Origin of the sequence: Enterobacter sp. 61D5 (assembly GCF_034107965.1) — a bacterium.
GTDB lineage: Bacteria > Pseudomonadota > Gammaproteobacteria > Enterobacterales > Enterobacteriaceae > Enterobacter > Enterobacter cloacae_M.
In genome coordinates this window covers 166,231-223,585 of sequence record NZ_JAWNFK010000006.1, presented here as the reverse complement: position 1 = coordinate 223,585, position 57,355 = coordinate 166,231, and the positions used below count along the sequence as shown (strand labels likewise).

The 57,355-nt window shown below is 55.7% G+C and carries 53 protein-coding genes and 1 pseudogene; 18 read left to right on the top strand and 36 right to left on the bottom strand.

Going from position 1 to position 57,355, the window contains the following annotated elements:
- Positions 1-12: 12 nt before the first annotated feature.
- Entirely contained in the window at positions 13-960 is a 948-nt protein-coding gene (locus UTM25_RS06260; protein ID WP_194399324.1) for an AEC family transporter, read from the top strand.
- A 32-nt stretch (positions 961-992) separates the two neighbouring features.
- Positions 993-2,678 carry an NAD-dependent malic enzyme gene (locus UTM25_RS06255; RefSeq protein ID WP_194399325.1) on the top strand — a complete coding sequence of 562 codons (1,686 nt, stop codon included), beginning with the start codon at positions 993-995 and terminating at the stop codon, positions 2,676-2,678.
- Between the two features lie 44 nt (positions 2,679-2,722).
- On the opposite strand, the gene UTM25_RS06250 is transcribed toward UTM25_RS06255, so the two are convergent.
- From UTM25_RS06250 to UTM25_RS06200, 11 genes and pseudogenes are all read right to left on the bottom strand, one after another.
- Complete coding sequence (locus UTM25_RS06250) at positions 2,723-3,724, bottom strand: Kdo(2)-lipid IV(A) acyltransferase (RefSeq protein ID WP_194399326.1); 1,002 nt, start codon at positions 3,722-3,724, stop codon at positions 2,723-2,725.
- Between the two features lie 196 nt (positions 3,725-3,920).
- Positions 3,921-4,151, bottom strand: a complete 231-nt coding sequence (gene pptA, locus UTM25_RS06245) for a tautomerase PptA (protein ID WP_023311964.1) — start codon at positions 4,149-4,151, stop codon at positions 3,921-3,923.
- A 37-nt stretch (positions 4,152-4,188) separates the two neighbouring features.
- Positions 4,189-4,806, bottom strand: a complete 618-nt coding sequence (locus UTM25_RS06240; RefSeq protein WP_194399327.1) for a glutathione S-transferase family protein — start codon at positions 4,804-4,806, stop codon at positions 4,189-4,191.
- Between the two features lie 41 nt (positions 4,807-4,847).
- Positions 4,848-5,735 (bottom strand): ABC transporter substrate-binding protein, encoded by an 888-nt coding sequence (locus UTM25_RS06235; RefSeq protein ID WP_194399328.1) that lies wholly within the window; start codon positions 5,733-5,735, stop codon positions 4,848-4,850.
- A 9-nt stretch (positions 5,736-5,744) separates the two neighbouring features.
- Entirely contained in the window at positions 5,745-6,518 is a 774-nt protein-coding gene (locus UTM25_RS06230) for an amino acid ABC transporter ATP-binding protein (RefSeq protein WP_194399329.1), read from the bottom strand.
- The gene (locus UTM25_RS06225; protein ID WP_063442284.1) at positions 6,502-7,428 is read right to left on the bottom strand and encodes an amino acid ABC transporter permease; all 927 of its coding nucleotides are present in this window, start codon (positions 7,426-7,428) and stop codon (positions 6,502-6,504) included. Before UTM25_RS06225 ends, UTM25_RS06230 begins: the two co-directional genes overlap by 17 nt.
- Before the next feature lie 9 nt (positions 7,429-7,437).
- Positions 7,438-7,947, bottom strand: coding sequence for a GNAT family N-acetyltransferase (locus UTM25_RS06220; RefSeq protein ID WP_194399330.1), 510 nt, complete (start codon positions 7,945-7,947; stop codon positions 7,438-7,440).
- Positions 7,948-7,956: 9 nt separating this feature from the next.
- A pseudogene (locus tag UTM25_RS06215) lies at positions 7,957-10,220 on the bottom strand (NtaA/DmoA family FMN-dependent monooxygenase).
- A gap of 16 nt (positions 10,221-10,236) precedes the next feature.
- Entirely contained in the window at positions 10,237-11,358 is a 1,122-nt protein-coding gene (locus tag UTM25_RS06210) for an amidohydrolase (protein WP_194399331.1), read from the bottom strand.
- Positions 11,355-12,356, bottom strand: a complete 1,002-nt coding sequence (locus UTM25_RS06205) for an LLM class flavin-dependent oxidoreductase (RefSeq protein ID WP_194399332.1) — start codon at positions 12,354-12,356, stop codon at positions 11,355-11,357. Before UTM25_RS06205 ends, UTM25_RS06210 begins: the two co-directional genes overlap by 4 nt.
- A gap of 110 nt (positions 12,357-12,466) precedes the next feature.
- The gene (locus UTM25_RS06200; protein ID WP_194399333.1) at positions 12,467-13,006 is read right to left on the bottom strand and encodes an AAA family ATPase; all 540 of its coding nucleotides are present in this window, start codon (positions 13,004-13,006) and stop codon (positions 12,467-12,469) included.
- A gap of 344 nt (positions 13,007-13,350) precedes the next feature.
- On the opposite strand from UTM25_RS06200, the gene UTM25_RS06195 reads away from it, so the two are divergent.
- Complete coding sequence (locus UTM25_RS06195) at positions 13,351-14,886, top strand: methyl-accepting chemotaxis protein (protein ID WP_194399334.1); 1,536 nt, start codon at positions 13,351-13,353, stop codon at positions 14,884-14,886.
- Here UTM25_RS06195 and UTM25_RS06190 read toward each other — a convergent pair.
- Positions 14,883-15,281, bottom strand: coding sequence for a cupin domain-containing protein (locus UTM25_RS06190; protein ID WP_194399335.1), 399 nt, complete (start codon positions 15,279-15,281; stop codon positions 14,883-14,885). The two genes, UTM25_RS06195 and UTM25_RS06190, sit on opposite strands and share 4 nt — an antisense overlap.
- A 108-nt stretch (positions 15,282-15,389) precedes the next feature.
- Here UTM25_RS06190 and UTM25_RS06185 point away from each other — a divergent pair, with 108 nt between their 5' ends.
- The gene (locus tag UTM25_RS06185) at positions 15,390-16,304 is read left to right on the top strand and encodes a LysR family transcriptional regulator (RefSeq protein WP_194399336.1); all 915 of its coding nucleotides are present in this window, start codon (positions 15,390-15,392) and stop codon (positions 16,302-16,304) included.
- A gap of 304 nt (positions 16,305-16,608) precedes the next feature.
- Positions 16,609-18,105: an L-asparagine permease gene (gene ansP, locus UTM25_RS06180; protein ID WP_023311978.1), complete on the top strand. Its 1,497-nt coding sequence runs from the start codon at positions 16,609-16,611 to the stop codon at positions 18,103-18,105.
- A gap of 48 nt (positions 18,106-18,153) precedes the next feature.
- Here ansP and UTM25_RS06175 read toward each other — a convergent pair whose 3' ends face one another.
- The gene (locus UTM25_RS06175) at positions 18,154-19,215 is read right to left on the bottom strand and encodes a YncE family protein (RefSeq protein ID WP_194399337.1); all 1,062 of its coding nucleotides are present in this window, start codon (positions 19,213-19,215) and stop codon (positions 18,154-18,156) included.
- A gap of 242 nt (positions 19,216-19,457) precedes the next feature.
- On the opposite strand from UTM25_RS06175, the gene pqqU reads away from it, so the two are divergent.
- Positions 19,458-21,572, top strand: a complete 2,115-nt coding sequence (gene pqqU, locus UTM25_RS06170; RefSeq protein WP_194399338.1) for a TonB-dependent receptor PqqU — start codon at positions 19,458-19,460, stop codon at positions 21,570-21,572.
- Between the two features lie 119 nt (positions 21,573-21,691).
- On the opposite strand, the gene UTM25_RS06165 is transcribed toward pqqU, so the two are convergent.
- The 3 genes from UTM25_RS06165 to UTM25_RS06155 form a co-directional block, all read right to left on the bottom strand.
- Positions 21,692-22,360, bottom strand: a complete 669-nt coding sequence (locus UTM25_RS06165) for a GntR family transcriptional regulator (protein WP_023311981.1) — start codon at positions 22,358-22,360, stop codon at positions 21,692-21,694.
- 255 nt (positions 22,361-22,615) lie between these two features.
- A complete protein-coding gene (locus UTM25_RS06160; protein WP_047741953.1) occupies positions 22,616-23,656 on the bottom strand; it encodes an NADP-dependent oxidoreductase in 1,041 nt (346 codons plus the stop codon).
- 65 nt (positions 23,657-23,721) lie between these two features.
- Positions 23,722-24,297, bottom strand: coding sequence for a helix-turn-helix domain-containing protein (locus tag UTM25_RS06155; RefSeq protein ID WP_023311983.1), 576 nt, complete (start codon positions 24,295-24,297; stop codon positions 23,722-23,724).
- A gap of 148 nt (positions 24,298-24,445) precedes the next feature.
- On the opposite strand from UTM25_RS06155, the gene UTM25_RS06150 reads away from it, so the two are divergent.
- Both UTM25_RS06150 and UTM25_RS06145 read left to right on the top strand, forming a co-directional pair.
- Positions 24,446-24,964, top strand: coding sequence for a GNAT family N-acetyltransferase (locus UTM25_RS06150; RefSeq protein WP_194399339.1), 519 nt, complete (start codon positions 24,446-24,448; stop codon positions 24,962-24,964).
- Positions 24,961-25,410, top strand: coding sequence for a DMT family transporter (locus UTM25_RS06145; protein WP_194399340.1), 450 nt, complete (start codon positions 24,961-24,963; stop codon positions 25,408-25,410). Before UTM25_RS06150 ends, UTM25_RS06145 begins: the two co-directional genes overlap by 4 nt.
- 3 nt (positions 25,411-25,413) lie before the next feature.
- On the opposite strand, the gene UTM25_RS06140 is transcribed toward UTM25_RS06145, so the two are convergent.
- Positions 25,414-25,647 (bottom strand): YdcY family protein, encoded by a 234-nt coding sequence (locus tag UTM25_RS06140; RefSeq protein WP_194399341.1) that lies wholly within the window; start codon positions 25,645-25,647, stop codon positions 25,414-25,416.
- Between the two features lie 101 nt (positions 25,648-25,748).
- A complete protein-coding gene (locus UTM25_RS06135; RefSeq protein WP_194399342.1) occupies positions 25,749-27,347 on the bottom strand; it encodes an ABC transporter substrate-binding protein in 1,599 nt (532 codons plus the stop codon).
- Positions 27,348-27,631: 284 nt separating this feature from the next.
- On the opposite strand from UTM25_RS06135, the gene UTM25_RS06130 reads away from it, so the two are divergent.
- Genes UTM25_RS06130 through UTM25_RS06120 form a run of 3 tightly spaced genes read left to right on the top strand, consistent with a single transcriptional unit; the run spans position 27,632 to position 34,141 of the window.
- Entirely contained in the window at positions 27,632-28,981 is a 1,350-nt protein-coding gene (locus UTM25_RS06130; protein ID WP_194399343.1) for an SrfA family protein, read from the top strand.
- Between the two features lie 4 nt (positions 28,982-28,985).
- Positions 28,986-31,967, top strand: a complete 2,982-nt coding sequence (locus UTM25_RS06125) for a virulence factor SrfB (protein ID WP_194399344.1) — start codon at positions 28,986-28,988, stop codon at positions 31,965-31,967.
- The gene (locus tag UTM25_RS06120; protein ID WP_194399345.1) at positions 31,964-34,141 is read left to right on the top strand and encodes a virulence factor SrfC family protein; all 2,178 of its coding nucleotides are present in this window, start codon (positions 31,964-31,966) and stop codon (positions 34,139-34,141) included. Before UTM25_RS06125 ends, UTM25_RS06120 begins: the two co-directional genes overlap by 4 nt.
- 121 nt (positions 34,142-34,262) lie before the next feature.
- Here UTM25_RS06120 and UTM25_RS22600 read toward each other — a convergent pair whose 3' ends face one another.
- The 10 genes from UTM25_RS22600 to UTM25_RS06075 form a co-directional block, all read right to left on the bottom strand.
- On the bottom strand, positions 34,263-34,418 hold the full coding sequence (locus UTM25_RS22600) for a hypothetical protein (protein ID WP_340673954.1): 156 nt from the start codon (positions 34,416-34,418) through the stop codon (positions 34,263-34,265).
- A gap of 2 nt (positions 34,419-34,420) precedes the next feature.
- Complete coding sequence (locus UTM25_RS06115; protein WP_340673955.1) at positions 34,421-35,017, bottom strand: alpha/beta hydrolase; 597 nt, start codon at positions 35,015-35,017, stop codon at positions 34,421-34,423.
- 86 nt (positions 35,018-35,103) lie between these two features.
- Positions 35,104-35,277, bottom strand: coding sequence for a GhoT/OrtT family toxin (locus tag UTM25_RS06110; RefSeq protein WP_013096478.1), 174 nt, complete (start codon positions 35,275-35,277; stop codon positions 35,104-35,106).
- A gap of 183 nt (positions 35,278-35,460) precedes the next feature.
- Positions 35,461-36,885 (bottom strand): aminobutyraldehyde dehydrogenase, encoded by a 1,425-nt coding sequence (patD, locus tag UTM25_RS06105; protein ID WP_194399346.1) that lies wholly within the window; start codon positions 36,883-36,885, stop codon positions 35,461-35,463.
- 24 nt (positions 36,886-36,909) lie between these two features.
- Positions 36,910-37,716 carry an ABC transporter permease gene (locus UTM25_RS06100; protein WP_029741505.1) on the bottom strand — a complete coding sequence of 269 codons (807 nt, stop codon included), beginning with the start codon at positions 37,714-37,716 and terminating at the stop codon, positions 36,910-36,912.
- A complete protein-coding gene (locus tag UTM25_RS06095; RefSeq protein WP_194399347.1) occupies positions 37,706-38,650 on the bottom strand; it encodes an ABC transporter permease in 945 nt (314 codons plus the stop codon). The genes UTM25_RS06100 and UTM25_RS06095 overlap by 11 nt, the downstream gene beginning before the upstream one ends.
- A 1-nt stretch (position 38,651) precedes the next feature.
- Positions 38,652-39,665 (bottom strand): ABC transporter ATP-binding protein, encoded by a 1,014-nt coding sequence (locus tag UTM25_RS06090; RefSeq protein ID WP_048979173.1) that lies wholly within the window; start codon positions 39,663-39,665, stop codon positions 38,652-38,654.
- 17 nt (positions 39,666-39,682) lie between these two features.
- Positions 39,683-40,828 carry a putative ABC transporter substrate-binding protein YdcS gene (gene ydcS, locus UTM25_RS06085; protein ID WP_194399348.1) on the bottom strand — a complete coding sequence of 382 codons (1,146 nt, stop codon included), beginning with the start codon at positions 40,826-40,828 and terminating at the stop codon, positions 39,683-39,685.
- Between the two features lie 271 nt (positions 40,829-41,099).
- On the bottom strand, positions 41,100-42,509 hold the full coding sequence (locus UTM25_RS06080; protein ID WP_033145692.1) for a PLP-dependent aminotransferase family protein: 1,410 nt from the start codon (positions 42,507-42,509) through the stop codon (positions 41,100-41,102).
- 82 nt (positions 42,510-42,591) lie between these two features.
- Positions 42,592-42,780 carry a hypothetical protein gene (locus UTM25_RS06075; RefSeq protein ID WP_023335881.1) on the bottom strand — a complete coding sequence of 63 codons (189 nt, stop codon included), beginning with the start codon at positions 42,778-42,780 and terminating at the stop codon, positions 42,592-42,594.
- Positions 42,781-43,169: 389 nt separating this feature from the next.
- On the opposite strand from UTM25_RS06075, the gene UTM25_RS06070 reads away from it, so the two are divergent.
- The 4 genes from UTM25_RS06070 (at position 43,170) to hslJ (ending at position 46,274) form a co-directional block, all read left to right on the top strand.
- Complete coding sequence (locus tag UTM25_RS06070; protein ID WP_029741510.1) at positions 43,170-44,570, top strand: cytochrome ubiquinol oxidase subunit I; 1,401 nt, start codon at positions 43,170-43,172, stop codon at positions 44,568-44,570.
- Positions 44,570-45,580: a cytochrome d ubiquinol oxidase subunit II gene (gene cydB, locus UTM25_RS06065; protein ID WP_194399349.1), complete on the top strand. Its 1,011-nt coding sequence runs from the start codon at positions 44,570-44,572 to the stop codon at positions 45,578-45,580. Before UTM25_RS06070 ends, cydB begins: the two co-directional genes overlap by 1 nt.
- The gene (locus UTM25_RS06060) at positions 45,580-45,708 is read left to right on the top strand and encodes a DUF2474 domain-containing protein (protein ID WP_008501283.1); all 129 of its coding nucleotides are present in this window, start codon (positions 45,580-45,582) and stop codon (positions 45,706-45,708) included. Before cydB ends, UTM25_RS06060 begins: the two co-directional genes overlap by 1 nt.
- Positions 45,709-45,836: 128 nt before the next feature.
- The gene (gene hslJ, locus UTM25_RS06055) at positions 45,837-46,274 is read left to right on the top strand and encodes a heat shock protein HslJ (RefSeq protein ID WP_194399350.1); all 438 of its coding nucleotides are present in this window, start codon (positions 45,837-45,839) and stop codon (positions 46,272-46,274) included.
- On the opposite strand, the gene UTM25_RS06050 is transcribed toward hslJ, so the two are convergent.
- On the bottom strand, positions 46,275-46,541 hold the full coding sequence (locus UTM25_RS06050) for a DUF333 domain-containing protein (protein ID WP_023312003.1): 267 nt from the start codon (positions 46,539-46,541) through the stop codon (positions 46,275-46,277).
- A gap of 272 nt (positions 46,542-46,813) precedes the next feature.
- Between UTM25_RS06050 and nifJ the strand changes: the two genes are divergently transcribed.
- The 3 genes from nifJ (at position 46,814) to UTM25_RS06035 (ending at position 52,110) form a co-directional block, all read left to right on the top strand.
- Positions 46,814-50,338, top strand: coding sequence for a pyruvate:ferredoxin (flavodoxin) oxidoreductase (gene nifJ, locus UTM25_RS06045; protein ID WP_194399351.1), 3,525 nt, complete (start codon positions 46,814-46,816; stop codon positions 50,336-50,338).
- 388 nt (positions 50,339-50,726) lie between these two features.
- On the top strand, positions 50,727-51,836 hold the full coding sequence (gene ompC, locus UTM25_RS06040; RefSeq protein ID WP_194399352.1) for a porin OmpC: 1,110 nt from the start codon (positions 50,727-50,729) through the stop codon (positions 51,834-51,836).
- A gap of 148 nt (positions 51,837-51,984) precedes the next feature.
- Positions 51,985-52,110 (top strand): hypothetical protein, encoded by a 126-nt coding sequence (locus tag UTM25_RS06035; protein WP_256062893.1) that lies wholly within the window; start codon positions 51,985-51,987, stop codon positions 52,108-52,110.
- A gap of 62 nt (positions 52,111-52,172) precedes the next feature.
- Here UTM25_RS06035 and UTM25_RS06030 read toward each other — a convergent pair whose 3' ends face one another.
- The 7 genes from UTM25_RS06030 to UTM25_RS06000 form a co-directional block, all read right to left on the bottom strand.
- Positions 52,173-52,250, bottom strand: a complete 78-nt coding sequence (locus tag UTM25_RS06030) for a hypothetical protein (RefSeq protein ID WP_223239581.1) — start codon at positions 52,248-52,250, stop codon at positions 52,173-52,175.
- Positions 52,251-52,318: 68 nt separating this feature from the next.
- Positions 52,319-52,741: a GFA family protein gene (locus UTM25_RS06025; RefSeq protein WP_194399353.1), complete on the bottom strand. Its 423-nt coding sequence runs from the start codon at positions 52,739-52,741 to the stop codon at positions 52,319-52,321.
- A gap of 3 nt (positions 52,742-52,744) precedes the next feature.
- Positions 52,745-52,942 carry a hypothetical protein gene (locus UTM25_RS06020; RefSeq protein ID WP_194399354.1) on the bottom strand — a complete coding sequence of 66 codons (198 nt, stop codon included), beginning with the start codon at positions 52,940-52,942 and terminating at the stop codon, positions 52,745-52,747.
- A 90-nt stretch (positions 52,943-53,032) separates the two neighbouring features.
- Complete coding sequence (locus UTM25_RS06015; RefSeq protein ID WP_194399355.1) at positions 53,033-54,064, bottom strand: methyltransferase; 1,032 nt, start codon at positions 54,062-54,064, stop codon at positions 53,033-53,035.
- A gap of 259 nt (positions 54,065-54,323) precedes the next feature.
- Entirely contained in the window at positions 54,324-54,773 is a 450-nt protein-coding gene (locus UTM25_RS06010; RefSeq protein WP_194399356.1) for a hypothetical protein, read from the bottom strand.
- A gap of 155 nt (positions 54,774-54,928) precedes the next feature.
- Entirely contained in the window at positions 54,929-55,261 is a 333-nt protein-coding gene (locus UTM25_RS06005; RefSeq protein ID WP_194399357.1) for a DUF1294 domain-containing protein, read from the bottom strand.
- Positions 55,262-55,756: 495 nt separating this feature from the next.
- A complete protein-coding gene (locus UTM25_RS06000) occupies positions 55,757-57,280 on the bottom strand; it encodes a cyclic diguanylate phosphodiesterase (protein WP_194399358.1) in 1,524 nt (507 codons plus the stop codon).
- Between the last annotated feature and the right edge of the window lie 75 nt (positions 57,281-57,355).

Sequence of the window (57,355 nt, the reverse complement as noted above, 5' to 3'; positions counted from 1 at the left end):
ACAGGAAATACTATGCCTTCATTACTATTACAGTCACTGTTTCCGCTCGTCTTTATAATGTTACTTGGATGGCTAAGTGGAAAGCTGGGATATTCCCGGCGTGAAGATGCAAACGTCATGGCAACCGTGGTGATTCGTTTCGCCCTTCCTTTCCATCTTTTTATTGGTGCATTGCATACCGATCCCAATAAAATTAAGAACCTGACCTTTATGGCCGTTTTAGTTGTCGGTTTAATGGGGTCGTATTTACTGACGCTATTTATTTCGCGCTACGTTTTTCGCCACGATATCAAAACCAGCGCCATTCAGTCTCTGGTTTGCGCCTTTCCCGATATGGCCTACTTTGGCGCACCGGTCCTGGCGGTCTTGATTGGGCCGGAAGGATTTATCGGCGTGCTGATTGGCAATATTATTACCAGCGTTATCATGATCCCTCTGACTATCGTCCTGATTCGTATGGGTGATAAAAACGGTCATGACGGCCTGGAGGCGCTGCACCCGGGCGCGATGATCGTGCAAAACCTCATCAAGGCGGCACGCAATCCTATCGTCTGGATCCCGGTCTCCGGCGTCTTGCTCAGTCTGGCCGGCGTGCAAATTCCTTCTATTCTCAGCATACCTATTGAGATGGTTGGAAAGGTTTCAGGCGGGCTGTCCCTGTTTGCCCTCGGCCTGTTGTTTTACGGTGAACGTCCAAAACTGAACGTGCAGACGTTTACCAATATCAGTATTAAAAACCTTATTCAGCCGGCAATGATGGCCGCCGCGGGGATCGCCTTTGGCCTGAGCCATACCTTACTGCAGCAGGTCGTAATTATTGGCGCAACGCCTTCCGCTATTGCCGCGGGGATGTTTGCCTTACGCAGCGATACCTATATTGATACCGCATCCTCTTCCATATTAATTGGCACTGCCGTCGGGGTCGTGACCGAAGGCATTATGATCTATTTTATTTCTTAATCTGCTTTATATAAAAAATTCAGGAGTTAACCATGTCCCGGAAAGAAGTTCTGTACACCCCCTATAACGGGGCCGTATTGCTGGAAAATCCGCTGCTAAATAAAGGGCTCGCATTTATCAAAGAAGAGCGTGACAATTTTAATCTGCATGGGTTATTGCCGCACAACGTTGAAACGATTGAGGAACAAACCGAGCGCGCCTGGGTGCAGTTCTGTCATTTTAAAAGCGATATTTCGCGTCATGTATACCTGCGAAATATTCAGGACACCAATGAAACTCTTTTTTATAACCTCCTGCGTTCGCACCTGAAAGAGACGTTACCGATTATCTATACCCCGACGGTCGGTGAAGCCTGCGAGCATTTCTCCACGATATATCGACGCGCGCGCGGCCTGTTTATTTCATGGCCGAATCGCCATCGTATTGATGAGATGCTGCAAAGCTTTTCGCGCAACGACGTTCGCGTGATTGTGGTGACGGACGGGGAGCGTATTTTAGGGCTTGGCGATCAGGGTATCGGCGGAATGGGTATCCCAATTGGCAAGTTGTCGCTGTATACCGCCTGCGGAGGGATCCATCCTGCCTCTACCCTGCCAATTATGCTGGATGTCGGCACCAATAATCAGCAACACCTCGACGATCCGATGTACATGGGCTGGCGCCACCCGCGCATCAGCGACGACCAGTACGCTGAGTTTATGGATATGTTTGTCAGCACCGTTAAAGCGCGCTGGCCCAATGTGCTCCTGCAATTTGAAGACTTTGCGCAGAAAAACGCCACAAGGCTGCTCCAGCGCTACCGCGACCAGCTGTGCTGCTTCAATGATGATATCCAGGGTACGGCCGCCGTGACCGCCGGTACGCTGATGGCGGCGGCGCATGCGGCGGGCACGCGCATTCGCGACCAGCGCGTGGTCTTCCTGGGCAGCGGTTCTGCCGGATGCGGGATAGCTGAAAAAATTGTGGCGCTGATGGTGGATGACGGCCTGACCGAGCCGGAAGCGCGCAGCCGGATCTTTATGGTCGATCGCTTCGGCCTGCTGACCGACGACATGACCAATGTGCTCGATTTCCAGAAAAACCTGCTTACCGCGCGCGACGCCGTTTGCAGCTGGCAGGTAGACTCGCAAAATATTTCCCTGCTGGACGTGGTGAAGAACGCGCATCCTACGGTGATGATCGGCGTTTCAGGCCAGCCGGGGCTGTTCAGCGAAGAGATTGTCAAAGAGATGCATCGCCACTGTCCGCGCCCAATCATCATGCCGCTCTCGAACCCGACCTCGCGGGCGGAAGCCCAGCCGCAGGATCTTATCGCCTGGACCCAGGGTGCCGCGCTGGTGGCCACCGGCAGCCCGTTTGCCCCGGTATTCTGGGAGAATGAACACTACGAGATCGCCCAGTGTAACAACGCCTATATTTTCCCGGGCCTGGGGCTGGGCGTGCTGGCCTGCAACGCGCGCCGGGTGACGGAAGAGATGCTGATGGCAGCAAGCCGCAGCCTGGCCGCGCAGTCTCCGCTGGTCACCACGGAAAAAGGCGGATTGCTGCCGCCGGTAGATCAGATTGAAACGGTTTCACGCCAGATTGCCGTCGCCGTCGCCCGGGCCGCGATTGAACAGGGCGTGGCTCCGGCGATAGATGATGAGACGCTGATGGCGCGTATTGAGAAGACCTGGTGGCAGGCGGACTATGCGCCGTACCGCAGGTCTGCGCTGTAGCGCCAGTCATGCCCTCACCGCAGGGTGAGGGCATCGCTGTGGTTTTAGTGCTGTATGCCTGAGCGGTCAGAAAAATCGCTGGCGGAGAGACTATCACCCCGCGTTGCCGCCTGTTTCAGACGGGCATACCGGTCAGGTACCCCTTCAGGACGCGTTTTGAAGCGACGATGCAGCCACATATACTGCTCTGGCGCCATGCGTACGGCCTGCTCAATTGCCCTGTTCATCTGCGTCGCCACGGCTTCTTTATCGCCGCCCTGCAACGCCTCGCTGATATCCTCAAGAATAATCAGTTCGTAACCGGAGCCATCCGCCCTGCGGCGCGGCACAAAGGGGATGACGGCAGGCTTAGCGCTTTTGACCAGCATATAGCTTCCAGCGGTCGTGGCGGCGTCCGGAACCGCAAAGAACGGCACAAAGACGCTATTGGTTTTGCCATAGTCATGGTCCGGGGCGTACCACAAAATCTCATTTTGCTTCAGCGAGCGGATCATGCCCTTTAAATCATGACGATCGAGCATGGTTTTATTGGAGCGCAGGCGTCCGCGCGTCTGAAGCCAGTCCAGCAGCGCGTTATTATTCGGACGATACACCCCAATGCCGGGATTAAGCATGCCAAAGATCCGCGCGCCCAGCTCAAGGGTGAGAAAATGCATGCCAACGAGCACCACGCCATTGCCCTTTGACCGCGCCGTTTCCATGTGCTCATACCCCTGCACGGTAAAGCATTTCTTCACCCGCCACGCGGGCCAGAACCATGCCATCCCGGTTTCGATTACCCCCATTCCTACCGATTCAAAATTACGCTGCAGCAGGGACTCTCGCTCCGCCTTTTTCATCTCCGGGAAACAAAGCTCCAGGTTGCGGCGGGCAATTTCGACGCGGCGGGGAAGCAGGCGCATCGCCAGTCGACCAAGGCCGTGACCGATTCTGAACAGAAGCGGATAAGGGAGCAGCATGATGAGCCACAGAGCCGCAATGCCGGCCCAGCTTAGCCAGTAACGGGGATGAAGAAAGGCGAAAGAAAAACGGGGTAATTTTGTCATGCGAAAATTATCCTTTAACGTGTCTGTCCTTAATTGATTCTGTTGAAGATCTTTCCTAAGGATTAATAATATGTCAGCCAGAAACGTTAATTGTAGCGGATAAAACAAAACGCATTTTTATCGATTTTTGCGAAAAACATGAAGACGAGACGGGAAAAAACCGGGAAGGAGAGATCCATCCCCCCGGCAAGTGCGCTTACATTGAATAGCCAGGCTTTTTAATTAATTCGTCCAGCTTCGGTCCTATTTCGGTATCCCAGACCTGCGCTTTCCAGTCCTCCTGGTTCACCTGATTCAACGCAACGGAGACCGAGCTGTCTTTGCTGTTGAAATGGCGGATAATCACCTCAGCAATATCCTCGGCCAGTGCGGCTTTTTGTTCGTCGTTCAAATCGCGGGGAAAACATTTGATATCTACGTGTGGCATATGCAGGCTTCCAGTTGTGAGTCAGGGCTCCACGTTATCAGATAATACCGTTGGCCTTTAACACCTTGTGCAGTTCCGGCAGCTGGCATACGGTGTCCGCAATAGCCGTAAACCTCGGCGTATTGGTCGCAAACCAGTCATGGCGAGGTCCCCAGGTTCGCGCCACCGCGATATATACATCCAGCAGCGTCAGCCGTTCACCCAGCGCAAACGGGGCGGCCTTGAGCTGAGTTTCGAACCACAAATAGAGGGACTTCCGGTATTCGATGCAGCTTTTCTGCAGCTGTTCGGGCGCTTCCGGCGCCCAGCGTTCTGGATAGTCCGCATACGTAAACGTGGGATAGACGTTGGCCACAAACCAGATCAGCAAGCGCTGAAACTGATGGCGTTCGGTCTGCCCCACGGGCGGCGCGAGATCGGGGCATCTGTCGAGCACCATCAGGGCAATCGCCGCCGTTTCGGTCATAATGGCGCCATTTTCCAGCTCCAGCGTGGGCACCTGACACAGCGGGTTGAGCTTTTGCAGCAGCTCGCGCGGCGGGCCGGGCTGGTCAAACCCGTCCACGTTGATAAATTGATAAGGGATATCGGCCAGGGTTAGCATCACTTCACCGATCGCCGAGCCCCAGCCGGGTACGCCATAGAGTTTAATCATGTTGCCCCCTCAGGGATGAAAACCCTAAGTGTAGAGCACCATTAGTAGGTTATCCCAGGCGGGTTGACCTCCGACTGCGCCACCGCTTCGCCCTGCTCACCCCAGCGCGCCAGCACCTTCTGGTAATCACCCCGCTTAATCGCGCCGTCCAGCGCGGCCTGCAGCGCGTACACCAGCTCATTGCCTTTTTTGGTTGTGGTCGCGACATAGGCTTTTTTCGGACCTAAACCGACGACGCGGGTTTTGCCCGTGAGCGCAGCCTTATAGGCCGATACCGACTGCGGACCAAAGAACACGTCCGCCCTGCCGGACTGAATATAGAGATTGCCCGAGGCATCGTCGTGGAGATAGACCGGCAGCGCAGGCGCTCTTCCCGCCTTTTTGTTCTCTTCGTTCCAGCCCAAAAGGATGCGTTCCTGATTGGTACCAGAGCCGACAATCACCTTTTTCCCGGCCAGATCTTCCGCGCTTTTGATTGACTGGATCTCGCTGGTGGATTTCACCGAAAACGCCAGCGAATCGACGCGGTAGGTCGCAAAATCAAACTTCTCTTTACGCTGTTCGGTCACCGCAATGTTCACCAGCGCCACGTCGTAGCGCCCGGAGGCGATCCCCAGCGGCCAGTCTTCCCACGCCGTCGGCACCAGCTTCAGCTTTAATCCCAGGCTGCCCGCCAGCAGGCGGGCGATATCCGGGTCGCTTCCGATGCGCGTGCGGTTATCGCTGGCCAGCAGCGCCAGCGGCGGAGAATTCAGCGCCGAAACGGCGACCGTCAGCGTACCCGGCTCAACGAATTTGTAATTGGCGGGGATCTTCGCCACGGCCTGCCGATCCACCGTCACCGGCAGCGGCTGCTCGTTAGCTTTCAAATCAACGCTGGCGTGGCTCACCGTCGTGAAGATCAGCCCCGCCAGAAGTCCGTATTTCATTGGAACTCCTTACAAGACTTTGGAGAGAAACTGGCGCGTTCGCGCATGTGACGGACGGTTTAATACCTCGTCACTGCTTCCCTGCTCGACGATTTTTCCGTCGACCATAAACACCACCTGATCCGCCACCTCCCGGGCAAAGCCGATCTCATGGGTCACCACCACCAGCGTGGTGCCGGACCGGGCCAGCTTTTTGATCACGTCCAGCACTTCCCCCACCAGCTCCGGATCCAGCGCCGAAGTGGGCTCATCAAACAGCATCACGCGGGGACGCAGCGCCAGCGCGCGGGCAATGGCAATACGCTGCTGCTGACCGCCTGAAAGATGGCGTGACCAGGCATCGGCTTTATCCCGCAGCCCAACCACGTCCAGCAGGCTGTACGCCCTTTCCACCGCCTCTTTTTTGCTGAGCTTTTTATGCGCGATGGGCGCCTCTATCAGGTTTTCCAGCACCGTGAGATGCGGAAACAAATTGAAGTTCTGGAACACGTAGCCCACGTTGACGCGCTGTTTGAGGATTTCCTTCTCCTTTAGCTCATACAGCCTGTCGCCCTGACGACGGTAGCCAATGTAATCCCCGTCGATCTGGATAAAGCCTTCGTCGACGCGCTCCAGGTGATTAATGGTGCGCAGCAGCGTCGATTTACCGGAGCCGGACGGCCCGAGGATGACCGTTACGGACCCGGGCAGGATCTCAAGCGAAACGTTATCGAGCGCTTTATGGCGGCCAAAATACTTGCTGACGCCGGTAATCGAAATGTGTCCTTCAGGAGAGGCTTGCATGGACGGGCTCCTGTGCTGGCGTGGTGGTGACAGAACGGGTGCGACGGACGGCACGGTTCTGGTTAACGGCAGAGCGGCGTTCGCTGCGGGCAAGCGCGCGTTCGACGCCATACTGAATAGCGGACAGGACGGTGGTGATCGCCAGGTACCACGCGGCACCGACCATCAGCAGCGGGATCACCTCCTGCGTGCGGTTGTAGATCATCTGGATGGTATAGAACAGTTCCGGCATTGCCAGGACGTACACCATCGCCGTGCCCTTGGCGAGGCTGATGATCTCATTGAACCCCGACGGCAGAATGGTGCGCAGCGCCTGAGGCAAAATGATGCGCACCGTGCGTCGCCAGGCCGGCAGGCCGAGCGCGGCAGCGGCCTCATACTGGCCGTGATCGACCCCGAGGAATCCGCCGCGAATGATCTCGGCGGTATAGGCGCTCTGCACCAGGGTGAGCCCCACCACGGCGGTAGAAAACTGCCCCAGCACGTTGATGGTTTCAAAGCTGCCCCAGGTGATGCCGGTGAACGGCACGCCGAGCGAAAGCGTGTCGTAGAGATAGGAAAAGTTGTAGAGAATGATCAGCACCACGATCAGCGGCAGCGACCGAAACAGCCAGATATAGGCCCACGCCAGGCTGCTCAGCAGCCAGGATGAAGAGAGTCTCGCCAGCGCCAGCATGCCGCCAAACACCACGCTCAGCGCGGTGCCGATCAGCGTCAGCAGCAGGGTCTGCCCGACACCTTCAAGGATCACCGGGTCAAAGAACCAGCGGGCAAACACCGCCCACTCCCAGCGCGGGTTAAAGGCCACGGACTGAATCACGACCGCCAGGACAAACAGCGCCACCGCGGCGCCGACGGCCCGCAGCGGATAACGCGCCGGGACCACCTTAATGGTTTCAACGTTGCTCATCGTCGTTCCTCATGCGGTTTTACTGAACGCTTCGCGTACCAGCGTTTTGGTGAAGCGCAGCCGACCGTCAAACGGCGGCTGGCTGTACTCTTCCGGATCGCGGTTCAGATCGAACTGCGCCTGATAGCCCTGGCTGAGATAGAGCCGAACCGCTTCCGGCTGGCGAAAGCCGGTTGTCAGGTAAATTTGGCTGTATCCTGCCAGCACCGCCCTGCGCTCAAGCTCCTGCACCATGCGCCCGGCAAGCCCCTGCTGACGCAGGGTTTTGTCCGTCCAGATGCGTTTGATTTCCGCGGTGCGTTCGTCGAAAGGTTTGTACGCGCCGGTGGCGATAATCTTCCCGTCGCGCTCCAGCACGATAAACAGCCCCTGCGGCGCTAAATACCACTCTGTAAGCTCAACCTCCGCGTCTTTGGAGAAGTAGTCCCCGTAGCGGGCGGCATATTCACCGAACAGCCCTTCGATAATGGGCTGAAGCTCGGCGTCTTCCGGTGAAACATCACGAAATCGTTCGCTCATCACGCCTCCTTAATCGCCCAGGCCAGCCGGATTCACTTCTGACTGAGGAATACGCTCAACGCCTTCCCCCCAGCGGTTCAGCACTTTGTCGTAGTCGCCGTTTTTGATGACGCCGTTCAGCGCGGTTTGCACCGGCTCAACCAGCCCGCTGCCTTTCTTCAGCGTGACCGCAATGTGCGCCGCCTTCGGCCAGCCGCCGTCGACGCTACCCACCAGTTTGGTTTTCCCGTTCAGCGCCGCTTTCCAGGCGCCAATCACGTTCGGACCAAAGTAGGCATCCGCGCGCCCGGACTGCAGCGCCAGCGTTTGTGCCGCATCGTCTTTGGTGTAGATCGGGGTAAAGGGCTTCAGACCTTTCTTCAGGTTTTCGGCATTCCAGGCCAGCAGGATGGCCTCCTGGTTGGTGCCGGAGCCGACGATAATCCGCAGCCCGGCGATGTCTTCCGCCTTCTGAAGCGACTTGATCGGGCTGGTTGATTTCACGTAGAACCCGAGGGAATCTTTGCGGTATGTGGCAAAGTCAAATTTCTCTTTACGCTCTTTGGTGACGGTAATATTGCTGATGGCGGCATCATATTTCCCGGAGGCCACGCCCAGCGGCCAGTCTTCCCAGGAGGTCGGCACCACGTTTAGCTCCAGCCCCAGGCTGTCAGCGACCAGACGGGCGACGTCCACTTCACTCCCTAACAGCGTTTTGTTGTCGTCGGAAAACACCGTCAGCGGCGGTTGATTGAGGCCCGCCACCGCCACGGTAAATTTCCCCGGGACGGCAAAGCGATAGTCTTTCGGCAGCTGTGCCACCGCATCATTGTTTTTAGCGGTATTAACCGGCGTTTTATTGGCCTCGATGCTCACGCCGGTGCCGTTAATATTCACATTCTCTGCCCAGACGGCAGGGGTAAAGGCCAGCGCGAGCGCCAGAATAAGCGTTGTTTTCTGCATAGCGGGGTTCTCTTTTATTGTTGTGTGTATTGGTTTTTAGGTTCGTCTAAACCCAGACTTTCGCGCAGCGTGGTGCCCGGGTAGTCGGTACGGAACAGGCCGCGCGCCTGTAAAACAGGCACCACCTGGTCAACGAAGCGCGGGAAGGTGTCCGGCGTACCGCCCTGAATGATGAAGCCGTCTGCGGCATAGCCTTCAAACCAGGCCTGCAGGCCGTCGGCCACCTCTTCCGGCGTACCGGAAAAGCGCGGGCGAGGCGAAGCGGCTTCAAGCGCCACCTGACGAAGGGTTAAGCTGCGCTCGCGGGCGTTACGCTTGATTTCATCGGTGGTGCTGCGGAAGCTGTTTTTGCCTAAGTCGCCGATATCCGGGAACGGCTCGTCGAGCGGATACTGGCTGAAATCGTGATGCTCGAAATAGCGTCCGAGGTAGTTGAGGGCATCGTTAATCGACACCAGCGCCGCCGTGGTTTGATACTGGTTTTCCACGTCATCGGCGTCTTTACCCACAATCACGCTGACGCCCTGGAAGATATGTAAATCTGACGCGCGGCGTCCGTTACTTTCCAGCTGCTGCTTCACGTCGCGGTAAAAGGCTTTCGCTTCGTCGAGCGTTTCGTGATGGGTAAAAATGGCGTCGGCATGTTTCGCCGCCAGCTTTTTCCCATCGTCCGACGCGCCCGCCTGAAAGACAATTGGCCGCCCCTGTGGCGTTCGCCCAATATTCAGCGGCCCGGCGACCTGGAAGAAATCACCGTGGTGGTCCAGGGTATGCAATTTTGCCGGGTCAAAAAACTGACCGCTCTCCTTATTGCGCACAAAGGCGTCGCCTTCCCAGGAATCCCACAGCCCTTTCACCACGTCGAGATACTCATCCGCAATGCGATAGCGCAGCGCGTGCTCGGGGTGTTTTTCGCGAGAGAAGTTCTTTGCTGATCCTTCCAGCGGGGACGTCACCACGTTCCAGCCCGCGCGCCCGTTGCTCAGGTGGTCGAGGCTGGCAAACTGGCGAGCCGTGGTGAAGGGCTCGCTGTAGGAGGTGGATAAGGTTCCCACCAGCCCCAGGCGCGAGGTGATGCTGGCGAGAGCGGATAACACCGTCAGCGGTTCAAAGCGATTTAAAAAATGCGGGATCGATTTCTCGTTGATATAGAGACCGTCGGCAACGAATAAGAAGTCGAGTTTGCCCTCCTCCGCCTTTAACGCCGTCGCTTTGACGAAATCAAAATTGATGCTGGCATCGGCGACGGCCTCAGGGTGACGCCAGGCGGACATATTTCCGGATGCACCATGCAAAATGGTCCCCAGCCGCAGTTGACGATGTGCAGACATATTCACCTCTTAAGAATTAAACGTGTTGCAGGGCTTTTTCCGCAAGCTCTGCAAAATAGCGGGCAGCGGGCTCAATTAAGGCTTCATCCGGATTGAAGGCCGGATGGTGTAAACCATACGGGCTGTTGCTGCCGATGCTGACAAACGCCCCCGGGATCTGCTGCAGATAGACCGCGAAATCTTCCCCGCCCATATGCAGCTCGGCGTGTCGGGTTTCGTATCCGGCGTCCCGGGCGACCGAGGTGGCGAAATCGGCCCAGCGCTCGTCGTTCACCAGCGCGGTGGGTCCGGCATACCAGGTGATGTCAATCTGCGCGCTAAAGGCGCTGGCAAACCCGGCGGCGATTTCTCCCACGCGGGCCTTCACATTCTGCTGCACTTCCGTGCGGTGGGTGCGCAGCGTGCCTTCCAGCTCGACGCTTTCCGGCAGCACGTTCCAGGTGTTACCGCCTGCAATGCGCGTCACGCTCAGCACCACCGAGTCCAGCGTGTTGACGTTGCGGCTGGCGACGCTTTGCAGCGCCGTTACCAGCTGGCTCGCCAGCACGATAGCGTCGTTGCCTTCGTGCGGACGTGCGGCGTGCGCGCCCTTACCGGTAATGCGGATCACGAAGCGATCGACGTTGGCATAAAACGGCCCGCCGCGGGTAGCGAACTCACCGACCGGCAGGCCGGGCTCGTTATGCATGCCGAAGATGGCGCTGACGTCACGCAGGGCGCCGGCCCGCACCATGCTCTTCGCACCGCCAAAGTTCTCTTCGGCAGGCTGAAACAGGATCCGCACCCGGCCGTTAAGCGAGGCTTCCCGCTCTTTCAGCTTTATCGCGGCGCCGAGGATCACGCTGGTGTGGATATCGTGTCCGCAGGCATGCATTACGCCTGCACGCTGGGAGCTAAACGACACGCCGCTGCGCTCTTCAATCGGCAGAGCGTCGATATCTGCGCGCAGCGCAATCAGTTTGTTGCCCGAGCCGATTTCCGCCACCAGCCCGGTCGACAGGTCGTAAGGCTGCGGGGTAATCCCGGCGTTCGTCAGCCACTGGCGCAGGCGCGTCGTGGTCTCCACTTCCTGGCCGGAGAGCTCCGGGTTCTGGTGCAGCTCGCGACGCCAGGCAATCAGCTGTTCGCCAAAGCTCATACGGTGACCTCCTTGTTAAGACGCGCCTCGGCAAGCAGGCGCAGCGACGCTACGCGCGTTGCCCCCTCCGCGACCGGCGTGTCGATGATAAATTCGTCAATGCCCCACTTTTCATGCAGGACGTTAAGCTGTTCGAGCACCGACTCAGCCGTACCCGCCAGCAGCGACTGCGCCCGACGTGCAATGCGCACCGGCTCGCTGCCCGCCTGACGCGCAAAGGCGTAGGCCTGCTCTTCGCTGGCCACGGTGACACGCTGGCCGTTTGCCAGCTCAACGCCCCACACTTCGACCTTCTGCGCCAGGGCTTCCGCCTCTGCCTGCGTCGGCGCAACAATCGCCTGTACCGCAACAATCACGTCCCGCGCGCTGTTCTTACGCCAGGTCGAGACCACCTCGCGCAGCAGCTCAGGGTCACCGTTCAGATGCGCGGCAAACACAAAGTGCCAGCCGAGCCCGGCGGCCAGCAGCGCGCTATCGATACTCGCGCCAAGCAGGAAACCCTCTGCAGGCAGCGGCGGCAGCGGCGTGGCGCGAACGGTCTCTTCATCAGACGGATGCTCAGGACGGATCCAGCGATCGAGCTGGGCCAGCTGTTCGGCGAAGCTACCCTTTTCCTGTTGATTCAGACCCTGCTGAAGCGCGCGGGTTGAGAGCGGCAGTCCGCCGGGGGCTTTTCCGACGCCGAGATCCACGCGGCCGGGCGCCAGCGCGGCCAGCACGTTGAAATTCTCGGCAACTTTATAAGGGCTGTAGTGCTGGAGCATCACGCCGCCGGATCCGACGTGGATGCGCGTGGTTTGCCCGAGGATCCAGGCAATCAGCAGCTCCGGCGAGGGGCTGGCAAGGTGGGGTGTGTTGTGGTGTTCGGCAATCCAGAAGCGGTGATAGCCCAGATTTTCTGCCTGCTGCGCCAGCGCCAGCGTACGCGCCAGCGCATCGGCAGCCGTTTCGTTTTCAGCGATGGGGCTTTTATCCAGAATGCTGATTCGCCATGACATGTTGCGTTCTCGTTTGACTTAACATGTCGACATTATTAAAGGCGCATTTCACCACTGAGAAACAATTAATTTACATTTAGTTTGCCGGAAATCAGATATATAAAACCATGCTAAGAATAAGACTTTAAGTCGGCAATCAGCGTTTCCACCTGCCCGCGCCGGGTAATGCGGACGAAGCGAATATGCCCATACTGCGGGTTTTGCAGATCGGCTTCATAACGCGTGCGGTTGTTACGCCAGGTTTTCATCGTCCAGATGAGAATGGACTCTCTGCTGAAGAACGCGCGCCGGAAACTCTCTTTGTTCCCGGTTCCGGGCCAGAGCTCGCGCTTATGCCAGGCGCGTTTGACTGCCCTGGTGACCGCCTGCCAAAGGGTGCGTGCAAAGCCATAATCCACCCACACCACAACGTCGACATCACGCCATTTCATCGGCCGCGTGCGGTTATAGTTGCCGTCAAGCACCCAGTCTGGCGAAGCCCGTAGCGCCTGCTCCAGCTTTTCCTGAAACACATCGTCCGGCGTTCCCTGCCAGTCAGGTCTCCAGTAAAGTCTGTCCATCTCGATATAGGGAATAGCCAGTTCGGTCGCAATCTGCTTCGCCAGCGTGCTTTTTCCGCTCCCGCTGGTCCCGATGACGTTAATTTTCACCTCAGCCTCACTGTAATAACGAAAAGTGGCCAAATCATAGCGTTTTCATCCTGTTAACGAAACGCTATTTCAGTATAGCGATTTTTCCTGAGAGACGATCTCCCTCTTTCAGTTTGGGTTATGTCGTTTATTTGCAGCGACTCCAGAACACGCCCCTGAAAATATTTTCATTTTTATTACATTCGATAGCATTAGCAGATTAAAAATAATTAACAACGGGTATTTCAGGCAGTCATAATTTCAGAGAAAATATGCAGCAGAGCGTTATATAAAAATAATCACATTAATCTTGCCGGAGCATTTTCCGGACGTTTTTATTCTTGCACATCATCATGGAGTTACTCATGAGGCGTAACAGTCCCGTTACACAAAACGAGTATTTACTTAACGATGGTTCGACGTTAATGTCGACCACCGATACCAAAAGCCATATTACCTATGCCAATTCCGCTTTTATTGAAGCCAGCGGATATAAAGAAGAACATCTTCTGGGTGAGCCGCATAACCTCATCCGCCATCCCGACATGCCTGCCGAAGCGTTTGGCGACATGTGGTTCACCCTGCAGCAAGGTGAGACCTGGACGGGGCTGGTGAAGAACCGTCGCCATAATGGCGATCATTACTGGGTAAGGGCTAACGTGACGCCGGTCTGGCAGGGTGGATCCCTGACGGGCTATATTTCCGTGCGAAATATACCCGCACGGGAAGAGATTGCGGCCAGTGAAAAACTGTATGCAAAAGTGCGTAATAACGAATTAAAACATTACCGCTTTTATAAAGGGTTACTGGTTCGGCGCGGTTTATTTTCGTTTATGTCGCTCTTTAAATGTCTTAGCACCAGTAAACGCATCCATCTGGGTATTGCGACGACGGCGTTACTCTCCTGCCTGGCGGTGTATTTATTCCCTGATAAACTTGTGCAGTCGGGAAGTCTGGCGCTGCTGTTTATTGCCCTGACCTATTATCTTCATGCGCAGATCGCCCGTCCGGTAAAATCTATTGTGCAACAGATGCAGCGCGTGGTTTCAGGACGTAAAACGGACTATTACCATTTTGACAGGATCGACGACATCGGGCTGATGATGCGTCTGGTAAATCAATCAGGCTTGAACCTCAATTCGCTGGTTGACGACGTCGGGGCGCAAATCAGCGGGATTGGCACCATCAGCCAGCAGGTCGCGAAAGAAGGTGCAGCGCTGCAGACGCGTTCAGAAGAGACCGCAGACTTTCTGCAGCAAACCGCGTCAGCGGTGGAAGAGATCGCCAGCGCGGTGGAGCAGACTGCAGAAACGGCTAAAGAAGCCACGGAGATGGCGGATCGCACCCGCGACAGCGCCCACCGCGGTGAAGCGATGATGAAAGAGACCATCGGTATGATGCAATCCGTGTCGCAGGATAACAGCCAGATCGTCGATATTATCAGCGTTATCGATCGTATTGCCTTCCAGACCAACATTCTTGCGCTGAATGCTGCCGTGGAAGCGGCGCGTGCAGGTGAAGCCGGGCGCGGTTTTGCCGTGGTGGCGGCTGAGGTGCGCAATCTTGCGCAGCACTCCGCGACGGCGGCGAAAGAGATCAAAGCGCTGATTGAGAAAAACGTCGCCAGCGTCAACGCAGGCGTGGAGAAGGTAGAACAAACCGAAACGCAGCTGACGGTTATGATCGACAACGTGCTGCGGGTCTCCTCCCTGATTAAGGAGATCGGCCACGCCACGCAGGAGCAAACCCAGGCGCTGACGCTCATCAACGCATCCATCTCCCGTATCGGCGCAATGACCCACAACAATACGGGGATGGTGGATAACGTCACTCACGCCGCGAATCACCTGACGCAGCGCACCACGCGCCTGCAGCAGGCGATTGCCGTTTTTGGCGGTTAGCCGTTCGGATACTGCTCGTCGGTGACTTTTTCCAGCCATGCAACCGGGCTGCCGTTAACGGATTCGGCGATGGCAATATGCGTCATCGCCGTTTGCGCGCTTGCGCCGTGCCAGTGCTTTACGCCGGGTGGGATCCAGGCGATATCGCCCTGATTCAATATTTCCGCCGCTTTGCCCCACTCCTGTAACCAGCCGCGCCCCTGCGTCACAATCAGCGTTTGTCCAAGGGGATGCGTATGCCACGCGGTGCGCGCGCCCGGCTCAAAGGTCACGATTGCCCCGCCGACGCTGGCAGGTTCGCTCGCCTGAAATGGCGCGTCAATGCGGACGGTGCCGGTGAACCAGGCTTCCGGCCCTTTTGCTGAAGGTAATGATCCGCTGCGGATAATTTTCATCTTATGCTCCTCGTTTTCTGTTGCGTTAACAGTAGCGCAAAGCAATCCGGAGCATTAGGGTGCATAATCAGATAGAACACATGACTGAAAATCATAAATAGAACCGCGATGCTAAAAGATAATTTCAACGACCTGCTCTCTTTTATGGTAGTCGCCCGCGAGCGCAGCTTTACGCGCGCGGCGGCGCAGCTGGGCGTCTCGCAATCGGCACTGAGCCATGCGATGCGCAAGCTTGAAGCGCGATTAGACGTACGCCTGTTAACCCGCACGACCCGCAGCGTTGTTCCCACTCAGGCGGGTGAGCAGCTTTTTACGCGCCTCAGCCCGCATCTGCTGGAGATCGAACAGGAACTCACGGCGCTTCGCAGCACCCGCGACAAACCCGCAGGTTCTGTTCGCATCGTCGCCGGCGAGCATGCGATGGACGCCGTGCTCTGGCCGATACTGAAGGCGTTTATGGTGCAGTATCCTGACATTAACGTCGAAGTGACGGTCGACAATGGCCTGACGGATATCGTCGATGGCCGTTTCGACGCGGGAGTACGCCTGGGTGAACAGGTGGCAAAAGATATGATTGCGGTACGGATAGCGCCGGATATGCGCATGGCCGTGGTCGGTTCTACGGATTATCTGGCTCGCTTTGGCGTGCCGCAGACGCCGGAACAGCTCGCTGACCACCGCTGCATCAACATGCGCCTGCCCACGCGCGGCGGACTGTATCACTGGGAATTTGAACGCGACGGGCGCGAGCTTCGCGTGCGGGTTGAGGGGCAGCTTACGCTGAGCAGCCTGTCGCAGCGCATCGACGCCGCTGAGAATGGACTCGGATTAGCCTACGTGCCGGAGGCGTCGGTTCTGGAGGCGCTTAATCACGGACGGCTCGTCAGGGTCCTTGAATCGTGGTGTCCTACTTTCGAGGGGTATCACCTTTATTATCCGAGCCGTCGCCAGCACACTACAGCCTTCAGGTTACTGTTAGATGCTCTGCAGCAGTCAAAATCTTTACCACCTGGTAATAATTAAGAGATTCTGATGATTAAATAATCAACCCGCCGAATGTTTTGTCTAAAAACTCATCACGATTCAGCGTGTTGTGATCGCCGTCTGCTCTGACCACACGATTTCCTTCGACGCGCATCACTTTCGGCACGGTTATATTTTGCGTCGCTTATGAATTGCAGGTAGGATGCCTCGCCATGTTTCGCCTTATCCATACGCAGAATGACTGGGAAGGCGACATGTGTTTGCGCAGAAGCAATCGTTTGTATTGCGCTCTGCCAGGCAGGACTATCACGATAATGGTTCAGACAGGCAAACAGGTAACTCAATGAAAACAAGCAATAAAAGCGCAGCCGATCATCACGCTGCTAAACGTCGCTGGTTGAACTCCCACGAAGAGGGCTACCACAAAGCGATGGGCAACCGTCAGGTTCAAATGATCGCCATCGGCGGCGCTATCGGAACGGGTCTGTTTTTAGGTGCGGGTGCGCGTCTGCAAATGGCTGGCCCGGCTCTCGCCCTGGTCTATCTGGTGTGCGGGATCTTCTCTTTCTTCATTCTACGCGCGCTGGGCGAACTGGTACTGCATCGCCCTTCCAGCGGAAGCTTCGTCTCTTACGCCCGTGAATTCCTCGGTGAAAAAGCGGCCTACGTTGCGGGCTGGATGTACTTCGTCAACTGGGCGATGACCGGTATTGTCGATATCACCGCCGTTGCGCTGTATATGCACTACTGGGGCGCGTTTGGCGATGTGCCGCAGTGGGTCTTTGCGCTTGGCGCGCTGGCGATTGTCGGCACCATGAACATGATCGGCGTGAAGTGGTTCGCGGAGATGGAGTTCTGGTTTGCGCTGGTTAAAGTGCTGGCCATCGTGGTGTTCCTGGTCGTGGGTACCGTCTTCCTCGGCAGCGGCAAGCCGCTGGACGGCAATGCCACCGGCTTCCACCTGATAACCGATAACGGCGGATTCTTCCCGCACGGTCTGCTGCCTGCGCTGGTCCTGGTTCAGGGCGTGGTGTTCGCCTTCGCCTCCATCGAACTGGTGGGTACCGCAGCAGGTGAATGTAAAGATCCGCAGACCATGGTGCCAAAAGCCATTAATAGCGTGATCTGGCGTATCGGTCTGTTCTACGTCGGTTCCGTAGTGCTGCTGGTTCTGCTGCTGCCGTGGACTGCCTATCAGGCGGGTCAAAGTCCATTTGTGACCTTCTTCTCTAAGCTGGGCGTGCCTTACGTTGGCAGCATCATGAACATCGTGGTCCTGACCGCGGCGCTCTCCAGCCTGAACTCCGGTCTTTACTCTACCGGTCGTATCCTGCGCTCCATGTCGATGGGCGGTTCTGCGCCGAAGTTCATGTCGAAGATGAGCAAGCAGCAGGTTCCCTATGCGGGGATTCTGGCAACGCTGGTGGTTTACGTCTTTGGCGTGTTCCTGAACTATCTGGTGCCGTCCCGCGTATTTGAGATCGTTCTGAACGTGGCTGCACTGGGGATTATCGCCTCCTGGGCCTTCATCGTGGTCTGCCAGATGCGTCTGCGCAAAGCGATCAAAGAAGGCAAAGCGGCTGATGTGAGCTTCAAGATGCCGGGCGCACCGGTGACCTCCTGGCTCACCCTGCTCTTCCTGTTCAGCGTGCTGGTGCTGATGGCGTTCGACTACCCGAACGGTACCTACACCATCGCGACTATTCCGCTGCTGGCCGTGCTGCTGATTGCCGGCTGGTTCGGCGTGCGTAAGCGCGTTCACGAGATCCACAGCACCGCGCCGGTTCATCACGACGATGAAAAACACGACGCACCGCTGGTAGAAGAAACCTCGCGTTAAGCGTCCGTAAGCATCAAAAAGGGAAGGCAAATGCCTTCCCTTTTTTATTTACAGCGCGATACGAATGACGTCGTCAGGCTGGGTGGCTTCCTGCTGGCGAGTAGATTTTTGTTTCACCGTCACGTACAGGGTTTTGCCATCCGCAGAGAGCGCCAGGCTGTTCGGGTAGACCGGCGTGTCGAAGGTTTTTGTGACCTTATAAGATTTCGCGTCGATCACGCTCACCTTACCGGCTTCACGGTGCGTCACATAGGCTTCATTGCGGGCCGGGTTGAACAGGACCGCCAGGGACTGTGGCGCGGCGATTTTCTCGATCACGCTGCCGTCTTTCAGGCTCACAACCAGCACTTCAGGCTGTTTTGAATCGGTCAGGAAGGCACGCTGCCCGGCGGTGTCGAGGCTGAGGTTCAGGTAGAAGTGCTCTTTTCCGTCATCCTGAACTTTTTTACGGCTGATAATTTTATTGCTGGCCGTATCAATGGTTACCAGCTCGCCGTCCGCATTCGTGGTATAGAGGCGTTTCGCCTGCGCATCCAGCGCCAGGCCGGTGCTATAGGTACCGGTATTGGCAATGGTCTCTTTCAGCTTCAGCGTTGCGCCATCCACCACCCAAATCACGCTCTCTTTGCCGACGCCGGTGATGTAAATTGTATTGCTCGCGTCATCCGCTACCAGCTGGCGCGGCTGCAGCGGTTTGACGGTTTCACTGCGCTGGCGATTATCAAGCACCAGACGCCCTTTCACGTCGCCGGTTTTCGCATCAATGGCAGTCACCGCGCCGTTGATGGTGTTACCGAACCACAGCGTTTGAGTCGCCTTGTCAAAGGTGGCACCAAAGGGTTTCAGATCGCTATGAATCGCCTGCGTCACGTCCAGCGTGATCGGGTCAAGGCGATAGATAACTCCACCCTTATCGGTTTTACGGCTTTGCGAGGTCGCCACCCACAGCGCGTTCTCCTGCTGGCTGACCGCCATTTCATACGCCCCTTTGCCCACCGCTTTACGCAGCACCTCTTCGGCGGCATGCACCTGGAACGTCCCGGCAAGCAGTAAAGTGGCAGACAGCAGCGACAGGCTCAGACGCGGCGAGCACAGATGACGTAAAGACATAACAATTCCTTTTCTGAAAAGAGGGGTTTGGGCTGACATCACTTCCGGCAGGCAACGTCATGGCATCGCCTTTTGATAATGAGAATAGTAATCATTAATGAAGTGAATGTGGAGTTTTTCTTTCGCGCTTCGCCTTTCATTAACGCAATGTGCGGTTATAGTTTTCAAAACATTTACAAAACCTTTAACATGTATGGACATGTTCCATTTGGTTCGTTTATACACCACAACCGGTTTTATTCATGAAAATCATTTCTGCCCGTAAGGCTTCTCTCCCGCTGCTGCTGGTTCCCGTTATTTTCGCGCCGCTAACTGCAATGAGCGCGGAGGAACAGACCATGATCGTCAGCGCCACGCCGCAAACCGTATCGGAACTGGATACCCCGGCCGCGGTCAGCGTCGTCAATGGCGATGACATGCGCCACGCCGCGCCGCGCATCAACCTGTCTGAATCTCTGGGCAGCGTCCCGGGACTGCAAATTCAGAACCGCCAGAACTATGCCCAGGATCTCCAGCTTTCAATGCGTGGGTTTGGTGCCCGCTCAACGTTTGGCGTGCGCGGTATCCGCATGTATGTCGACGGTATCCCTGCCACCATGCCGGACGGACAGGGCCAGACCTCCAACATCGATCTCTCCAGCGTGGAAAGCGTTGAAGTGCTGCGCGGCCCCTTCTCTGCTCTGTACGGCAACGCCTCCGGCGGCGTGATTAATATCAACACCCAGACCGGGCAGCAGCCGCCGACCATTGAAGCCAGCAGCTATTACGGCAGCTACGGTACCTGGCGCTACGGCATGAAAGCCACCGGCGCGATGGGTGACGGCACCCACGCGGGCGATGTGGATTACACCGTTTCCACCACCCGTTTCACCACCAAAGGCTACCGTGACCACAGCGGCGCGCGGAAAAATCTGGCCAATGCGAAGCTGGGCGTGCGTATTGATGACGTCAGCAAGCTGACGCTGATTTTCAACAGCGTGGACATGAAGGCCAACGATCCGGGCGGGCTGAGCTATCAGGAGTGGCAGAACAATCCGCGTCAGTCTCCGCGCGGCGATCAGTACAACACCCGCAAGACCATCAAGCAGACCCAGGCCGGCCTGCGCTACGATCGTCAGCTCAGCACCCAGGACGACCTCAGCGTGATGATGTACGCCGGCGAACGTGAAATGACGCAGTACCAGTCGATTCCGTATCAGCCCCAGCTGAAAGCCTCCCACTCCGGCGGCGTGATTGATATGCAACGTCATTATCAGGGTATCGATACCCGCTGGACGCACCGTGGCGAGCTGCTGGTGCCGGTGACGTTTACCACCGGCCTGAACTACGAAAATCTGAGCGAAGATCGTCGCGGATACGAGAACTTCGTGATGAACAACGGCGTGCCGGATTACGGCGTGAAGGGTGACAAGCGTCGAAACGAACGTAACCTGATGTGGAACGTTGACCCTTACCTGCAAACCAGCTGGCAGCTGACGCAGAAGCTGTCGGTGGATGCGGGGGTGCGCTACAGCTCGGTCTGGTTTGATTCCAACGACCATTACGTTACGCCGGGCAACGGCGATGACAGCGGTGACGCGAGCTATCACAAGTGGCTCCCGGCCGGTTCCGTGAAGTATGCGGTGACGGACGCATGGAACCTCTACGCTGCCGCAGGGCGTGGATTCGAAACGCCAACCATCAACGAACTGTCCTATCGTGCCGATAACCAGGGCGGCCTTAACATCGGCCTGCAGCCGTCCACCAACAACACGTATGAAGTGGGCAGCAAAACCCGCATCGGCAATGGCCTGCTGACAGCGGCGCTGTTCCGCACCGATACGGATGATGAGATCGTGGTGGATGCCAGCTCTGGCGGGCGTACCAGCTATAAAAATGCCGGTAAAACCCGTCGTCAGGGGGTGGAAGTCTCCCTCGACCAGCAGTTTGCTGAGAACTGGAAGCTGAAGATGGCATGGACGTATCTGGATGCCACCTACCGGACTAACGTCTGCAGCGACGCAAACTGTAACGGTAACCGGATGCCGGGCATTGCCCGCAACATGGGTTACGCCTCGTTTGGCTGGCAGCCGGAGGAAGGCTGGTACGCGGGCTCTGACGTGCGCTACATGAGCGATATCATGGCCGACGACGAGAATACGGCGAAAGCGCCGTCGTATACTGTGGTCGGGCTGAACACCGGGTACAAATTCAACTACGGCAGCTGGGGCATGGACGTCTTTGGCCGCGTCGATAACCTGTTCGATAAAGAGTACGCGGGCTCGGTTATTGTCAACGAGTCTAACGGTCGTTATTACGAGCCTGCACCAGGCCGTAACTACGGGGTCGGGCTGTCGGTCTCTTATCGCTTCGAGTAAGCGAAAAGAAAAGTTTATTTTATTAATGAAATAACGCTCCTGATGGCAATAAACCATCAGGAGTTATTCACCAGATAAATAATTAGCGGCGGAATATAGTCGCTCTGCTAAATAATCTCTTAGTTGAAATATTGTCGCTGTAAAAGCAAATTCGCTTCATCAATCACCTTATCAATCGCCTTCTGGCAGGCAACAACATCTCTTCGCTCCAGGGCGGAAAGCAGTTCGTCATAGTGATACGTCGAGGCTTTGATGTCGTTAAGCTCCTGATGTAGATAGTTCATACAGGGCCCGATGCGCACCCAAAGCTGCTCAATTAAGGCATTAAGCGTAGGCATTTCCGCATACTGATAAAGCGTAAACCGGAAGACGCGATTCGCATGCAATGCCTGCTGGACGTTCCCGTTGCGCATGGCCTCATGAAAGGCATCCGACAATTTGCGCAACGCCTCCAGTTTGCTATCAGACATATTCTGACAGGCCGCGGCGACCGCCATCGGCTCAAGTTGCTTGCGGATGGCGTTAATCTCGTTATAGCGCTCCAGCGTGACCTCCGGAACCAGAAATGCCTGCGCCGGCGTGGCGTGTAACGCCCCTGATGACACCAGGCGCAACAGCGCCTCGCGAACAGGGGTAATACTGGTTCCTAATTTATCGGCGATCTCTTTGGTAATCAGTCGTGCCCCAGGTTTGAGTGAGCCTGTAATTAACGCTCCTTTCAAACTGTGTTCAACTTGCATGGTAAGACTGACCCTTTGGGCTTTTTCTAAGTGGTCCAAATCAAGCATGTTCAATTCCTGTAGCTAAAACTTAATGCTATTTTTAAACGCCAGTTTTAATAAAACGACGCTGGTCCGATATATCCTGTATCGTCATGCCTGGTGGTGGGAAGTACGTAAAAACATCAAAAAAGCAAAGTTTGTTTTTTTTATTGGTTTCGGGCCCATCCGGGAAGCGGGCGCGAAATGCCATGTCCATTAATTAAAGACAATATATCGTATCTTCACAAATAAATATGGCGGGAAACCCCGCCATAGTGCTGTTTATTTATTGTCACTCGCGACGCGAATCACGACTTTGCCGAAGTTACGACCTTCAAGCAGGCCAATCAGCGCCTCGGGCGCGTTCTCCAGCCCGTCCGTTATCTGTTCGCGATAGTGAATTTTGCCCTCCTGCACCCAGCGTCCCATCGCTTCCTGGAACTCCTTAATGCGGTGACCGTAATCCTGGCCGATGATAAAGCCCTGCATACGAATGCGTTTCTTCAGGATGGTCGCCATCAGTAGCGGCAGGCGATCCGGCCCCTCGGGCAGGCCCGTCGCATTGTAGCCGCTCACCAGGCCGCACACCGGCACGCGCGCGGAGGTATTCAGTAACGGCAGCACGGCGTCAAAGACTTTCCCGCCGACGTTTTCATAATAGACGTCAATCCCGTTCGGGCAAGCGCGTTTCAGCTGTTCGGCAAAGTCGGCCGCGTGGTGATCCAGACAGAGGTCAAACCCGAGGACCTCAACGGCATGGCGGCATTTTTCAGCCCCACCGGCGACGCCGACCACCCGGCAACCTTTAATTTTGCCGATCTGCCCGACGGTCGCGCCAACCGGGCCTGTCGCCGCGGCGACCACCAGCGTTTCACCCGCTTTTGGCTGCCCGATATCCAGCAATCCCATATAGGCGGTAAAGCCCGGCATGCCCAGAATACCCAGCGCCCAGGAAGGATGTGACGGATTTTCGCCCAGCTTCACCAGACCGCTGCCGTCTGAGAGTTCATACTCCTGCCAGCCGCTGTAGCCCAGTACCCACTCCCCGGCTTTGAAGTCGGGATGATTTGACTGCTCAACGCGGCTAACCGTTCCCCCCACCATCACCGCGCCCAGCTCAACCGGTGGTGAATAGGATGGCGCATCGCTCATGCGCCCCCGCATGTAAGGGTCCAGGGACAGCCAGACGGTGCGCAGCAAAAGCTGCCCTTCAGCCGGGGCGGGAACAGGCTGCGTTTCGAGACGAAAATTTTCCGCGACCGGCGCACCCTGAGGACGAGAGGCCAGTACCCAGCGGCGATTTTGCGAAACAGGTTGATTCATCGGGATCTCCTTCTGGTACAAATGTCATTACAGCCTGGCTCACGATCGGCGTTATCGCATTAGCATTACGAGGCAGACTGGTTAAGCCGTACAACCAGATAGATGCAGGTTTCATTCGTTTCGTTGATGAACCGGCAGTCATTTGGCGGCCCCAGCTCGAGACAGTCTCCGGCGTGCATTTCGTGGCGCGTATCGCCCTCCTGGAACACCAGCTCACCGGACTGGAGCCAGATAAGCTGACGTGCCAGCGCGTAAGAAGAGGCAGGCATCGGAACATCGCTGCCCGCGGGCAGTTCAACCTGAACAAGGTCGATGGGCAGATCGGTACGGGGAGAAACATGGCGGCGGAGGTAGTGCGTCTGCGGATCTCGCCAGACGGGCTGGTTTGCAAGGCGCAGCAGCTTGCCCTCCTGCATTTCGGCCCGGGCAATAAGCGTTGACATGCTGATGCCAAACGCGCCGGACAGGCGAGCAAGCAAGGTGGCCGTCGGGCTGCTGTCTCCGCGTTCAATCTTGTGGATCATCGCGCGCGAGACTCCTGCCCGGTCAGCAAGCTCGCTCAGGGACCATCCGCGAGACTCGCGTTCAAGGCGAATTCTTGCGCTAATCCGTTGATTCATCGTGTCTGTTATGGTGTTCATGACGTCATACTATAGTGTATGCACGGCATTTCAATGGGCTTTTGATAACAAAAAAATATGGCTTATGCCGTAGCGATCGGGCGATACGATTGTGTAATATCGTAGGAATAACGTAATACTATAGTGAACAACACACAGAGGGTTAATCATGATCGTTCGTCATGCCTGCAAAGAAGACTGCGCCGCGATAGGAGAAATCTACAACCACGCGGTGCTGCATACTGCCGCGATCTGGAACGATAAAACCGTCGATACCGATAACCGAATCGCCTGGTTTGAGGCGCGCACGCTCGCGGGTTACCCGGTTCTGGTGAGTGAAGAAAACGGCGTTATCACCGGTTACGCCTCTTTCGGCGACTGGCGCGCCTTCGACGGTTTCCGTTATACGGTCGAGCATTCGGTCTACGTCCACCCGGACCATCAGGGCAAAGGCATTGGCCGCACGCTGATGATCGCACTGATTAACGAGGCCCGCGCCATCGGTAAACACGTAATGGTGGCCGGTATTGAAGCGCAAAACCATGCCTCGATTCATCTCCATGAAACGCTTGGTTTTGTCACCACGGGGCAGATGCCGCAGGTGGGAACCAAGTTTGGCCGCTGGCTGGACTTAACCTTTATGCAGCTGCAGCTGGACGAGCGCAGCGATCCGGACGCCATCCCATGAATCAGTCACTGACGCTGGCGTTTCTGGTGGCGGCGGGAATTGGTCTGGTGGTGCAAAACACTTTAATGGTGCGTATCACCCAGTCCTCCTCCACCATTCTTATCGCGATGCTGCTGAACTCCATGGTCGGCATCGTGCTGTTTGTCAGCATTCTGCTGCTGAAACAGGGCGTCGCCGGATTCAGCGAGCTGGCCGCAACGGTGCGCTGGTGGACGCTTATCCCTGGGCTGCTGGGGTCGTTTTTTGTGTTTGCCAGCATCAGCGGGTATCAGAACGTTGGCGCGGCGACGACTATCGCCGTGCTGGTAGCAAGCCAGCTGATTGGCGGGCTGGTGATGGACGTGCTGAGAAGCAACGGCGTTCCGCTGCGCGCCCTGATTGGCCCGGTGTGCGGCGCGGTGATGCTGGTCGTCGGGGCCTGGCTGGTGGCGCGACGCCAGTTTTGATCGTTACAGTATGGTGCCGCCTTTGGTCAGCTGTTCCTCACGCGCGTCCATCTCTTCTTTATGCTGCTTACCGTGGTGCGAAATCGCGGTGCGCAGACGCTGCTGCTGGGTGTAGCGTTCTTCACGGCTGAGCTCTGCGTCATCGCTTAATTCGATCAGCAGTTCATTCATGTGGGTAATCACGCTCTCTTCGATGGCGGCATCGACACGGGCGGTAACTTCGCTTAAATGTGACATTGTCACTCCTTGTAATGTGCCCGGTGGCGCTTCGCTTGCCGGGCCTACGGGTGCCAAATGTAGGCCGGGTAAGGCGTAGCCGCCACCCGGCGATAAAACGCTTAGTTCAGCTTCGCTTTGGAGAAATCGCTACCCATCAGGCTCACGCTGTATCCGGTCACGTTGCTGCGGGTTGCATAGAACGTTTTCCCGTTTGCCAGTGCGATCCACGGCGCCTGCTGGTAGAAAATCTCCTGCGCCTGGCCGTAGAGTTTCGCGCGCTCGGCCGGGCTGCTGGTCAGCTTCGCTTTTTGCACCAGAGCATCATAACCCTTATCGCACCAGCGCGCGGCGTTTGATCCGGTTTTAATGCTGTTGCAGCCCAGCAGCACGTCGGCAAAGTTATCCGGGTCACCGTTATCGGACATCCAGCCAAACAGCGCGGAGTCATGTTCGCCTTTACGCATTCCGGAGAGATATTCCCCCCACTCGTAAGAGACAATTTTCGCCTTCACGCCGACTTTCGCCCAGTCGCTCTGGATCATCTCCGCGATACGACGCGAGTTCGGGTTATATGGACGCTGAACCGGCATTGACCACAGCGTGACTTCCGCCCCCTTCTCCAGCCCCGCCTGCTTCAGCAGCGCTTTCGCTTTTTCAGGATCGTAGCTGTAGTCCTTCAGGTCTTTATTGAAGCCCAGCATATTTGGCGGGATCGGCGATTTTGCCACCGTACCGGACCCCATAAAGACCGCATTAACGATGGCCTTCTTGTCGGTCGCGTAGTTAAGCGCCTGGCGCACCAGCACGTTATCAAACGGTTTTTTCTCGGTATTAAACGCCAGATAGCCGACGTTCAGCGCATCGACCGAGTGCAGCGTCAGGTCTTTATTGTTCTTGATGACGTCAAACTGAACCGGGGACGGTGCAGGAATGATCTGGCACTCGTTGGTCTGCAGCTTCGCCAGGCGGGTTTCCACGTTTGGCGTGATGGAGAAGATGAGATGCTTCGTCGGCACTTCGCCTTCCCAGTAGTTCGGGTTAGCGACGTAGCGGATCAGCGAATCCACTTTGTACTGCTGCAGGACATAAGGCCCGGTACCAATCGGCCAGGTGTCTACGTTTTCAGGCGTGCCTTTTTTCAGCATCGCATCGGCGTATTCGGCGGAGAGAATGGAGGCGAAATCCATTCCCCAGTCGGCCAGAAACGCGGCGTTGGGTTCACTGAGGGTGAACTGAACGTGATAATCATCGACCTTTTTCACGTCCTGGATCAGCTTATCGAGCCCAACATCGTTAAAGTATTCGTAGTTGCCCTGCGACACGTTGTGATACGGGTGTTTAGGGTCTTTCTGACGCATAACAGAGAAAATAACGTCATCAGCGTTAAAGTCGCGCGTCGGTTTGAAGTATTTATTGCTGTTGAATTTCACCCCTTTGCGCAGGGTAAAGGTATAGGTCTTACCGTCCGGTGAAATCGTCCAGGACTCCGCCAGCGACGGGACCGGGGTGTTTTTCAGCGGGTCGAAATTGATCAGGCGGTTGTACAGTACCTGAGAGCTGGCCACAAAAGACGGGCCAGAGCTGGCGATTTGCGGGTTGAAGGACTCGGGGGACGCCTCAGAACAGTAAATAAGGGTGTCGTTGTTTGCCGCCCATGCGGCACCGGCTGGTAGAAGCGCGCTCAGCGCAAGGGCGAGCAGTGATTTCCCTGTAGACATGGTTATAACCCTGACAGTTTTATTATATAAGACAGTAATAACAGCACAGGCGTTATGACCTGGCAAATAACGAAACACTATCAGGTTATTCTAAAGCCGCGTTTTTCGCTGGTTTTACAGCCAGCCCCCCAAAAAGATGATTTGCCTTAAGGACCATTATTCGTCAAGCACAACCGTCATTTTCTATGCCGCAAGAAATCGGCCCTTTTGGCGTCTCTTCCTCCGTTTGTTTGCTTCCTCGTTTCGTTAAAGTAACGGTGTGAAGAAGTATATGGGATCAAATCGTGGCAAAAACTCTTTTACGCAGCGGTAATCTGGATGACTTTCAGGCCGTTGGCGGCGGCGGACAAGCCGTTTTTGAATCAGCGTTACAAATCCGGGAAGCGCTCCGGTTGCGCAAACAACAGGCCATCGTCGACTGTCTGGCGATCCCTCAGGTCAACGACAGCGGTGACCGCGTGGACTGGTATTCCCCTGTTGAAGGGAGCGTAACCAGCTGGAAAGCGGCCGATGAAGATGACCGTTATCGCGCCCTGCGCTATCTGGAAAACACGCTCGCCAGCGTTGAGTCGTTAAGCAAGAAATGCCTCCAGTCGCCCAAAACCGCGCAGCAGCTTTTTGGTTCTCTGCTGTCAAAGGCGTTTCAGTTCCCGGGTGAAAACTTCCTCTTCCTGGTAGACGGAAAGCCGGTCATCAGCTTCTGGGGGTTTGTAAACCTGAACGAAAATGCGCGCGACGATGTTCTCGACTGCCTGCGTGAATCGCTGGTCCCTGAGCCCGCCCTCGTTGTGATTGAAGATCCTGAGCCCGAGCCTGAGCCAGAACCTGTGGTGGCCTTTGAACATGCCGACGAGCCGCTGATCGCCCCTTCCACGGTGGTGCGTATCACGCCGGAAGAACTGTATGAACCTGAGCCGGCCCCGGCCGTTGCGCAACCCGTTCAGGAACCGGCTGTGCCGATCGTCGCGAAAAAGCGCCGCGTTCCCCTGTGGACGCTGCCGGTTGCCGTCGCGATCGTTGCCGCCATTGCCGCACCGCTGCTGTGGCCAAAACAGTCGCCTTCCGCTGAGCCCGCCCCGGTGCACGCGCCTCAGCCCGTAGAGATTGCGCCAAAGCCGATCAAAGCGGTTGAGCCGCTGGCCATGAAATTACCGCTGCATCAGGCAGAGGTCGTGGCCAGCAAAGAAAAAGAAGCGGCTCCGGCCGCGCCTGCGCCACAGCCCGCTCCGGTGGTGATTGTCGCCATCCCGAAAGACGCCATGGTGATGGAAGCGAATCAGGTGAAAGCGGGATCGACGCGTTTCCTGAACGGCACATGGCGTGCGGTTCTGGACGTGAAAGATCCGGTCACCGGCAAGCCGCCGTCAATGCGCTATCAGATCCAGAACAATAAAGGCTTCGCCCGGGTTGTCCATGGCGACAATGTTGTCTGCCGCGCCGAGGTCTTCTCCGGCCTGCACAGCAACGGCGAGCTGATGATTAAAAGTCGCGGTACTGCCCGCTGCACCGACGGCTCCCGCTACCCGATGCCGGAGGTTGCCTGTAAAGCAGGCGCCAGCGATATCGCAGAATGTCGCGCCCGTTATGATGCCAATACCGTCGTTCCCCTGACGTTCAAGAAAGCAGGTGCCTGATCCTATGCTGGTTAATCTTTGCGACTATAAACAAAGCGTCACGCTTATTGCCAACAGCGGCGTGCAGTTCCTTGATTTCGGTCTGACGCCGCAGGACACCGCCAGCAACGGGCGCTTCGTACGTAAAACCGCGAACGGCCCGCTGCTGCGGCTCGATTTCGACCTGGTTAACGGGCGCTATACCGTGCCGGGAACGAACGGCGGGCAGCCTGAAGTGGTTAAGCCGGAAACCACCATCCCGCTGCATCAGTCCCTGGCGGTGCTGGACGGCGTCTGGCTTCCGGTTCCGTTCCTGCGCTTCAACCCACCGCGGACCTTTGTTGAGGGGCCGGATAACTGGGCGCGCGTTCAGGTGCGCAAGCTTGACACCCCGGACACGGCAGGAAATACGCACCGCGTCACGCTCGCCCTTGACAGTCAGATTGCCGAACACGCCACGTCCGCCCTGTCCCCGGTTGAAAACGATATTCTCAACGGGACCCGATTCGCGCTGGCCTGGCGAGACAATGAGGTTGAAAGTTTCCTCGATCAGACCTGGATTGACGGCTGGCTGCGCGAGGCGTTTACCCAGTATGCCGACGGCGTTGAGAACCGCTCTGAACGCGACCTGCAGCAGGCGATGCGCAGTTTTGAATATCAGGCCCACTGGCTTAACCTGCTGACCATGCTCGGTGAACAGCTCACCGTACCGGAAGTGAAATTTGTCACCCATACGCTCAGCACGCCCGCCATTCCGGTCGACCTGATCCTCGACGTGGGCAATACCCACACCTGCGGCGTCATTATTGAAGACCACGGCGACGCCAACGATGGCCTGCGCCAGACCGCCGAGCTGCAGGTCCGCTCGCTAAGCGAGCCGCAGTTCCTGAATGCGCCCCTGTTCACCAGCCGTCTTGAGTTTTCGGAAGCGCGCTTTGGCAAGCAGCACTTCTCGGTTGAAAGCGGTCGCGAAGATGCCTTTGTCTGGCCGTCGATTGTTCGCGTGGGCGATGAAGCCCGCAAGCTGGCGATGCAGCGTCTGGGGACCGAAGGCAACAGCGGCATCTCCAGCCCGCGTCGCTACCTGTGGGATGAAACGCCGGTCGTGCAGGACTGGCGCTTTAGCCAGATGAACAGCAAAACCCAGCGTGAGCCGCTTGCCACCGCGTTTCCGCTGATGAACCTGATGAACGATGACGGCGAACCGCTCTTCACGCTGCCGCAGGACGAGCGGCTGCCGGTCTTCTCGCCGCAGTACAGCCGCAGCACGCTGATGACGCACATGCTGTGCGAGCTGCTGGCGCAGGCGCTGGGGCAGATCAACAGCGTCGCCACGCGCCTGCGTCTGGGCTTCCCGGCGTCGCCGCGCCAGCTGCGCACCCTGATCCTGACCCTGCCCTCGGCCATGCCAAAGCAGGAGCGCGAGATTTTCCGTCGCCGCATGTTTGAAGCCATCGCCATCGTCTGGAAAGCGATGGGCTGGCACCCGCAGGATGAGGATTTTGTCACCCGCAAACAGCAGGATAAAAGCGTGGTGCCAGTTCCTGAAATCCAGATGGAGTGGGATGAAGCCAGCTGCGGTCAGCTGGTCTGGCTGTATAACGAAGCGATCTCCCGCTTTGGCGGTCAGACCGAAGCCTTCTTCGCCTCCCTGGCCCGCCCGGACCGTGAGCCTGAGTCGGGTAGCCAGCCGGGCCGCGCGCTGCGCGTCGCGTCCATCGATATCGGCGGCGGCACAACGGATATGGCGATCACCCATTATCAGCTGGATGACGGTTCCGGCAATAACGTCAAAATCACCCCGCAGCTGCTGTTCCGTGAAGGCTTTAAGGTCGCGGGTGACGATACGCTTTTGGACGTGATTCAGCGCTACGTGTTGCCTGCCCTGCAAACGCAGCTGCAGAAATCCGGTATCGCGGACGCCTCGCTGCTGATGGCGTCGCTGTTCGGCGACTCTGGGCGCATCGATACCCAGGCCGTGCTCCGTCAGCAAACGGCACTTCAGCTGTTTATGCCGATTGGCCACGCCATTCTTGCCGCGTGGGAATCGAGCGACGTTGACGATCCGCTGGCCGGTCTGCATGCCACCTTTGGCGATCTCCTGCCGCAGAAACCGACCCGCAACGTCATGAATTACCTGCAGCAGGCGATCGACCATGCCCTGCCTGCAGGTTCAGACGCTTTTGACCTGTTCGCCGTGCCGCTGCATGTGAATTTCCGCGAAATGCAGGATGCGATGCTGGCCGGGCAGTTTACGCTGGCCTCGCCGCTCCACGCGGTGTGCGAGGCGATATCCCATTACAGCTGCGATATTCTGCTGATCACCGGACGCCCCGGCTGCCTGCCTGGCGTTCAGGCGCTGATTCGTCATCTGCAGCCGGTGCCGGTCAACCGCATCGTCTGGCTGGATAAATACCAGGTGCACGAGTGGTATCCGTTCAGCCAGCAGGGGCGCATTGGCAACCCGAAATCGACGGCCGCCGTGGGGGCCATGCTCTGCAGCCTGGCGCTCGACCTGCGTCTGCCGCGCTTCAACTTTAAAGCCGCGGACATTGGCGCGTATTCAACCGTGCGGTATCTCGGCGTGCTGGATAACACCGTTAATACCCTGCGCGAGGAAAACGTCTGGTATCGGGATATCGACCTCGATAAGCCGGGCGCGAAGCTCGACGCGCGTCTGCACTTCCCGCTGCGCGGTAACGTCACCCTCGGCTTCCGCCAGCTGGCGAACGCGCGCTGGCCCGCCACGCCGCTCTACACGCTCAGCATCAACTCGGCTGAACTGGCGAAAGCCATTGCCGGCGACGGCGTGCTGAACGTGCGGCTGAAGCTCTGCGGCGGCAGCAAGCAGGAAGATCCTGAGGCCTTCGAGCTGAGCGATGCCTGGCTGCAGGACGGCACGCCGGTTGCCCCTGACGCATTAACCTTCAAACTGAATACTTTGGCCGATCGCCGACACAGCGGTAGCCACTACTGGATCGACAGCGGGAGCGTATACCTGAAATGACAGCGACGACGACCACCACTCAGGCCTTAATCGGGTGGATTAATGAGACGCGCCTGAACGCCCCTGTGCTGGATAACGATGCTGACGCCCTGCTTGCTCGCATCAACGCGGCGCAGGCGCGGGAGCAGGCCATTGAACGCGCCATGACCCGCCAGAGCAGCATTGGGCTTTACGGTCATTCGCAGAGCGCGAAAGCCCATCTGCTGTTATCCCTGTGCGGCAGCGGTAATGGACGCCTGAACGTGACGCCGGGCCAGCGCACCTTTGACTATTTTTCGCATATCAATCCGGGACATGCCCTGACCAACATGGCCGTCCGCTTCACGCCGGAAAGCCCGGAGGTGGCGGATGAGGCGTTCCCGCTGCGTCTGAGCCTGGTCACCGAGGCCGAGCTGGTACAGCTGTTTATTGCCCGGACGACGCAGCATCCGCAGATGCGCGCGGTGGATAAGGCGGTCATTGAGACACGTCTGGAAAAATGGCGCGGGCTGCGCCAGCCGCAGGGCGTGCCCGGCATCACGGCTCAGGAAGTGGGTGCGATAGCCCGCTTCTGGCAAAGCACCGTACCCGCCGCTAAACAACAAATTGATGATGCCCTGTGGCATGAGTTCGCCCGGCTGGTGCCTTCTCTCGATCTCAGCACGCGAGCCAGCGTCTGGTCGCTGCTGTGGGGTGAGCAGCAGGAGCTGACCCAGCAGTGGTTAAAACTGGCCCATGTGCTGCACCAGACCAGCCATGCCGGCGAGCTTGCTGCCCCGCTTAGCCTGCTGGTGGACAGCTTTGGCCTGCCGGGTGAAGGGTTCCTGACGCACGACGGCACGTTAGATCTTCAGGACGCGCAGGAGACGCTGCTTCATCCGCTGAATAGCGGTGAAATGCTAAACGCCATCAGCATCCCCGTCGACGTTCTGGCCTTCCTGACTCGCGAGCTGGTTCTGCCGGTTGAGAACGGCGCGCTGGATAATGTCGATATTATTGATATTCCGGTTTTTGAAGATAACCGTGCCGACCCGCTACGCCAGGCGAAGTCCCAGTGGCTGCTCGAGCATTACCGTCAACAGCTTCAGCCGGATGTGCTGGTGATTTGCAATGCGACGGCGCAGCACGAACACACGGCCAAAAAAGCAAAAGTGTTGATGAACTGGGTCAAGGAGACGCAGCCTGCTGAAGAATCGGCCCTGCCGGGGCTGGTATGGGCGATTACCCCTCACGACGCCCGCTTTACCACCCGACAGAATCTCGATGAAGCCGTACAGCATCTGCTCGGGAAGCCGGGTTTACGCTGGGGCACGCTGCAGGCACTGGACAGCCACAGCATGCAGCGCGTCATCGAATGGCTGTCTCAGGCCACGCTACCCGCGCAGCGACAGAAGCGTCTCAGCACGCTGAAAGGCTTGCTGCGACAGGAGCTCTCATCGCTGATGCAGAGCTATCTGGCACCGCTGGTTGAAGAGCCGGGGACAAGACGCGCCCAGGCCGAAAGCATGGTGCGCACGCTGCAAAGCAGCGCCGCCCGCCACGGCGAACTGCTTGAGGGCCTGCTGCCGCCGCTGAAAGCCTTTGAAACGCTGCTCGCCGTTCAGCAGCCGCGCGAGGAGCAGGTGAACGGGCTGTTTACGGACACCATTGACCTGTTTGCCGAGAATACCCAGGAAAGCAGCGGCCTGTTCCAGACAAAAGACAAAGCGCGTCTGGCGCACAGAGTCTGGATAAATCATCTGCGTCAGTGGAGCCGCAATGAGGCCACGGCCGCACGCCTCGGGCTGGAGCCTGCAGTGTTACAGCAAATCGCGGATGTTCTGGTGGTTACCAGCTACCGGCTTAATCTGCCTCAACAGCTTCAGCGTATCGTTGAAGCGGATAAAAGCAGCGCGGCACAGCTGCATGCCGTGATGGGCAATTTCATTGGCTGGCTGGGTTATGACCAGACGCCTGTGGCAACACGTCCGGCAAGCCGCATCCGCAAGGGGCAGGCAATCTTCGTTACGCCAGTGGTCAGCAGCGCCGAGCCTCGCTTGACGCGACTGGGAGAACAGCCTGTGCATGCGGCCACCGCGTACGTATACGACTGGCTGGTCGCACTCTATAGCCGCGCGATAGAGAATATTGATTACCAGCATCCGCATGATGTTCAGCCCGGTGCGCGTCAGGCCTTACACGCGTTATTGCGCTGAACGCTGATTAACAATGTAGCCGCATTTCATGCCGGGTGGCGCTGCCGCTTACCCGGCCTACATTCTTCATCGTTGTAGGCCCGTGCAAGCGTAGCGCCGCCGGGCGAAACTTTTGCGCGCATCACTCCGTCATACACCCGGCTAACGTCTGTGCCAGCGCAGACGGGTTTTCCCACGACATCGAGTGCCCCGCCGCTGGGATAATTTTTACCTCAACGCCCTTTTGCTTCAGACTTTCCACATCGTCATCCGGCAGAGACAGTTCGCCGAAAATCAACGTTACCGGGCAAGGAAGTGACAGGAACTGTGCTTCCCATTCGGGCTCAACGCCCGCCACCAGGCTCGATGCGCCCCGCCAGACGGCATATGGCGCATTGCTCTGCAGACACCCTGCCCACGCCGTTTTTCCGCACTGAGCATGGCGTCATAGCCCTGCGTCAGAAACTGCTGCTCGGTTTGCGCTGCAATAGACCGGCTAAACATCCCCCCACCCGCATGAAAATTGGGCTCTGACACCATCAGCCCTTTAACGCGCGACGCCAGCAGCACTGCCGTTTCGATAGCAATGCTGCCGCCCATGCTGTGGCCGTATAACCAGAAGGCATCCAGCTTAAGGTGGTCAATCAGTTCCGCCACAACGTGCGCCTGGTCGGTGGTTTTATAGCTGTAGCGTTCAGGCTTGTCGCTGTAGCCGCTGCCGGGCAAGTCGATGAGAATCGCTCTGCGCGCGCCAAACAGCGGGTCATGAACGACACGGGGATATTCATAGGAAGAGGCGCAGCCCAGCCCGTGAATGAACACCACGGGATCGCCGGTGCCGGGCAGGTCTTGCCAGCGCACGGTACAACCGGCCTGCTGCGAGTGAAAACTGTTCATAAGCACTCCTTTTACGATGCACTGTGTATTTATACAGTTACCGTATCTGGAATGCTATATTCATCTTTTAAAAATGGAAGCGTGCTTCAGAAAAGCGAGACCAGCAGCGCAACGGGAAAGCTCATTGGCCAGGTTGACCCCACCAGAAAAGCGCTGAGCAGGCGGATACGTTTGCGGTCTTTAGAGAGGAACCAGGTAATTAATGCGCAGATGGAAGCCATGATTGCGTAAAAAACCAACATCTTTTGATACAACGTCATTCTGTATACCAGAGCCGAAAAAATAACCGCACGCAATATGCGTCATATGTTGATACAGATCAAGTTTTTTCGTTACAGAATAACCACTTAAAGGCTACGGATAATAACAATTGAGTATCTTACGTAACACTCATGGCGGGCGTGGGGAACGCCTGGCCGCGCATGCGGCCAGGCATGGTGGGCTTAGTGTTTGATCATCACATGCCGCACGACCGTATAATCCTCAAGCCCGTAGACCGACATATCTTTGCCGTAGCCGGATAATTTCATGCCCCCGTGCGGCATTTCGCTCACCAGCATAAAATGGGTATTCACCCAGGTGCAGCCGTACTGCAGCCGCGCGCTCAGGCGATGGGCGCGGCCCACGTCTTTGGTCCAGACCGATGACGCCAGGCCATACTGCGAATCGTTCGCCCAGGCCAGCACCTGCGCCTCGTCATCAAACTCGGTGACGCTCACCACCGGGCCAAACACCTCCCGCTGAACGATGGCGTCGTCCTGTTTTGCCCCCGCCAGCAGGGTTGGCTGGAAGTAGTAGCCTGCCCCCTCTTTTTTGCTCCCACCGGTGACAACGCGGATGTGGCCGAGCGCTTTCGCCTCATCGACCGCCTGACAGACGCGTGAAAGATGGGCGGCCGAGCTGAGCGGGCCCAGTTCGGTCGAGGCATCCTCCGGCGCACCAATATTAAGGCTGGCGACCGCTGCGCCCAGCTTTTCCACCAGCGCGGCATAAATGCCCTTCTGGGCATAAATCCGGCAGGCCGCCGTACAGTCCTGTCCGGCATTGTAGAAACCAAACGTCCGCACCCCTTCGACAACCGCATCCAGGTCGGCATCATCAAAGACGATAACCGGCGCTTTACCGCCCAGCTCCATGTGGGTGCGTTTAATGGATGACGCGGTATGGCCGATGATATGTTCCCCGGTAGCAATCGAACCGGTCAGCGAAACCATACGGACCTTTTCATGCCCGGTAAGCGGGTCACCGACCGTTTTACCCCGGCCAAACAGGACGTTCAGAACGCCTGCCGGGAAGATATCTTTTGCCAGCTCCCCCAGCTTCAGCGCGGTCAGGGGCGTGATCTCTGAGGGCTTAATCACCACGCAGTTCCCAGCCGCCAGCGCGGGTGCCAGCTTCCAGGCCGCCATCATCAGCGGATAGTTCCAGGGGGCAATAGAGGCAACCACGCCCACCGGATCGCGGCGGATCATCGACGTGTGACCGTCAAGGTACTCCCCGGCGGCCAGCCCGTTCAGACAGCGGGCGGCCCCGGCAAAGAAACGGAAAACGTCGACCACCGCCGGAATTTCATCTCCCATAGCACAGTGCAGCGGCTTGCCGCAGTTGAGGGATTCGAGCCGGGCAAAGTCCTCCCCATGCGCTTCAATCGCATCCGCCAGCTTCAGCAGGCACTCGGCACGGGTTTTCGGCGTGGTTTGCCCCCACTCACCAAAAGCACGGTCGGCCGCCTGAACCGCCGCGTCGACCTGAGCCGCTGACGCCTCGGCAATCTCCAGCAGGAGTTCTCCAGTGGCCGGGTTATAGACCGGCTGTTTTTCTCCCTCTCCGGTTACCAGTTTTCCCTCTATCAGCAGTTGTGTTTGCATAGCATTTTCCTGTTGAATTCACTGTTATTTCCCGCTGCCGGCGATGTTCTCGCCGTCGCGGGTTAGCCACCAGGCTCCCAGAATGGGGATAGTTGTCACCAGCATCACCAGCAGTGCTACAACGTTGGTGACCGGCACGTCGCGCGGACGACCGAGCTGATTGAGCAACCACAGCGGTAACGTGCGCTCGTGTCCCGCCGTAAACGTTGTGACGATTATCTCGTCAAACGACAGGGCAAACGCCAGCATTCCCCCGGCCAGCAGCGCGGAACCCAGATTGGGCAGCACCACATAGCGGAAGGTTTGCCATCCGTCGGCCCCGAGATCCATCGACGCTTCCACCAGGCTCCAGGAGGTGCGTCTGAACCGGGCAATCACGTTGTTAAACACCACCACCACGCAAAAGGTGGCGTGTCCCACCACGATGGTGAAAAAACCCGGCTCAAGGTCAATCGTTTTGAATGCCGTCAGCAGCGCCAGACCGGTGATGATCCCCGGTAACGCAATCGGCAACAGCAGCAACAGCGAGATCGCATTCTTGCCAAAAAACTCGCTTCGCCACAGCGCCGCTGCAGCAAGCGTGCCAAGCACAAGGGCAATCGCGGTGGAGAGCGCGGCAATCTGAAGTGACAACGTCACGGATTCAATAATATCGCCGCGCCCCGCCGCCACGCTGAACCACTTCAGCGTCAGCCCCTGCGGCGGAAAGCTGAAGGCCGCGTCTTCGGTATTAAAGGCATAGGTCGCGATAATCAGCAGCGGGAAGTGCAGGAAGATGACGCCGCCCCACGCTGCCACTTTCAGGAACAGCGGTGCGCGTTCAGAGTGCATCGAATGCTCCCAGACGTTTCACGAACGCCAGATAGAGTGAAATCAGCACGATGGGCACCAGCGTGAACGCGGCGGCCATGGGCATATTGCCAATGGCACCCTGCTGCGAGTAGACCATGTTACCGATGAAGTAGCCCGGCGGCCCCACCAGCTGTGGAACGATGAAATCCCCCAGCGTCAGGGAAAAGGTGAATATTGAGCCCGCGGCAATACCCGGGATCGCCAGCGGCAGAACGACGTAGCGAAAGGTCTGGCGAGGGCGCGCGCCGAGGTCGGCTGAGGCCTGCAGTAGCGAGGCAGGCAGGCGTTCCAGCGCCGCCTGGACGGGCAGGATCATAAACGGCAGCCAGATGTAGACGAAGACCAGAAACCGTCCCAGCCCGGAGGTGGACAAGGTGTTGCCGCCAATCGCCGGGAGCGTAAGGAGTGAGGTCAGGATCGGCTCCAGCCCCATGTGGTTGAGAAACCACTGCGCCACCCCGTCCTTCGCCAGCAGCAGCGTCCAGGCGTAGGCTTTGACGATGTAGCTCGCCCACATTGGCAGCATCACAGCAATATAGAAAAATGCTTTCCACTTGCCTCGGGTGTATCGCGCCATGTACCAGGCCATCGGGAATGCCAGGATGGCGCTGGCTATCGTCACCGCAATCGCCATGGTTAACGTGCGCAGGATGATGTCGTAGTTTGCCGGGTTGAAAAGCGCCCGAATGTTCGCCAGGGTCAGATCCGGCGTGACGCCCATGGTGAAATCGTCAAAGGTGTAAAACCCTTGCAACAGCAGGGTCAGAAGCGATCCTAAATAGACGATGCCAAACCACATGAGCGGCGCGAGCAGAAGCAGGAACAGGCCGAGCGACGGTTTACGCCAGAACAGCGCCGTCATGCGGCTTAAGCGCCCATGCGAGGCGGGAGGATGCGCAACGCTCATAGACATTTCACCTCTCCTCGTGCAGGCGAATCATCGCCTCGCGTGACCACGACGCCATCACCGCCTGCCCCGGCGCAATGCCGCTCAGCGACGAGGTTTCACTGAGATTGGCCTGGCTCACCAGCAGCTTGGCGCCATCTGCGAGCTTCAGCTCCAGACGCGTGGCCGCTCCCTGATACTGAACGGCCTGCACGATGCCCTGAACCTGAACGTCTCCGCCCTCATTAAGGCGAATATGTTCCGGGCGCAGGGAATAGCTGCCTTCCATACCGCAAATTTTCTGCGCAAGGCCCGCATCAAAGACGTTGGACGTGCCGACAAAACCGGCGACAAACGGCGTGCGCGGACGCATGTAGAGATCGCGCGGGGTATCCACCTGCTCGATGCGCCCGTTATTGAACACCGCCACCCGGTCTGACATGGAAAGGGCCTCGCCCTGATCGTGGGTGACAAAAATAAAGGTGATGCCGAGTTCCTGCTGAAGCTTCTTCAGCTCGAACTGCATCTGTTCACGCAGTTTGAGATCGAGCGCACCTAAGGGCTCATCCAGCAGCAGGACGCGCGGCTCATTGACCAGCGCCCGGGCGATGGCGACACGCTGCCGCTGGCCGCCGGAAAGTTGCGAGGGTTTGCGGGCAACGGCAAAGCTCAGGCCCACTTTTTCCAGGGCATCACGGGCCTGCGCATGGCGTTTTTTCCTGTCGATGCCTTTGACCATCAGCCCGTAGGCAACATTGTCGAGAATCGACATATGCGGGAACAGCGCGTAGTCCTGAAAGACGGTGTTCACATCCCGCTCCCAGGGAGGCAGTTCGCTCGCCTCTTTGCCGAAGATAGAAATCGTGCCGCCTGACAGCTGTTCAAAACCCGCGATCAGACGCAGGCAGGTGGTTTTGCCGGAGCCCGAAGGCCCCAGCATGGAGAAAAACTCTCCGTCACGAATAGCAATGGTGACCCCATCCACCGCCCGTACGTCGCCGTACAGACGGGAAACGTTGTTAAACTCTACCGCGTACGTCATGTTCTGCTCCCGGGCAATTAACGACCGCCCATGATGGCGATGTAATCCTGCGTCCAGCGGCTGTAAGGGACAAATTTGCCGCCTTCTGCGATGGGGGTTTTCCAGAACATGATTTTGTCGAACTCGTTATAACCGTTTGTTTCGCAGCCTTTATCACCCAGCAGCGTGCTGGCCTTACACCCTTCTGCAACCACGGGCAGGGAGCCAAACCAGGCCGCCAGATCGCCCTGCACTTTCGGCGTCAGCGACCAGTTCATCCATTTGTAGGCGCACATCGGGTGTTTTGCCTGCGCGTGCAGCATGGTGGTATCCGCCCAGCCGGTCACCCCCTCTTTCGGGAAGACGGTGGCAACGGGCTGGTTCTCAGCCTTCAGCGCATTCGCCTGATACGGCCAGGCGCTGGAGGCCACAACGCCTTCATTTTTAAAGTCGCTCATCTGAACGGTGGTGTCGTGCCAGTAGCGGTGGATCAGCGCGTGCTGGTCGCGAAGCACCTTGAGCACGGCGGCATACTGTTTTTCGGTGAGCTGGTACGGGTCTTTGATACCCAGCTGCGGCTGAGTGGCTTTGACGAACAGCGCGGCATCGGCGATATAAATCGGGCCGTCATACGCCTGCACGCGTCCCTGATTGGTTTTACCGTCCGGCAGATCCTGTTTGGTAAAGACCACGCTCCAGCTGTCCGGCGGCGTCGGGAAGGCTTTGGTGTTGTACATCAGCAGGTTTGGCCCCCACTGATACGGCGTGCCGTAAACTTTCCCGCCGACGTTAAACCATTCCCCTTTTACAATCCGCGCGTCGAGCGTTTTCCAGTTGGGGATGAGGTCCGGGTTAATGGGCTGAACGCGTTTACCCATGATCAGGCGCAGGGAGGCGTCACCCGAGGCGGTGACCAGGTCATATCCCCCTTTCGCCATCAGGCTGACCATTTCATCCGACGTGGCCGCCGTCTTGACGTTGACCGCACACCCGGTCTCTTTTTCAAACTGGGTGACCCAGTCATAATTTTTATCCGTCTGTCCGCGTTCGATGTATCCCGGCCAGGCGATAATATCCAGCCGACCTTCCCCGTCGCCGATGGCCTTTGGTGGTTCTGCGGCTTGCGCTGTCATGATAGTCATGCCGAGCGCGCACAGGCTGCTGCGGGCAAAATGTTTGCTCATAAGAGTTACTCCTGTCGCAATGAAATTTAGCGGCAGCCGTGCCGTAAAAATATCTCCCTTATTAAACGTAGACCGCGCAAATGCGCCGCACCGTACGGCTTCAGGAAATTTCATCAAGGTGTGACCGAGGGCGCATTCCCCGTTAACTGGATTATAGACAAGGAGTTAGCCGCGAGAGACGGTATGCAGATTTCCTATGACAGGGCACCGCGAAATATTCGCAGCGCCGTCATCAGGATAAGAATTGATTATTTAAATAACGGAGAAAAGTTTATTCCAGCATCGTGCTAATTAATTTTCCTAACTGAATGACCGCCTGCTCTTCTCGCTCTCCCCAGGCCCAGGAGGTATTAAACCGGAAGAACGGTGTCCACGCGTCGGAGGTGGAAAACATCTTTCCGGGCGCAATGCTGATGTGGTGCGTTAAGGCTTTTTCGCTGAGCAGACCCGCATCCAGCTGCGCCGGAAGCTCCAGCCATAAAAAGTAGCCGCTGTCGTTATGGTGAATTTTGACGCCGGCAGGCATATGGCGCAAAAGAGACTGCCAGGCCTGCTGTTTTCGCTCGGCGAGGGTACGCCGCAGGCGGCGCAGATGGGCGTCGTAGCGTTTCGTCGCCAGATAATCCACCAGCGCCAGCTGCACGGGTGAGCTGGTGGAGAGCGTGCTCATCAGCTGCAGCTGCTGAATGCGTCTCGCGTGTTTTCCTGCCGCAACCCAGCCGATGCGAAAACCGGCCACCAGGCATTTTGAAAAGGACGAGCAGTGCAGCGTCATGTCCTGGCGATCCCATGCTTTCGCCGGGAGCGGCTTTTCGCGGCCAAAATAGAGTTCGCTGTAGACATCGTCTTCAATCAGGGGGACGTTGTGCTGCGTTAACAGCGCGACAAGCTGCGCTTTTTTCTCCGCGCTCAGCGTGAAGCCAAGCGGGTTCTGACTGTTGGTCATGATCCAGCAGGCTTTAACCGGGTACTCCTTCAGCGCCTGTTCAAGGGCATTCAGATCAATCCCCTCGCGGACATCCGTCGCAATCGACAACGCTTTGAGCTTCAGGCGTTCCAGTGCCTGCAGCGCGCCGTAGAAACACGGGTTTTCGACTATCACCCAGTCGCCCGGCTCGGTTACCGCCTGCAGGCTGAGATTGAGCGCTTCAAGCGCGCCTGCGGTGATCACAATCTCTTCCGGGGAGATGTTCATCCCCTGCTGCGCGTAGCGACGGGCAATGGCGTGGCGGAGATCGACGTTACCCGGCGGCAGGTTCTCAATCACGCTCATCGCCGTCGCGGTTTTGCTGACGTTCGCCAGCGAGCGGTTGAGCTGCTGCAGCGGGAAAAGTCGGGGATCGGGAAACGCGGAGGCAAAAGGAACAACGGACGGGTCGCGGCTGGCCTGTAAGACGTCGAAGATGTAGGTGTTGATATCCACCACTTCGTCACGCATCACCTGGGCAGGTGGAGCAGGCTGATGGGCGGTCGGGCGCGAGGCAACGTAATAGCCCGACTGCGGTCTGGCGACAATGCGCCCCTGACTTTCCAGCATCTGATACGCGTGGCCAACGGTCATAAAACTCATGCCGCTGCTCGCTACCTGCTCTCGCAGCGAAGGCAGCTTATCGCCCGGCAGCCATACGCCAAGCTCAATCTGCGAGATAATTTGTTGCGCCAGACGCTGGTATTTTTTCATCAAATTCTCCTTGTGACCGACAGTGTATATCAGCAGGAGAAAAAGAGAAGATTTAGCTAACTGTTATAGTTCGTGAAACGAATTACTTACGGTACTCGGTAACGTGGCTTTGCGCCTGACGCGCGGCGGCCAGGTGATCGAGCGTAATCATCGACGATTTGCAAAAGATGCATTTCGCGCCGAGTGGGTTTTTCTCAGACATATCAAAGACTGAGGTACGGTACTGCGAGCCATGACAGCATGGGCAGCGGAAATGAATATAAGAAGTCATAGGATTCTCCTGACACGTAAAACGTAAATTACTAATGGGCCGATTGGGCAATAATGGTTTTAAACAAAACGAATCGGAAAGTAGATAAAGACCCAAGAGAGGCTGCGGAGAGGCACAACGTGATGAGAACTGCTTTATAAAACTACGTCAGATATTTATTTGGACTCAAAACCAGAGGACCATTAACGCACGGCGCAGACGACAAGGCAAGCAGTTTTATGCGTAAAATTCATAAAAAGACGGTTTTTATTCCTCACGCGAGGTATATCAGATGCCTAAAGCATGAGCTTTAAGCCAACTGTTATGGTTAAAAATCACTTTTCTGCGTCTGATAGTCCGAACGTTGCCCCTATACCATAACAGCACACCGTTTGACATTGAGGCTGTGCATGTTTGGTTTAGATGCTTTTCACCTTGCACGGATACAGTTTGCCTTTACCGTATCCTTTCACATTATTTTCCCGGCGATCACCATCGGCCTGGCAAGCTATCTTGCCGTACTCGAAGGGCTGTGGCTGAAAACCAAAAATCCGGTCTGGCGCTCGCTGTACCATTTCTGGTCGAAGATTTTTGCCGTCAACTTTGGCATGGGCGTGGTCTCCGGGCTGGTGATGGCCTACCAGTTCGGCACCAACTGGAGCGGATTTTCACAGTTTGCGGGCAGCATTACCGGCCCGCTGCTGACCTATGAAGTGCTGACCGCCTTCTTCCTCGAAGCCGGGTTCCTCGGCGTGATGCTGTTCGGCTGGAACAAAGTCGGGCCGGGTCTGCACTTCTTCGCTACCTGCATGGTGGCGCTGGGCACTATTATCTCCACCTTCTGGATCCTCTCGTCGAACAGCTGGATGCAGACCCCGCAGGGCTATGAGATCGTCAACGGTCAGGTCGTGCCGGTGGACTGGTTCGCCGTGGTGTTCAACCCCTCCTTCCCTTACCGCCTGCTGCATATGTCGATAGCCGCATTCCTGAGCAGCGCCCTGTTTGTGGGCGCATCCGCGGCATGGCATCTGCTGCGCGGGAATAATACTCCTGCCATCCGGGCGATGTTTTCGATGGCGCTGTGGATGACGCTGATTGTCGCCCCCATCCAGGCCATGGTTGGCGATATGCACGGGTTGAACACCTTAAAGCACCAGCCCGCCAAGATTGCCGCCATTGAAGGCCACTGGGAAAATCCGCCGGGTGAACCTACCCCGCTGCTGCTGTTTGGCTGGCCGGATATGGAACAGGAGCGCACCCGCTTTGGGCTGGAGATCCCGGCGCTGGGGAGTCTTATCCTGACGCACAGCCTGGATAAACAGGTTCCGGCCCTCAAAGAGTTCCCGAAGGAAGACCGTCCGAATTCCACCATCGTGTTTTGGTCATTCCGCATTATGGCGGGCCTGGGCATGCTGATGCTGCTGCTCGGTGTGACGGCACTCTGGCTGCGCTACAAAAAACGCGTGTATTCGTCGCGCCCCTTCCTGTGGTTTGCGCTGCTGATGGGGCCAACCGGGCTGATTGCCATCCTGGCCGGGTGGATCACCACCGAAGTGGGCCGCCAGCCGTGGGTGGTCTACGGACTCCAGCGAACGAAGGATGCGGTATCTGCCCACGGTGACCTGCACATGAGCGTGAGCCTGCTGGCCTTCTTCGTCGTCTATACCTCGGTATTCGGCGTGGGTTACAGCTATATGGTGCGCCTCATCCGAAAAGGCCCGCAGCCGCATGAAACTTTCGCTACCGAGTCCGACGGACGTCCGGCGCGCCCGCTTTCTGCCGTCACAACTGAACATAAGGAGCAGCCATAATGGGTATCGATCTTTCCATTATCTGGTTTGTGATCATCGTCTTCGCCACGCTGATGTATATCGTGATGGACGGTTTTGATCTGGGGATTGGCATTCTGTTCCCGGCCACGCAAAACGCCGACGATCGCGACGTGATGGTCAACAGCGTCGCGCCGGTCTGGGACGGAAATGAAACCTGGTTGGTGCTTGGCGGTGCCGCCCTGTTTGGCGCATTCCCGCTGGCCTATGCTGTGATCGTTGATGCCCTCACCATTCCGCTAACATTAATGCTGATCGGACTTATTTTCCGCGGGGTGGCATTTGAGTTTCGCTTTAAAGCCACACCGGCCCACCGCCCCTTCTGGGATAAGGCGTTTATTGGCGGCTCAATTCTGGCAACGTTTACCCAGGGCGTGACGGTAGGCGCCGTCATTAACGGTTTTGCCGTCACCGGCCGGGCCTATACCGGCGGACCCTTTGACTGGTTTACCGCGTTTAACCTGTTTTGCGGCGCGGGTCTGGTGGTGGCCTACGCGCTGTTAGGCTCTACCTGGCTGGTGATGAAAAGCGAAAATGCGCTGCAGCAGCGGATGCGTGAGGTGTCGAAAACGCTGTTAATCGCCCTTCTGGCGTTTATTGCAGCGATCAGCCTCTGGACGCCGCTGGCGCAACCGGCCATCGCTGCGCGCTGGTTTACGCTACCAAATCTGTTTTATCTGCTGCCGGTCCCTGCTCTGGTGGTGATTTTTAGCCTCTACCAGTGGCGCTGCCTGAATAATCCCGCCAGCCATAGCCGTCCGTTTATTCTGACGCTGGGGCTGATATTCCTCGGCTTTAGCGGGCTTGGGATCAGCATCTGGCCGCATATTATTCCACCGTCGATCACCCTGTGGCAGGCCGCCGCACCGACGCAAAGCCAGGGCTTTATGCTTGTGGGCGCGCTGTTGATCATTCCCGTTATTCTGGTCTACACCTTCTGGAGCTACTACGTATTTCGCGGCAAAGTTCAGCATGGGGAGGGGTATCACTGATGCAACAACCGGTCTGGAAAAGATTACTGTGGCTGGCCATTATCTGGGGCGGCAGCGTACTGGCGCTGGCTGCTGTCAGTATGCTCTTCCGCATGCTGATGACGGCGGCAGGATTTAAATCACATTAACGTCATTCCGGGCAACCGCTGCGTTGCCCGGTACTTCTCCCCGCACTTTCAGATAAACCCCATTAACGCACGGCAGAGTATCGTTACACTGGAAAAAGATTCACGGTATTTATAGTTTGAGAAGAAAAATGAAAAAGCTCATTGCGTTAAGCGTTATTAGTCTTGTCCTTACCGGGTGTGTTAATCCGGGTAAAGCCTCCGTACAGCCGGAGCAACTTAAAAACCACCGCTTTGTGCTGGAAAACGTAAACGGTAAGGCCGTGAAGACCGCGACAACGCAACCTGAGATCGGTTTTAGCGCGCTGCCAGATCTCAGCCTGGTGAATAACATCAGCGTTTCTGGCCAGATGTGTAATCGCTTCAACGGACAGGGAAAATTGTCCGAAGGCGAGCTTAAGGTTAAAACGCTGGTCATGACGCGCAAACTCTGTACTGAACCGCAGCTGAATGAGTTGGATCAGGCCATCGGCGACATGCTGCGCAAAGGGGCGCAGGTCGACCTGACTGAGGACCAGTTAACGCTGGCGACAGCCGATAAAACGCTGATGTTTAAGCGTGTAGAATAATCAGTAGTTACCGCAGCTTCCAACGGCAAGCGACTGTTCGCTACAGCGTTTGCCGTTTGGCAAGGCGCACATCCCAATAGCAGAACCATCAAGCTGGCGGGCGACAGACAGCGAGCCGCCAATCATTGCGCAGTTAGCCTGACCAGAACTGGACATCGCCGCTTTCATTCCCGGCGCCACGTGGGCTGCCGTTGCCTGCTGGACTGGTTCACTGCTACATGCCGACAACAATAACGCGGCACACCCTACCCAAAATGCTGAGCGCATGCTCTCTCCCCCATGAATAATGCGAAACCTATGCATAATAGGCATCACACCCCGTGTCGTCGAGAGCAGAAGTGCGTATTTATGCGCTCCGGAAACAATTTCTCGCAATTTTTTCGCCAAAAGTTTGATCTACTCATTGATGGAGAGAATAGCAAGGACACAAAAGCGAAAATCGTAAAATCCCTCGTTTGCTAGAATACACAGATAATATTCAGGGTTTGTTGCCGTAATACAGACCCCAATTTTTTTGCGCAATGTAAGGGTGTTGTCCTATGCAAACTATTGACGGTAATGGTGCAGTTGCCTCAGTCGCGTTTCGCACCAGTGAAGTTATCGCCATCTACCCGATTACGCCAAGTTCTACCATGGCCGAGCAGGCGGATGCCTGGGCGGGTAACGGGTTAAAAAACGTCTGGGGCGATGTCCCGAGAGTGGTTGAAATGCAGTCTGAAGCCGGTGCGATTGCCACGGTACACGGTGCGCTTCAGACCGGCGCGCTTTCCACGTCGTTTACCTCCTCTCAGGGATTGCTGTTAATGATCCCTACGCTGTACAAACTCGCCGGTCAACTGACCCCCTTCGTTCTGCACGTTGCTGCGCGTACCGTTGCTACCCACGCGCTCTCTATCTTTGGCGATCATTCAGACGTGATGGCCGTGCGCCAGACCGGCTGTGCGATGCTTTGCGCCAGCAGCGTACAGGAAGCCCAGGACTTTGCCTTAATTTCCCATATCGCCACGCTCAAAAGCCGCGTGCCGTTTATTCACTTCTTTGATGGTTTCCGCACCTCTCACGAAATCAATAAAATCGTCCCGCTGGCTGACGATACTATCCTGAATCTTCTCCCGCAGGCGGAAATCGACGCGCATCGCGCCCGGGCTCTGAATCCTGAACACCCGGTTATTCGCGGGACATCGGCGAACCCGGATACTTATTTCCAGTCCCGCGAGGCCACGAACCCCTGGTATAACGCGGTTTACGACCATGTTGAACAGGCGATGAACGACTTTGCCGCCGCGACCGGCCGGGAGTACAAACCGTTTGAGTACTACGGACATCCGCAGGCGGAACGGGTGATCGTGCTGATGGGGTCAGCCATTGGGACCTGTGAAGAGGTGGTTGACGAGCTGCTGACGCGCGGCGAAAAAGTTGGCGTGCTTAAGGTGCGTCTCTATCGCCCGTTCTCGGCTAAACATCTGCTTTCGGCTCTCCCTGAAAGCGCCCGCGCTGTGGCGGTGCTCGACCGTACCAAAGAGCCTGGCGCGCAGGCGGAACCCCTCTATCTGGATGTGATGACCGCCCTGGCAGAAGCCTTTAATCAGGGCGAACGTGAAACGCTGCCGCGCGTAATCGGGGGGCGCTATGGTTTGTCCTCCAAGGAGTTTGGGCCGGACTGCGTGCTGGCGGTATTCAACGAGTTAAGCGAAGCGAAACCCAAGCCGCGCTTTACCGTCGGCATTTATGATGATGTGACTAACCTGTCCCTGTCGCTGCCGGAAAATACCCTGTCCTCGACCGCCAAACTTGAGGCGCTGTTCTATGGTCTGGGCAGCGACGGCAGCGTCTCCGCGACCAAAAACAACATCAAAATCATCGGCAACTCCACGCCGTGGTACGCCCAGGGGTACTTCGTTTACGACTCCAAAAAAGCAGGCGGCCTGACCGTTTCCCACCTGCGCGTGAGCGAACAGCCCATCCGCTCTGCGTATCTTATTTCTCAGGCCGATTTTGTTGGTTGTCACCAGCTGCAGTTTATCGATAAATACCAGATGGCCGAGCGCCTGAAGCCCGGCGGTATTTTCCTCCTCAATACGCCGTACAGCGCAGATGAAGTCTGGTCGCGCCTGCCGCAGGAAGTTCAGGCGGTGCTGAACCAGAAAAAAGCCCGTTTCTATGTGGTCAACGCGGCGAAAATTGCCCGCGAATGTGGCCTTGCCGCGCGTATCAATACCGTTATGCAGATGGCCTTCTTCCATCTGACGAATATCCTGCCGGGCGACAGCGCGCTGGCGGAACTGCAGGGTGCGATTGCCAAAAGCTACAGCAGCAAAGGCCAGGAGCTGGTCGAGCGAAACTGGCAGGCGCTGGCGCTGGCACGCGAATCGCTGTTTGAGGTACCGCTGCAGCCGGTCAATGCCGCAAGCCCGAACCGCCCTCCGGTGGTGTCCGATGCGGCGCCTGATTTCGTTAAGACCGTGACGGCGGCGATGCTGGCCGGTCTGGGCGATGCCCTGCCCGTCTCTGCGCTACCGCCGGATGGCACCTGGCCGATGGGCACCACGCGCTGGGAAAAACGCAACATTGCCGAAGCGATCCCCATCTGGAAAGAAGAGCTGTGTACCCAGTGCAACCACTGCGTTGCGGCATGCCCGCACTCTGCCATTCGAGCCAAGGTGGTATCACCGGAAGAGATGGAAACCGCACCGGCCAGCCTGCATTCGCTGGATGTGAAATCTCGCGATATGCGCGGACAGAAATACGTTCTGCAGGTCGCGCCTGAAGATTGCACAGGCTGTAACCTGTGCGTCGAGGTCTGTCCGGCGAAAGACAGGCAGGATCCAGAGATCAAAGCCATCAACATGATGTCGCGTCTGGAGCATGTTGAAGAGGAGAAGGTCAATTATGATTTCTTCCTGAATCTGCCGGAAATCGATCGCAGCAAACTGGAGCGCATTGATATTCGTACCTCGCAGCTGATTACGCCGCTGTTTGAATACTCCGGTGCCTGCTCAGGCTGCGGTGAAACACCGTATATCAAGCTGCTTACCCAGCTGTACGGTGACAGGATGCTGATTGCCAACGCTACCGGCTGTTCGTCTATCTATGGCGGTAACCTGCCCTCCACGCCGTACACCACTGACGCCAACGGTCGCGGTCCCGCGTGGGCAAACTCGCTGTTCGAAGACAACGCCGAATTTGGTCTGGGCTTCCGCCTGACCGTTGACCAGCACCGCGCGCGCGTGATGCGCCTGCTGGAACAGTTTGCCGGACAGATCCCTGCCGGGCTCAATGAAGCGCTTCACGCTGACGCGACGCCAGAGGTACGTCGTGAGCAGGTAGCTGAGCTGCGTCAGATGCTTCAGGGCGTGGCGGGGGCTGAACAGCTGCTGACCGACGCGGACGCGCTGGTTGAAAAATCAATCTGGCTGATTGGCGGTGACGGCTGGGCTTACGACATCGGCTTTGGCGGACTGGATCACGTGTTAAGCCTGACCGAAAACGTCAATATCCTGGTTCTGGATACGCAGTGTTATTCCAACACCGGTGGTCAGGCATCGAAAGCAACGCCGTTAGGCGCGGTAACGAAATTCGGCGAACACGGTAAACGCAAGGCGCGCAAAGATCTCGGCGTGAGCATGATGATGTACGGTCACGTTTACGTCGCGCAAATCTCGCTGGGTGCCCAGCTTAACCAGACGGTAAAAGCGATCCAGGAAGCTGAAGCGTATCCTGGCCCGTCGCTGATCATCGCCTACAGCCCTTGCGAAGAGCATGGCTACGATCTGGCACTCAGCCACGACCAGATGCGTCAGTTGACCGCGACCGGTTTCTGGCCGTTGTACCGGTTCGACCCGCGTCGTGCTGACGAGGGTAAATTACCGCTGGCGCTGGATTCGCGCCCGCCGTCCGATGCCCTGGCCGAGACGTTAATGCAGGAGCAGCGCTTCCGTCGCCTTAACGCGCAGCAGCCGGAAGTGGCCGAACAGCTCTGGAAAGATGCCGCTGCTGACCTGCAAAAACGTTATGACTTCCTGGCGCAAATGGCGGGTAAAGCCGAAAAACCGACCAGCGACTAGTACCTCTGCCCGGCTTGTCCGGGCATTTTTTTACCATAAAAAAGCCCGGCGTATTCACACCGGGCGGATACAGATAATAAATGAATATCTATTTACTTTACTTAATAACATTCATGTTAATTATCGATGAATTATCTTAAAGGCATATAACACCATCAAAACCACCATAATTAACGCCTGATTAATAATTTCAATTTAATATACTTACTTTTAAATCATTCATACAGCCAATGATTATTTCCGCTGATTTATTCGGTATAGATTTTACTTGATTCGTAACAATTATACTTTATTACTCTTACACAGGAGTGATTTAGCATGAGACAACTTTCTCATTCTGAAAGTTCAACAGGTAATCAAATAAAAACAACCACAAAGGAATATCAAAATGCAAAGAAAAGTACTGGCCCTGATGATTCCGGCTCTGTTAATGGCTGGCGCAACTCATGCCGCAGAGATTTATAATAAAGACGGCAACAAATTAGATCTGTACGGAAAAGTAGATGGTCTGCGCTATTTCTCCGACGATAAAGGTGCTGACGGCGATCAAACCTACCTGCGTCTGGGTTTCAAGGGTGAAACGCAGATCAACGATATGATGACCGGCTACGCGCAGTGGGAATACAACATTCAGGCAAATAATACGGAAGGGTCTGATAATCAGTCCTGGACGCGTCTGGCCTTCGCTGGTGTAAAGGTGGGTGACTACGGCTCCTTCGATTACGGTCGTAACTACGGCGTGCTGTACGACGTGGAAGGCTGGACCGATATGCTGCCTGAGTTCGGCGGAGACTCCTACTCTAAAGCCGACAACTTTATGACCAGCCGCGCCAACGGTGTGGCAACCTACCGTAACACCGACTTCTATGGTCTGGTGCAGGGCCTGAACTTTGCGCTGCAGTATCAGGGCAAAAATGAAGATGCCAGCAACAACCAGGAAGGCACCAACAACGGCCGCGACACGCGCCACGAGAACGGCGACGGCTTCGGTATTTCTACCACCTATGACTTCGGCATGGGCATTAGTGCAGGTGCGGCGTACACCTCTTCTGACCGCACCAACGAGCAGGTCATGAATACCACTGCGGGTGGAGACAAAGCGGATGCATGGACGGCGGGCCTGAAGTATGACGCCAATAACATCTATCTGGCGGCAATGTATTCTGAAACCCGCAATATGACACCGTATGGTGATAATACTGACGCCGTGGCGAACAAAACCCAGAACATCGAAGTGACCGCGCAGTACCAGTTCGACTTCGGCCTGCGTCCGTCCGTTTCCTACCTGCAGTCGAAAGGTAAGGACCTGGGCAACGGTCAGGGCGACCAGGATCTGGTTAAATACGCTGACGTAGGGGTCACCTATTACTTCAACAAAAACATGTCCACCTACGTTGATTACAAAATCAACCTGCTGGATGAAGATGACAGCTTCTACAAAGACAACGGCATCAGCACCGATGATGTTGTAGCATTAGGCCTGGTTTACCAGTTCTGATGGTCAGAGCCCGCATAATCATGCGGGCTCGCTTGTTTTTTGAAGTTCGTCACAAAAGACAGTTTAAGAAAGGGATTGGTTGAGGGAAAGTTGAAAGAAAGCTGGTTAAACTGTGGTTATAGCCCTTTCGTCACTAAGGATAACAGCATTGTTTGGTCGTGTATCCCTTGCTGTACTTACCCTTTTAGCATTGCTGTGGATGGCGTTAATTTTTGATTTTGGTGATATTGTCGGGCATCTCGGCACGCTGTTAAACCATCTGGATGGCAGTTGACCGTGTTCCAGGAAATAAAAAGCCACCAGCATTGCCGGTGGCGGATAAACGCGTATGTCGCGTTATTTTTTCACAGGTTGAGGCTTTTTATCACCTGATTCAGGGGCCTCACGCGGATCGTCTTTTTCAACACAGAGCATAGTTTCTCCTGTTTCAGTTACCCACTGCCTACTATAGCCGGAGGAGTAAAAGAGTGGCCAGGCGGCAATCATGCCTGCTCTTCACCTTTCTCGCGAAAAGAGAGATAACCAAATACCCCACTTTCCCCATCCATGGGATGGTTAACGCCGTCCATCACCTTCACCTCTGGAAAATCAAAAGGTGAAACGTTTTCAAAACAGGCGACATTAACGCCATATTCTTTTGGGTTAGAACGCCGCTGATGGAACGTGTAGATCCCGCACACCGAGCAGAAGAAATGCCGTGCCGTTCCCGTGTTAAAGCGGTACTCGGTGAGCTTATCTTCACCTTTGGTCACCTTAATGCCTGACAGCGGCGCAGAAACGACGACCGCGCCCCGCATACGACAAAAGGAACAGCTGCAGCGCCGGGCGGTGTTCAACCCATCGGTAAGCTCAACAGTGAACGCCACCGCGCCGCAATGGCACTTCGCATTTCGTCTTCCAGCCATGGGCTATACCCCTTTTTTCACCAGCTCGGCAGCCTTAACGAAAACCTCATCTTCTACGCCATCGCCTTTTTGCCTGCCGAGCCTGACCAGTTCATCGACAATGCTGTTGCGATGGATCGGTTTCTGCGCTGAAACCAGCCCAATAACGGCGGCCCCAATCGCCAGCCCCACTAATCCGGTTTGTTCATCTTTGTTTTTCATATTCATGCTCCTGGTACAACAAACAAGCGTAGCAGGAATACGGTAAAACGAAATGCCGGACAGATGCTCTGTGAATGTTATTTAAACAGTTCAGAGAGGTACGACTTCCAGAATCGACAGATACGAACGGGTGTCTATTATTTTGTTCAACTTCAGATTGGTCTGCTCAAACAAGGCCTGATACTCAGACTCTGTTCGTGCTCGTCCTCCATCAAAGCTTGTTAACAGAAGAAGGTCAATTTCAAATCGTCCCTGTTCATTATTTTCTTTTTTAATAAGCGGCTCAAAAATTAATAGTCGGGAGTTTTCTTTCATAGCCTTTCTGCAGCATTGAAGGATCTGACTGGCCTTCTCATCAGGCCAGTCCATCAAAATATACTTAAGCAGGTAAATGTCCGCTACAGGACAGGCTTCAAAAAAGCTCCCGTTAATGGTTTCCCATCGACGATTATCATTTAACAGGTGCAGTCGATTTCGCTCAAGCACATCTTTTTGATCAAAAAGGATCCCCGTCAGGGTCGGATTTCGACGTAAAACAGCCAGCAATAAGTTACCCAGCCCGCCGGCGATATCGGCAACCACGGCGTTTTGCGGGAACGAATAGCTATCTGCAATGACTTCATTTTCTACGGATGACATAGAGGCCATACCCGCATGAAAAACGTTGCTGTCAGTCATCGTGTCATCATGCTGCCAGTATTCGTAAAAAGGCTTGCCAAACAAATCATTAAAAACAGGTTTGCCGTGCAATATCTCATCCATTTTAGCCGCTGGCTGCCAGAATGTTGGGTCTGTCAGCATGAGCACCGCCGCACGCAAGGAAAATTCATGCTCAGAACAGAGAAATTGCGCTGAATGGCTAAGACTGTATTCAACTTCAGATAATTCGTTGAAAACTCCACGAGAGGACAATAAACGCATGATTCGATGAAGATATTCTGCGTCGACATTCAACTCCTTCGCCAGTTGCTTGACGGATTTTTTTCCTTCAACCAGACGATCTGCGACGCCTAATACCGCGACGGCTCGAAGTGCTGCCTGCCAGACAAAACCCATGCTTTGCTCTAACAGACACATTCCTTCTTTACGGCTTAGTAAATCCAGACTATTACGTTGCGACATTTTCTTCTCCTTACCAGTAAGGATGTGTTGAACAACTAAAAGGTGTTAGCAAGCGTAAGTCTGGTAGTAAGCTTTATCCATAACGTCAGAAAGGATCATTTATGAGGTTTTGTACCGTTTAGCATACAGTCCGTTTAAATACGTAAAAAACCAAGGCCACTTACCTTTAATATTTAATAGTAATGCATTAAAACTATTAACTTAAAAATGATTGCGTTACATCCAAAATAATGCCTGTCGTAATACAGGCATTTCATAGTTAGAATCTCGGCGCCAGTCCATATTTTGGCGTTTTGATATTTGCCGCCCAAATTTTGATATCGTTTTGCAGGAGAATAGTGAAATCAGATTTCAGATGCATCACCATGCCATTGACGCTTTCCGCGTCCACCACTGAAAAGTGTTCAATTCTGTTTTGCCCTATCTGGACACAATTATATTTGGCGGGCAGTACTTTACCATTCACATTTAGCGGCAGGTTATTCTCACTACAGCGGCCTTCAGTAATATATGACACCAGCAAATTAGCGGATTTCCTTCCAGGCTGGGATACGCTCACCATAACCGGGAAACCTTCCGAGGTTTGCGTCATATCGTAAAGGACCGCATTTTTTATATACCAGGTATTATATTCCCGCTCCTGAAAAGCAGACCAGGAAGGCGCAGAAAAGAGCACCAGCACTGCCAGGATAAGAGATTCTATTTTCATGGGATGTTGTCGTCCGTGTTGTTGCACGTATTATTCAGATTGTGCAAAAAACAGCAACCACTTAAGATTAGTCCTACTACTATTGGCAGTGCCGGAGGAATGAATTAAAGATATGCCTTACTGTCAGCAGTCCCTGCCAACATTCATAAAAGAGATTAAGAAGAAAAATGATAAACGGCCGCCATCATGGCGACGCTGACGACGACGCTGATGAAAAAGTAGCTTTTGAAGGGCTGCTTTTGGGTTTTATGGCGAAAGAGTTGTTGGCCAACAATGGCGCCAGGCCAGCCACCTGTCAAGCCAAATACCAACAATGTCGCTTCCGGAACCCTGCGCATCCCCTTCCGCGCCGCCATTTTATCGGCGCCATACATGACCAACGTCAGCACATTGATCGTCAGAAACCACATGACCAGTGGATGAGTAGCAAGAAGGCTGCCGATCGCAGCGATAATCAGGAGTAAATAACAAAAGCGATTAAGGGTCATAGCACCAGTCACGGGGTGTTTAGCAGTTTTGGATGACGTATTATACGCTAACTGACGTAAATCGCAGAGTGAGATGGCAATTCTAAAAGCAAACTGCTCCCCTGGCATCACTGGTCAACATTTAAACTGCGGTAATAAGTAAGCATTATTTCATTATGCTTTAGCGGCCAGCATTTTTTTCTTAAAAAATTAACCTGAAACATCTTACGTCGAAAACACAGCGTAAGCGCATTGTTGTAACAAAACAATAATCATTACATCCATCAATCTAAAGAGGGCGTGACAATATTGATTAAAGTCAAATTAAACGTTAGCCAGCTAATACTTAAAGTCATCCATTCGTTTAAGGACACCCAAAACAATGTTGAAAACAATTAAATTGACCATCCGTTCAATACATAACAAAATATTGCCGAGGTTAAAGCAATAATGGTCTAAATTTTTTGGGGGATGATGTCCCCCCTTTTTATTTTCTCAGAAACAACTGAATAAAGATTATTCAACTCGTACTTTAACTTTTGGCTTCGACAAGATAACTTTGACCAGTTCCTTGAAAGGAAGAGGTTTGTAAAAGAAAAAACCCTGTAAAAACCGGATATGATTGCGAGTGAGGTAATCGAGCTGCTCTTCTGTTTCAACGCCTTCCGCCACGATGCTAATTGACAGTTTTTTGGCCAACTCAAGTACCGAATCAAGGATTAGCGTTGAGTCCTCATTCGCGTTAACCCTGGCAACAAAGCTCTGGTCGATTTTAATGTAATCAATATGCAGATCCTGCAGATAGGACAGACCGGAATAACCCGTACCAAAGTCATCCAGCGCAATGGCAAATCCGTTGTTATGTAGCTCATTCAATGTATTAACGAGATGTTCATCAATGTCGAGTGGTTCACGCTCCGTCACTTCCACGACAAGGTTAAGATCCTGTTGAGTAAAGCTGCGCTTGTAATGGAGACACTCTTCAACAAAGGTGGACGCAACGATATGAGAAGCGCTGAAGTTAATCCCTACGTGAAACCCTTCTGGCAGCAATGTCGCAATAGCATTCATGTGTATTGCAACCTGCCTCATTAAGCTCTGAGTCAAAGGAATAATTAAACCGGATTTCTCCGCAAGAGGAATGAAGGACGCGGGAGAAATAAACCCTGATTGAGGATGTTTCCATCTGGCCAGCACTTCCACACCCCGTAAGGTTCCCTCTTTGCCGCTCACTACGGGTTGGTAATACGGAATAATTTCATTTCTGTAAATGGCGATGCGCAGTGATTCTTCGGGTGAGACATCCTTAGAAATATAGCGATGAAGAATATAAGCAGAAAGAGAGGATATTATCAGCAGGAATAACACCACGCCTCCGGCTCGATTGAATAATCTCTTAAGGCTAAAAAGAGGTGGAGAGTTAAATTGTACCGAGAAAGGATAACCAGAGGCTTTTACCGTTAATACCTGTTTCTTCGTAGGGTCTGCCGTCGTCACATCGCCTGTCAGGCCTAAAAGGTTTTTGCCCACTCTCAGTGAATATTCAACGCCATTTAATGGCATATCCAGCGCATCCCGAATATGGCTATCGCTGATGCTAACGATGATTCGGCTTCCGGCGTGAATTGTCTGGTATAAGAGAACCGGAAGACCGTTGACGGTACTGGCCGAAGGGACGAGGAGCAGTGATGACTCAGGCAGGATTGAGCTGTTGACCAACAATACGCGGTTTCCCGGCAATGAGGAGCACCAGACCGCATCATTTTTCAGAATAACGATCGTTCTCAGGTGAGGCTGTAATGCCGCCTCGGTGCCCAGCCGATATTGCCCTTCAGCATCACACTCATTCTCGGCAAGTTGCATTGCCATCTCAGTCGCATGACGGGCTTCTTTAAGAATAACATTCATGTTCCGCACGACGTAGTGCGCCTCTGCCAGGCTATCAGCCCGTGCAGAATACCAGACCTGTAAATTGATGATAAAAACGCCGAGCAAGAACATTGTTGTGGCTGCAGCTACGGGGATAGATGCATGGCGCATTTAGGGTTCTCGATTAAAGTGAAGTAGCCGCTTCAACGATGGTGAAGTGATTGAATTGTCATTGTCATTGTCATT

Coding starts and splice junctions, on each gene's coding strand:
- UTM25_RS06260 (WP_194399324.1), top strand. CDS start 13: ATGCCTTCATTACTATTACAGTCACTGTTTCCGCTCGTCTTTATAATG.
- UTM25_RS06255 (WP_194399325.1), top strand. CDS start 993: ATGTCCCGGAAAGAAGTTCTGTACACCCCCTATAACGGGGCCGTATTG.
- UTM25_RS06250 (WP_194399326.1), bottom strand. CDS start 3,724: ATGACAAAATTACCCCGTTTTTCTTTCGCCTTTCTTCATCCCCGTTAC.
- pptA (WP_023311964.1), bottom strand. CDS start 4,151: ATGCCACACGTAGATATCAAATGTTTTCCCCGCGATTTGAACGACGAA.
- UTM25_RS06240 (WP_194399327.1), bottom strand. CDS start 4,806: ATGATTAAACTCTATGGCGTACCCGGCTGGGGCTCGGCGATCGGTGAA.
- UTM25_RS06235 (WP_194399328.1), bottom strand. CDS start 5,735: ATGAAATACGGACTTCTGGCGGGGCTGATCTTCACGACGGTGAGCCAC.
- UTM25_RS06230 (WP_194399329.1), bottom strand. CDS start 6,518: ATGCAAGCCTCTCCTGAAGGACACATTTCGATTACCGGCGTCAGCAAG.
- UTM25_RS06225 (WP_063442284.1), bottom strand. CDS start 7,428: ATGAGCAACGTTGAAACCATTAAGGTGGTCCCGGCGCGTTATCCGCTG.
- UTM25_RS06220 (WP_194399330.1), bottom strand. CDS start 7,947: ATGAGCGAACGATTTCGTGATGTTTCACCGGAAGACGCCGAGCTTCAG.
- UTM25_RS06210 (WP_194399331.1), bottom strand. CDS start 11,358: ATGAGCTTTGGCGAACAGCTGATTGCCTGGCGTCGCGAGCTGCACCAG.
- UTM25_RS06205 (WP_194399332.1), bottom strand. CDS start 12,356: ATGTCATGGCGAATCAGCATTCTGGATAAAAGCCCCATCGCTGAAAAC.
- UTM25_RS06195 (WP_194399334.1), top strand. CDS start 13,351: ATGAGGCGTAACAGTCCCGTTACACAAAACGAGTATTTACTTAACGAT.
- UTM25_RS06190 (WP_194399335.1), bottom strand. CDS start 15,281: ATGAAAATTATCCGCAGCGGATCATTACCTTCAGCAAAAGGGCCGGAA.
- UTM25_RS06185 (WP_194399336.1), top strand. CDS start 15,390: ATGCTAAAAGATAATTTCAACGACCTGCTCTCTTTTATGGTAGTCGCC.
- ansP (WP_023311978.1), top strand. CDS start 16,609: ATGAAAACAAGCAATAAAAGCGCAGCCGATCATCACGCTGCTAAACGT.
- UTM25_RS06175 (WP_194399337.1), bottom strand. CDS start 19,215: ATGTCTTTACGTCATCTGTGCTCGCCGCGTCTGAGCCTGTCGCTGCTG.
- pqqU (WP_194399338.1), top strand. CDS start 19,458: ATGAAAATCATTTCTGCCCGTAAGGCTTCTCTCCCGCTGCTGCTGGTT.
- UTM25_RS06165 (WP_023311981.1), bottom strand. CDS start 22,360: ATGCTTGATTTGGACCACTTAGAAAAAGCCCAAAGGGTCAGTCTTACC.
- UTM25_RS06160 (WP_047741953.1), bottom strand. CDS start 23,656: ATGAATCAACCTGTTTCGCAAAATCGCCGCTGGGTACTGGCCTCTCGT.
- UTM25_RS06155 (WP_023311983.1), bottom strand. CDS start 24,297: ATGAACACCATAACAGACACGATGAATCAACGGATTAGCGCAAGAATT.
- UTM25_RS06150 (WP_194399339.1), top strand. CDS start 24,446: ATGATCGTTCGTCATGCCTGCAAAGAAGACTGCGCCGCGATAGGAGAA.
- UTM25_RS06145 (WP_194399340.1), top strand. CDS start 24,961: ATGAATCAGTCACTGACGCTGGCGTTTCTGGTGGCGGCGGGAATTGGT.
- UTM25_RS06140 (WP_194399341.1), bottom strand. CDS start 25,647: ATGTCACATTTAAGCGAAGTTACCGCCCGTGTCGATGCCGCCATCGAA.
- UTM25_RS06135 (WP_194399342.1), bottom strand. CDS start 27,347: ATGTCTACAGGGAAATCACTGCTCGCCCTTGCGCTGAGCGCGCTTCTA.
- UTM25_RS06125 (WP_194399344.1), top strand. CDS start 28,986: ATGCTGGTTAATCTTTGCGACTATAAACAAAGCGTCACGCTTATTGCC.
- UTM25_RS06120 (WP_194399345.1), top strand. CDS start 31,964: ATGACAGCGACGACGACCACCACTCAGGCCTTAATCGGGTGGATTAAT.
- UTM25_RS06115 (WP_340673955.1), bottom strand. CDS start 35,017: ATGAACAGTTTTCACTCGCAGCAGGCCGGTTGTACCGTGCGCTGGCAA.
- UTM25_RS06110 (WP_013096478.1), bottom strand. CDS start 35,277: ATGACGTTGTATCAAAAGATGTTGGTTTTTTACGCAATCATGGCTTCC.
- patD (WP_194399346.1), bottom strand. CDS start 36,885: ATGCAAACACAACTGCTGATAGAGGGAAAACTGGTAACCGGAGAGGGA.
- UTM25_RS06100 (WP_029741505.1), bottom strand. CDS start 37,716: ATGCACTCTGAACGCGCACCGCTGTTCCTGAAAGTGGCAGCGTGGGGC.
- UTM25_RS06095 (WP_194399347.1), bottom strand. CDS start 38,650: ATGTCTATGAGCGTTGCGCATCCTCCCGCCTCGCATGGGCGCTTAAGC.
- UTM25_RS06090 (WP_048979173.1), bottom strand. CDS start 39,665: ATGACGTACGCGGTAGAGTTTAACAACGTTTCCCGTCTGTACGGCGAC.
- ydcS (WP_194399348.1), bottom strand. CDS start 40,828: ATGAGCAAACATTTTGCCCGCAGCAGCCTGTGCGCGCTCGGCATGACT.
- UTM25_RS06080 (WP_033145692.1), bottom strand. CDS start 42,509: ATGAAAAAATACCAGCGTCTGGCGCAACAAATTATCTCGCAGATTGAG.
- UTM25_RS06075 (WP_023335881.1), bottom strand. CDS start 42,780: ATGACTTCTTATATTCATTTCCGCTGCCCATGCTGTCATGGCTCGCAG.
- UTM25_RS06070 (WP_029741510.1), top strand. CDS start 43,170: ATGTTTGGTTTAGATGCTTTTCACCTTGCACGGATACAGTTTGCCTTT.
- cydB (WP_194399349.1), top strand. CDS start 44,570: ATGGGTATCGATCTTTCCATTATCTGGTTTGTGATCATCGTCTTCGCC.
- UTM25_RS06060 (WP_008501283.1), top strand. CDS start 45,580: ATGCAACAACCGGTCTGGAAAAGATTACTGTGGCTGGCCATTATCTGG.
- hslJ (WP_194399350.1), top strand. CDS start 45,837: ATGAAAAAGCTCATTGCGTTAAGCGTTATTAGTCTTGTCCTTACCGGG.
- UTM25_RS06050 (WP_023312003.1), bottom strand. CDS start 46,541: ATGCGCTCAGCATTTTGGGTAGGGTGTGCCGCGTTATTGTTGTCGGCA.
- nifJ (WP_194399351.1), top strand. CDS start 46,814: ATGCAAACTATTGACGGTAATGGTGCAGTTGCCTCAGTCGCGTTTCGC.
- ompC (WP_194399352.1), top strand. CDS start 50,727: ATGCAAAGAAAAGTACTGGCCCTGATGATTCCGGCTCTGTTAATGGCT.
- UTM25_RS06030 (WP_223239581.1), bottom strand. CDS start 52,250: ATGCTCTGTGTTGAAAAAGACGATCCGCGTGAGGCCCCTGAATCAGGT.
- UTM25_RS06025 (WP_194399353.1), bottom strand. CDS start 52,741: ATGGCTGGAAGACGAAATGCGAAGTGCCATTGCGGCGCGGTGGCGTTC.
- UTM25_RS06020 (WP_194399354.1), bottom strand. CDS start 52,942: ATGAAAAACAAAGATGAACAAACCGGATTAGTGGGGCTGGCGATTGGG.
- UTM25_RS06015 (WP_194399355.1), bottom strand. CDS start 54,064: ATGTCGCAACGTAATAGTCTGGATTTACTAAGCCGTAAAGAAGGAATG.
- UTM25_RS06010 (WP_194399356.1), bottom strand. CDS start 54,773: ATGAAAATAGAATCTCTTATCCTGGCAGTGCTGGTGCTCTTTTCTGCG.
- UTM25_RS06005 (WP_194399357.1), bottom strand. CDS start 55,261: ATGACCCTTAATCGCTTTTGTTATTTACTCCTGATTATCGCTGCGATC.
- UTM25_RS06000 (WP_194399358.1), bottom strand. CDS start 57,280: ATGCGCCATGCATCTATCCCCGTAGCTGCAGCCACAACAATGTTCTTG.